Source organism: Arthrobacter sp. lap29, from assembly GCF_032458965.1.
In the GTDB taxonomy this organism is placed as follows: Bacteria; Actinomycetota; Actinomycetes; order Actinomycetales; family Micrococcaceae; genus Specibacter; species Specibacter psychrochitiniphilus.
The window spans coordinates 1-57,671 of the sequence record NZ_JAUCEK010000001.1; the positions used below are offsets into that span (position 1 = coordinate 1).

Below are 57,671 nucleotides of genomic sequence, written 5' to 3' on the forward strand. Positions count from 1 at the left end.
ACAAACGCGCCCGTCCAGAGCCTGCTCAGAGCCCGCCCGGCGCCTTGAACAATTACGTTGGAGTGCACAGCAAATCGCAGCGAGAATCGCAGAGCGGCTACGTTGGCATCGCGAGGGGGAGCGGTAAGCTCAAACACAATCTACGTCAGGGAATCCATGTTTCGTCGCATTAAAATCTTGCTGATTGCCTTTGTCCTCATCGTCGGCGGGAGTGCTTGTTCGGCACCTGATGACGGCACCTCCACTGCCGAAGCACTGGCCAAAGCACTGGCATCTCATACATTAGGTGACTTGAGTTTCGACAAGCCAGCAACGGACGTACAGAAAGAGCTAACGGAGCTTGCCAAGAGTATCGATCCAGTATGGCCAACGGTGGCTGTAAGCGGAGTTGAACTCTCTGAAGACACCGCCCGGGTATCGCTGAATTACACCTGGACGCTGCCGGACACTACGAAACCCTGGACTTACTCAACCGGCGCAGACATGAAGCGGGACGGGAAAAGTTGGATCATCACCTGGTCCCCGGAAATGGTGGAGCCCAAGCTTAAGGCTAGTGAGCGGTTCAAGCTCAGCACCACCAATGGGCAGCGTGCAGATATTCTCTCCGCCGATGGGGAAGCCATCGTGAAGGACCGGTCGGTGCACATTGTGGGCATCAACAAGGATGGCCTGAGCGGGGCAGAGGCTGAAGCTTCTGCCAAGGCGCTGGCCGGGGTACTCGAGATTGATGCGGCGGTCTATGTGGCGAAGGTTAAGGCCTACGGTCCGGTTGCCTTCGTGGACGCGATCACCCTCCGTGAGGAGGCCTTTAATGCACTGGATCAGAACAAACTTAAGGCAGTCCCAGGCATTCTCGTGGTTCGCGATACCTTGCCGCTGGCACCAACACGCACCTTCGCCTCGGCACTTCTTGGCTCAGTTCATGAGGCTACTGCCGAAGATATTGAGAAGTCTGATGGCAAGGTGATCGCCGGACAGATAGTGGGATCTGGCGGCCTGCAAGCTGCCTTCGACGCTCAGCTATCCGGAACCCCTGGCATTACGCTCAGTGCCGTTCCCGCCGTTCCCGCCGCTTCCGCAAATGCAGCCGAAGGTACGGCCACCGCTGTGGCAACTGACGGCCCCGGGGCCTTGCCAGCCGATCCCAACGCACCACCAAAAATCCTCTTCGCTGTTGACCCGGTGGACGGCAAGGATCTGAAAACAACGCTGGTTCCAGCGATGCAAAGCGCGGCAGAACAGGCACTGGAGAGTGTGAAAACCCCTAGCTCGATCGTTATCATGCGGCCATCCACGGGTGCCATCCTCGCCTCGGCTAATGGCCCCGATAGCAACGGCTACAACACGGCGTTCTTGGGCCAGTACGCGCCAGGTTCAACGTTCAAAATGGCAAGCTCATTGGGATTGATTCGCATGGGTATGGGGCCTGAATCCATTGTGAGCTGCACCCCGGAGTTTACGGCCGACGGCAAGAAGTTCTTCAATGCACCCGGCTACGCGCCAGATGCGCTCGGCCAGGTCTCGCTGACCACCGCCATTGCGCACTCCTGCAACACAGCCTTTGTTTCGCAGTTTGAAAAGCTCTCGCAAGGAAAGCTGGCTGATGCGGCTGGGGCCTTGGGCATCGGCATGGAGAATGATCTGGGTCTTGATGCCTTTATGGGTGTTGTGCCGCGCGATTCCAAGGGTACCGAACATGCAGCCTCACTCATTGGACAGGGCAAGGTGCAGGTATCGCCGCTAGCCATGGCCACCATGATGTCATCCATGGTCAAGGGCACTGTGGTGACCCCCGTATTGATAGACGGCCATGACGGCAAAAGTAAGTCTGCTGAGGGCGCGATCTTGACCGCTAAAGAGGCAGGGGAACTGCGCATCCTGATGAGGGCAGTAGTCACTGAAGGCTATTTGTCTACTCTGGCGGATCTTCCAGGAGCTGAAGCGATCGGAAAAACAGGAACTGCTGAATTTGGGACGGAAAATCCGCCACGCACCCACTCATGGGTCATCGCCGCCCAGGGAGATATTGCCGTGGCAGTCTTTGTGGAAGATGGTGATCTGGGTGCCATCACCGGCGGCCCGCTAGCCAAAGCCGCTTTGTCGGCAGCAAAATAGCGTTATTGCACGGCGCACAACCACTAAAAAGGAGAAACATGCGCAGCTCAGATATATCCGAAGTCAAATTTCAACCCACACGCTTCCGCGAGGGCTATAACGTGCTTGAGGTGGATGCATTCTTAGACGTTGCGGAGAATGCACTGCGTGAGTGGGAGGCAGGACGTGCGGGACAGTTGCTGTCCGACGACGTGATCAAGCAAAGGTTTTCGGCGACGAGATTTCGTGACGGATATGACCAGGATCAGGTGGATGACTTCCTGAACAAGGTCATGTTTGCTCTTAGGGGGTACGAAAAAAATACCACTAAGTACTGATCCATGCTGGACGCCACCGTGCGGGAAAGCCCTTTCCCTTAGACTGGTGGCAGCCTTCGGGTGCAGGCCCGGAGCGCCATCCTCCACGATACGCAGCAAGGTGACAGAGAATGATTGACATGCCACAGGCCAGCTGGGATTTGAGCCCCATAACCGGCTACACACGGGAGCATTGGCTGGATGCTGCTGATGCTCAACTTCAAGCGGTACGGCCCTTCGCCTCAGCACAGCACGCGTTTTTCAATCTCCCAGGGACCGCCAGCATGTCCGGCGAGGTCTCTGACGGCTTGGAGGGATTCTCGCGCACCTTTATTCTCGCGGCCTTCCGGGTTGCTGGCGAAGACGGAGCAGACCCGCACGGTCACCTCGGTTTCTACCGCATGGGCCTGATTGCCGGCACCGATCCGGACTCCCCTGAAGCGTGGCCGCGCATCAACGTGACACGGCAGGCGCTGGTGGAGGCCGCATCCGTGGTGCTAGGGCTGCACCTGACACGCGGCTGGCTCTGGGACAGGCTTTCAGAAGAGGAACAGGACCATGTTCTTGGCTGGCTGGGCGGCTCGGTAGGTGTTGAGATTCCGGACAACAACTGGGTCATGTTCAAGGTCATGGTGCAGGAGTTTATTGCCTCCACCGGGCGGGACTTTCAGGAACAAGACATCACCGCCGGATTGGCCCGCATAGAGGATTGGTATGTGGGTGAGGGCTGGTATAGCGACGGTAATGGTCAGCGTTTCGATTACTACGCGGGGTGGGCCATGCACCTGTACCCCTGCCTGTGGACGCTCATGGCGGCCTCTCGCGTGCCTGAACTTGCAGCGCAAAAAGCGGGCCTCTACAAGGAACGCCTAGGCCGCTACCTGCAGGACTTCTCCTATTTCTTCGGTTCCAACGGAGCGCCCCTCTTTCAAGGGCGCTCACTGATGTACCGTTTTGGCGCCACCGCCCCGCTCTGGCTGGGTGAACTCATGGGTGTCAGCGCACTGGCGCCCGGAGCCACACGGCGGATTGGCAGCGGCGCCTTGCACTACTTCAACGAGGGTGGGGCCTTCGGGGAGAACAACGTGCTCAGCTGTGGCTGGTTTGGTACGTTCGCTCCCATGACACAAATTTATTCCGGCCCGGCCTCTCCCTATTGGACCTCAAAGGGTTTCTTGGGCCTATTGCTTGATGCCGGGCACCCTGTGTGGACTGCCACCGAAATCTCCGCCCCCGTAGAGCGAGCAGATTCCGTGCGCACCCTCTCCGCTCCCGGGTTCCTGCTCTCCAGCACGGCCGCCGACGGCGTGGTCCGGCTGGCCAACCACGGTAGTGACAACTTTCCCGGCATCGTCGCCGGCGATGACCCGCATTACTCCCGGCTGGCCTACTCCACCCACTCCGCCCCGGAATATTGCCCGCCACTGGATAACCACATTGCCATCATGGACGTGCTGCTGGCTCCATCGCGCCGCACCGCCATCCACCGCCGTGAAAGTACGACGCCGGATACCCTGACCAGCGCGCATTCTCCAGTGTGGGGCAACGAGTCTCTGGAGACGGAATCGCCCTGGCAAATTACCTCCGCAACTGCCATGCGCGGGCCCTGGGAACTGCGTGTTCATGTAGTTGAATCAGCGGCACCACAATCGGCGCACCTTCGGGAAGGCGGCTACTCGGCACCAGCAGATAGTCATCTCCGCAGCTATTTGCTGCCAGTGACGGGTTACGCGGTTTCCGGTATTAAGAACATGGAAGGCAGCAACCCCATGGCGGAGCGGACAAGTGTTCCGTGGTTGTCGGGTGAGCACTCGGGAACACGCTCCGTGCATGCCTCACTGGCAGTACTCACGGGTGATCCCGCCGTCGTGAAACTACTCAAGGCCATGGCCCCGGACGGATCCACCCTGAAACCGGAAATCCGGGAGCAGCACGGTGTGCTCACACTGAGCGTTACGGCTCCGGATGGTGAACGCCTCAGTGCAGGCTTTCACCTGGAAGCGCGGGAGTAGGAGCACTGGGGCAGGGGACGGTGCCCTGTGAGGGATGATCAGCGCAGCTAAGGGGCGGGCGCCAGCTCAAGCTGAGCTGCAGACCCAGCCCTCCGGCATGGTTCCTTGTATAAGGAATTTACGCAGTTCAGCGCTTGCTACGGCACCGAGAATGTCATCCGCCAGCATGCCGGTGACGGCGTCCAGCTGCCTCCAAAGCATGCCGTGCTCACGCAGCATGACAAAGATGGGGCCCATCAGGCCGGCTGCTTTCAAGTCAGGAAAGAGGAATACTTCTTCCAAGTAGATGTGCCGCCGCAGGCTCTCCAACGCCGTGACTAGCCGTGAGGGATCCACGCGGACGCCGCTGTCCAGCTCATCCAGGAAGGACTCAATTCCGCCGTCAATCTCGCGGTGCTCGCGTTCCAGGGCCTGGCCCAATGTTAATGCCGCCACAATTCCTCCGTTACGAAGCCGAGAAGCTAGCTTGGTGTTCCTTCAGGCTACTCCGGCGTCAGGCAGCTGTGCCATCACGCAGTTACCAAGTCAGGCGGAAACCAGATCACTCAGAAGCCAGATCACGGCGGCGGAATTGCCAGACGCCCAGAATTGCCAGAGCCACCGCCAGAACTGAGAGGACCAGCAGTGGTAGCAGCATGAAGTTTTCGGCGGGTAGCCGTGGAACTGCGCCAAAGGGAGTGGCCGCAATGGCAGCCTCGGACAAGGAGAACAGAGCGCCAAACATGGATACCAGCACAGAGATCCCATACACAGCCCACGTCAGGCTCACACTGAAACGGGGCAGGAATCCATTGAGGAAAAGCAGCACGCCCATCATCAACAACACGGCCGGCCAGTAGGCGAGAGATGCGCCCGCCATCGCGCTGCCGGTGGCAGCACCATTGGAGGATGCGCCCGCCAAGTAACCGCCAATCAGCAACATCAGGCCAGAGCCGGCTGCGGCCACAAGAACGTGGGCACCCAGCCACGTGTAGCGCGAAAGCGCCCCAGCGAGCTGTGCCTCTAAGCGCCCTGCTTCTTCTTCACTGCGAGCAGTGGAGAGGCTTTGCACGGCAAAGGCGCCAGCAAGGAGGCCGTTGAACAGCGCAAAGATGCCAAGGACGCCGTCGAGCATGCTCGATGAGCTGCCCACAAAGGATTTGGCGAGGGCATTTGAGGGATCCAGTGCGTTCGTCATGGCTTGGGCAACACCTCCGAAGAATGCTCCGGCAACAACGGCGCCCACCAGCCAGCCCAGCAGGCTGCCGCGTTGCAGGCGCAGCGCCAGGCCTACGGGTTCACGCAGAAAGGCTGACGTGCGGGCTGGGCCACGGCGTTCCGGCAGCAGGCCCATACCAAGATCTCTGTTCGTTTCAATGCGCAAGGCCATGACGCAACCGCCAACAGCAAGAGCCAGCAGGGCCAGCAGTGGCCACCAGGTGTCTTGCCCGAAGGGGCGCATGTTTTGCGCCCATCCAATGGGGGAGAACCAACTCAAAGCAGCTGGGTCAACACCGTTGGATTGCAGATCAGCACCCGCGCGGATGAAGTAGAACAGTGCAATGAGCCCCACACCCAGTGAGTTAGTGCCCCGGCTGGTGGAGCTGAGCTGGCCACAGACGGCAGCCAACCCCACAAAGGCCAGCCCGGTGCCGGCAATGGAAGCCCCCATGAGGAGTGAACCAGCCGTGGGCAACCGCACGGACAGGCACAGCAAGGAGATGAGAAGGCCGCTGACAATACTCAGAGCACCCGCCACCACATAGTTGGCGGCGCTGTAGGCATGGCGGCCCATGACCGAGGACTTTAACAATTCGCTGCGCCCGGTCTCTTCATCGGCCCGGCCGTTGCGGGTGACCAGGAAAACGGAGGCGAAACTCAGTGCTACGGCCAAGGTCATCCAGATCTTGATGACCAGAATGCCGCCTAGTGATCCGGCCGCATAGGGCAGTCCTGTCATGGCCGCCACGGCAGGGGTGTTGGCCACTTGGGCATACGCATCGCGGGCAGCCTGGGTAGGGAAGGCCTGCTGCTGGGAATCGTAGACCACGGGGATCATGACAGCTAGGACGGCAGCCCACAGTGCCAGCTGCAGCCAGTTACGGCGCAGGATGAACCGGACAGAGAGCAGAAATCCTGTCATGGTGCCTGAGCCCGTCAACGAGCGGGCCCTGCCGCGAGGAGTCTGTACTGCCCCAACCATGGCGGAACTCATTGTGCACCCGCAATCTGGCTCGTGGACCCTGGTGCCGTAGCGTCCACGGCCCCGAGCCCCGTGCCTGCGTAATGGCGCAGGAACAGATTCTCCAACGAGGGAGGACTTGAAAGAAGAGAGCGGGGAGCGTAGGCCGAGAGTGCCAGCAGCACCGCGCCCAACTCGGCCTCGCCCACGGTGAACGTGGCGTTGGCGCCGTCAAGCACTAGATCGTTAATCCCGGCCACGGACGCAAGAATTGCGGCGTCCCGGTCCAGGACCACTGAAACGGTTGTCCGGTGGAGGTGGCGCAGCGCGTCCAATCGCCCGGACTCAACCGTCCTGCCGTCTCTGATGATCGTGACGGTATCGCACAGCTTCTCCACCTCGGCAAAGATGTGGCTAGAGAGGAGCACGCTGCGCCCCTCGGCCTTAACCTCACGAATACAAGAGGTGAACACCTGCTCCATGAGCGGATCAAGACCGGAGGTGGGCTCATCCAGAATCAACAGCTCGGCGTTGGATGCCAGCCCGGCAACCAGGGCAACTTTTTGCCGATTTCCTTTGGAATAACTGCGGGCCTTCTTGGTGGGGTCAAGTTCAAAGCGCTCCAGCAGGGAATCACGTAGGGCATTGTCCACGCCACCGCGCAAGCGGGAGAGAATATCGATGGCCTGCCCGCCTGTGAGGTTCGGCCACAGGCTCACATCCCCGGGCACGTAAGCGATGCGCCGGTGAAGGTCCACAGCATCACGCCACGGATCGCCGCCCAACAAAGTTGCGCTGCCGCCGTCGGACTTTAAAAGTCCCAGCAGGATGCGGATGGTGGTTGACTTCCCCGAGCCGTTTGGGCCCAGGAAACCGGCAACTGTGCCTTGCTCCACCTGCAGGTCCAGGCCTGCCAGCGCGGTAGTGCGACCAAATTTCTTGTGGAGGCCACTGACCTCAATGGCCACAGTATTTACAGCCATGATTCGTTCCTTACGGTGATGCGGTCTCTCCCGCGAAGCCCGCGGGTGGGTGGGGGAGCGGATGTGCCTCACGATAGATAAGGTACTGCTCCAGGTACTCCCGGTTGGTGAACAGGCCATCTGAATAGAGTTCGAGCGTGGGCAGCATGATGTCGGCGTAAAACTGTTCCATCACCCCTTGAAAGTCATCCAGCGCGGCGTCAGGGTGAATGGAGAACTGAACCATGAGCGAGCCAATGGATTGATAGGTCAGGAACCGGACGCGAGCCTCCTCATCGAGGCTGGGGATGACCAGCCCCCTCTTGACCGCGTTGCGAGTCAAGACAAGTGCCTCAGCAATCATTTGTTCAATGAAGTCGCGACCTGCTGCGCTGCCGTCTCTGACGCTGCGCAGGATGTACAGGAGGAGTATGCCAGCCTCCCTAGACGAGGGGAGCTGGGCGAAAAGCTGGGCGGGAGCGGTGTCCATGCTTTCGGTTTTGAGACTCCGGTACCTGTTGAGGACAGTGGCATCGCATTCTGCGCGCAATTGCTCCTTGGAGCCGAAATGATGGCGCACCAGTCCGGCGCTGACACCTGCCCGTGCGGCGATGGCACGCAGGGATTCAGCAAAACCCCGTGCGGCGAAGCATTCAATTGCGGCATCCCGCAACCGTGCCCGAGCTGTCAGATCTGCATGAGCTGTACTCATGAATAGCAGACTACTCGCATGTATAGTCCGCGGCAATGGGTATATCCGGCGCAGTCCAAACTGGGAGAGATAGGCTGTCTCCATGGAGACAGACGCGCGACTTGCACCGTTGGAAGATGCCTGCACCGTGGTCATTGTTCGTGACGGTGAACTGGGCCTTGAGACCCTGATGCTGGAACGGCCAGCGAGCAGCAGTTCCTTTGGTGGGGCCTGGGTTTTCCCTGGCGGGAAAGTGGATCCGGAAGACCGTGTGGACCGAACGGGTGCGGCCTTGGACGAGCTGACAGCAGCCCGCGTGGCCGGCCTACGTGAATTGGCCGAGGAGACTGGGCAGGCACTGCGCCCAGATGAGCTTATCTGGCTCTCGCAGTGGACGCCCATGCAGGCGCTTCCGCGCCGTTTCCGGACCTGGTTCATGCTGGCTCCTGCCACTGCTGCGCAAATTGTGCTCAACCCTGCCGAGCATCAGCGCCATGCGTGGCTGACCCCGGGGCAGGCCTTGGCCCGCCACGCCCGGGGCGAGATGAAGCTGGTACCCCCAACCTGGGTCACCTTGCACAACCTCGACGGCGCAACCTCCGTCCAGCAGGCCCTCGCCGATGCGCGGGAACATACGGCATTGTCCTATAACACCCATTGGCTCATGCCACCGGATGGAAGCCGCCCGTCAGGTGTTCTTTGGGCGGGCGACGAAGCCTACCCAGGGTTCCGGGATGGTGCAGGTGTTGGCGCAGGTGCCAGGCACAGGCTCACCATAACTGGCCTGCCCTGGGTCTTTGAACACAGTAACTAGCTGCATAAGCGGCTGGCACAACCAAGGGAAGAAAAGGAAGCGTGTGAAGGCATGAAGAAAAAATGGAGTGATGTGAGCAGGGGACGCCAGATCGTCATCGTCCTAGCAGGAATTGTGCAGCTGGCCTTACAAGCTGCTGCCTTACGTGACATCGCCAAAAGAACCCCGGCGCAGCTCAATGGCCCCAAGGCGGGGTGGGTGGCGGCGTCGTTCATTAACTTTGCCGGACCCATCGCCTACTTTGCCAAGGGCCGCAAATAGCGGCAGAACGCAAAGCTCACGTCCCAGTTTCAGGGCTGTGGGCCAAGCCGACCTCGAGGCGCTAAGAATAGTTGGGGAAAGGTTCGTATACTAAGCGTTCCGGCTGTAGAAAGTGGGACGAGCATGAACCACCAAAACTTTGGCAGGATGCTGGGTATCCCCCTGCGACCGTGGGGAAGGCATATCGCCCGCCCGCCTGGCCCTGCAGGGATTGATTCACACGGCAATTGGTATTTTTGCACTGTACTGGTCGCTACGGATTGCCGGGGGCAAACTCAGCGATGACACGGAGCTGGCCGCTATCGCAGGAATACTGCGCATGCTGGCCATTCCGGCAGCCATCTTCTTTGTGATCTTCACGCTGTACGGCCTGCTCCGGCTCGCCGTGGGTATCCTAGATTTTGTGCCGCGACACGATGTTCAGGGCCTTGTTGTGGCCACAGGGTCCCGGCAATTCGGCGACATGCTGCCCCGCATTGTGCAAAACATGATCTGGAACCGGAGCCGGAATGGCTATTCGGGGCACGACAACCGCCGGATCCGGCACGAACTGGTGCTGGAAACCGCCACTGGAACAAAAACCTTTACAGTCAATCCAGGCACTCTAACGGCCCGGATGGGGCGGGGGCCTGGATGAGACGGCGCGGATCAGAGCAGGCCGAGCTGGGCTACGGCGTCCCGTTCGGATTGCAACTCCGCAACGGAGGCGTCGATCCGAGTGCGGGAGAAGTCGCTGATTTCCAAACCCTGCACAATCGAGTATTCACCGTTATGTGTGGTGACGGGGAACGAACTAATGATGCCCTCTGGCACACCGTAGGAGCCGTCGGAAGGGACAGCCATACTGGTCCAATCACCGTCCGGAGTACCCTGCACCCACAACCTCATATGTTCGACGGCGGCATTGGCGGCTGACGCTGCCGAGGAACCACCGCGCACCGAGATGATCTCGGCACCCCGCTTGGCCACGCGCGGGATGAATTCATCCGCAATCCAAGATTCCGCCACGAGGGATGTCGCAGAGACGCCATTGACGGTGGCGTGGGTGATATCAGGGTACTGGCTGGCCGAGTGGTTGCCCCAGATGGCCAGCTTCCGGATGGCCGCCACGGGTTGGTCCATTTTTGCGGCCAACTGGGCCACGGCGCGGTCATGGTCCAGCCGGGTCATGGCCGTAAAACGCGAATCAGGGATGTCGGGTGCATGCGCAGAAGCAATGAGTGCGTTGGTATTTGCCGGGTTTCCCACCACAACCACCTTCACATCCTCGGCGGCGCCAGCGTTCAGGGCCTTGCCTTGGACTGAGAAAATCCCGCCATTGGCAGAGAGTAGGTCTGCCCGTTCCATGCCCGGCCCCCGCGGGCGGGCCCCGACAAGCATGGCGATGTTGACGCCGTCGAACGCCTTGGCGGGATCGTCAAAGACCTCCATGCCCGCCACAAGCGGGAAGGCACAGTCCATGAGTTCCAACGCTGTGCCTTCGGCAGCCTGAGTTGCCTGTGGGATCTCCAACAGATTCAGCTTGATGGGAACATTGGGCCCCAACATGGCTCCGGAGGCAAGGCGAAAGAGCAGTGCATAACCGATTTGGCCGGCAGCACCGGTGACAGTGACAGTAACAGGGGTGGAAGCATGTGCACTCATGGGGCCAGTCTAGCCATGCCAGTGCCCGCTGGGGCAGGAACGGAACAGAAACGTAACAGGGGAGTAGCTATCCTCGCCGCTAGACGTGGCCAATGGCTGCCCAGAGGCAGTACAAGCATTGCTATAGGGGGATAGATGACGCTGGAGACGCCGCAACAGGATACGGCCATGAAGCGCACCTTCGGGGACCATGCACGGGCATTGCCCGCCTTGTTGGCAAAAGCTCCAGCATGGGTGGTGCTCCTTGTCGGTGTCCTGTGTGTCTGGCTGGGGTATGAGTTGGCCACGAAGCCGCTCTCGTCGCTGGGCGCCCTGACCTTCTACGTGGGTGCCAGCTTCCTCCGACGCCTATCCTGAGGTCCGGTTCAATGACTACATCACGCCGGTGGCCAGGACATTTGTGCGTGAAATATCCAGCCGCTGTCTCTCTGAACCCGGTGTCTTGGTTTCGCTGATCAGTGCCATCGCGATCGACAAGGACAAGACCATCTTCGCCAAGGACCCCACAACCGGGCCCATGGGGGATCGGTTTCGGAAAAACACCCCTGTCATGAACATCCCGTTCCCGCTCCTTATTGCACAGGGCGAGGCTGACACGCTGGTAATTCCGTCCGTCCAGGACGCCTATGTGGCCGGCCGCTGCGCTGCCGGGCAGAAACGGATCGCCGCTTCAGCCCCAACCAACAATTGCGCCGCTCTGCCGTAGGGGATCATTAGCGTAGAAATGCAAGATGGCAGTTCCGGCCGCATTGACCGGAACTGCCCTCTTGTACTGTTGGCGCTGGTGTGCTGCGAAAAGTCAGAGTTGCAGCACCACGGCGTTGCGTGGCCCCACACTGACATCGGCACCGCTGAGCACGGTCCCGCGGCGGGGACCCTCAGGGGTGGGCTGACCGCCGTCGTACAAGACGGTGCCGCTGATTCCCGGCACCAGGGCGGGCGTGTCCGCATGGTTGAGCAGGAACAGCACCTGCCCGCGCAGCACCGCTTCAATGCCGGGAACCGGCGCAGCCAGCACCGGACGGATGGGATGTGCACTGCCGGCGCTCTCACGCACGACGGCGGAAATCACCTCCGAACGTCCCCTGGCATCCGGGTTACTCGCCACATACCAGGCTGTGCCCGTCCCATGCTGGCGCCTGGTAATGGCGGGCCAGCCGGAGGTGTCCAGACCTGCAAAGGTGGAGAGCACGCAGGCCCCTGCCCCCTCGATCACCTCGAGGTTCTCAACCCAGCCAATGGCGTTTCCGGTGATCCCGTCAGCCCCAGTGGGAAGCAGAGCTACGCTGCGTTCCGTTGCGGGCGTTCGGATGAGGGAGCTGATGGGCTCATAGATAGGGTCCAGGGCGGGGCCATCCAGTGGGCCGTTGACTTCAATCTCTGTGGTGTGGGGAACCACGCCAAGGGGGGAGAAGTCCAGCACGCGAACACCGAGCATGGGTGCCAGCGGGCCCAAGTAGCCGCCCAATTGGGCATGCCCCTCCGCATTCAGGGCCCCGGTCAAGCAGCTGACAATAACCTGGGCCCCGTTGGCTGCCGCTCGGGCCAAGGCGGCCGCGAATGCGTCACTGACGGCAAAGAGGGACGGGACAATGATGAGCTGGTACTTGCCCAGGTCATGGTCCGGGTGGACAAAGTCGGTAGCAATGCCCATTTCAAACAAGCTGGCATGCCAGCTCTTGGCTATGGTCAACGGCTCTGTATCAACAGGGCCAATGGAGTTGCGTTGCGCCCACGCACTTTCCCAATCCCACACAATGGCTGCCTGAGCTTGGACTCTGGACCCGGCAACTACACCAATGTCTTTTAGTGCGGAGCCCAGCTCAACCACCTCATGCCACGTGCGGCTGGCCTTGCCGGCGTGCGGGACCATCCCGGAATGGAATGTTTCTGCCCCCGAGGCGGACTGACGCCACTGGAACTGGCAGATCCCGTCAGCGCCCCGGGCCACTGCCTGCAGCGACCATAGCTTGTACTGGCCGGGACGCTTGACGGCGTTGCGGGGGCGCCACTGGACAGCGGAGGTGGTTTGTTCCAACTGAATGAACGGCTTGCCGCCGCCGAGCGAACGCATCAGATCGGATTCAAAGGCAAATTCACGTCCGGCTCGTGGATCCGAGGGGTCGGGGTAGGAATCGTTGGAGATGATGTCAATTTCGGTACCCCACTTCCAGCCGTCGACCCAGGCAAAGGCGCCCATGAAGTTCGTTGTCAGTGGCACACCCGGTGTGAGCTCATTCAAGACCTCCTTTTCTGCCGTGTAACAGGCCAAGAGGGCGTCGGAACAGAAACGGTTCCAGTCCGTCATCATGGTCGGGTTGGGCAGGGTAGGCATGGCGCGTGGGGCGCTCACTTGCGCCCAATCCGAATACCGCTGGGACCAAAAAGTTGTGCCCCATACCCGGTTCAGTTCCGCCAGCGCGCCGTACCGAGCCTGCAGCCATTCCCTGAAAGCCGTTGCTGATTCTTCATCGAAGCTCTCATGCACGTGGCAGCCGTACTCATTGTTCACATGCCACATCTTCAAGGCCGGATGCTTGGCATAGCGTTCGGCGATGGCACGCACCATGATCAGGGACTCCCTGCGGAACGTGGCGCTTGAGGGATTGAATTGCTGCCGGGAACCATAGCTGAGCCGCATGCCGTCGCGCGTTACCGGCAACGTGTCCGGGTGCAGATGTCCCAGCCATGGCGGCGGGGAAGCCGTGGCAGTGGCCAGGTCCACAGCGATGCCGGCGTCGTGGAGTTTGTCCATGACGGTATCCAGCCAGCCGAAGTCAAATACTCCCGGCGTAGGCTGCAGCACCGCCCACGAGAAAATTCCCACGGATACTAAATTGACCCCAGCTTCGTGCATGAGTTCAATATCGCGGTCCACCGTTTCAGCGGTCCACTGCTCGGGGTTGTAGTCGCCCCCGTAGGCGATTGCGGGAATCATCCCTGGGTACCTCCACTGGTCAGATATGAGTATGGGCTTATGTGCACGCTCACACACCGTTGAGATCACTATAGGAGAGTTGCTTGAATGCGCAAAAGAAACGGTGCGGTGTGTAGTGCTGACCGCCTCCGTGCTGAGCCCTTTTTGCCAAGGCGCAAGCTGGCGCCAACGGAGATCCGCAAGCGTGGCATAGCATAAGAAGGAATCCAGCCATAAGGAAATAATTCGATCATGAGCAATGAGCGGCCTGACGCCGGGCGCGCCCGGCGGGTTACCATCTTCGACGTCGCTGCCGCCTCGGGAGTGTCGCGGGGCACCATCTCCCGGTACCTCAACGGCAGCGGTTATGTCTCTGAGGGTGCGCGACTGGCCATCAAGGATGCTGTTGAAGAGGTTGGCTACGTTCCCAATACGGCGGCGCGGTCACTGGCAACTCGGCAAACCAAGAATATTGCCTTCGTGGTCCATGAATCTCACAATATGTTTTATAACGACCCCAACCTCGGCGGCATGCTTACCGCCGCCAACAGGGTTCTCTCCGAGGCGGATTTCCAGCTGGTTATCTTGATTTTGGACACGGAGCAGACCCTGAGTCGAATAGCCGGACATCTCCGCGGAGGCTATGTTGACGGCGCAATCTTGGTCTCTGTCCGGGCGGAAGATCCGCTCTTGCGTATTGTTCAGGAGTTGGGCCTGCCCGCCGCAATGGCCGGCAGGCCAGCCGGGGCGAGCAGCATTCCCTGGGTGGACGTGGACAATGTCGAAGCAGCCAGGGGCATTTGTGCGCGATTGGTGGGTACCGGGCGCAAACGCATTGCCATGATTGAAGGTCCGGAGGCCATGCGTGCTGCCAGGGAGCGACTTGCGGGGTTTACCTCAGCCTTAGGTGCGGATTTCGATGCGAACCTTGTGATTCCCACCCCGGATTGGGGTCATGAGGCGGGTTTTGCGGCCATGCGGGAACTTCTGCGTAGGGATCCTGACATTGACGGCGTCTTTGCCGCTTGTGATGCCCTCGCGATTGGGGCCATGGATGCTCTGAGGGAAGCTGGAAAGTCCGTTCCGTGTGACGTTGGCGTGGTTGGTTTCGATGACAGTCTCTGGGCCAAACGCGCCTTTCCTGGATTGTCCACTGTGCGGCAGCCCGTTGAGGAAATGGGTGCAATCATGGCCTCCCTCGTGTTGCGCCAGCTCAAGGGCGAGGACCTTAGACATGCCCATGAAATTGTCCCCACTAGCATTGTGTGGCGAGACTCCGCCTGAGCTGTTGCGGCATATCGGCTGAACGTGCCGCAGTGGCAGATCAAAGCATCAATGATCCGCGCCATGAACGGAGCGGATCCTTTCCCGCAGAACTGTTATCCGTAACAATCCCCCCAAGTGCCCCTATTGTGATAGCTTTCACACGATTATGTGTGCACGTTCACATCTCTGTGATGCGCTGGCGTGCGAGAGCCCAACCTCGATAGGGAAAATTGATGAAAAGACCTGCATTGCTGGCTATGTTCAGCGCTGTGCTGGTAGCGGGCGGGCTGGCAGTTGCTGGCCCCGTTGCCGCCGCCCCCACCCCCACGGACAGCCCCGCCATGAGCGGAGTCGGTGCTGTTGCAGCGCCGGCCGCCGCAATGGCCGCCACCGCCATTGGAAATCTGCACTTTCTTGACTGCGGCGCCGCCAATAACGGCGACGGAACCATTTCCAGCCCGTGGAACGCGTTGACAAGCGTCAATGCCACCGTCTTTTCTGCCGGGGACCAGATCCTGCTCAAGCGTGGAAGCTCGTGCCAAGGCACCCTGCGTCCGCAGGGATCCGGCGAACCTGGAGCCCCTATTGTCCTTGACGCCTATGGCACAGGGACGGCCAAACCCATCATTAACGGTGCCGGCATTGACGCCACGGTTCAGCTTTCCAACCAGCAGTACTGGGAAATTCGCAACCTAGAAATTACCAACATCGATGCTGATAGCTCGGCGCGCTATAAAAATGAGCGCCGTGGGCTGGTGGTCAAGGTTCAGGACATTGGCCAAGCCAACTACTACCGGATCGAAAACCTGAACATCCATGACGTCTACGGCGAAGGCAAGAAGGACCTCAAGGGCTCCGGTGGAATCCAGTTCGAGGTTTATGCCTCGGACACCGTTGCCGAGCGCGTCCCTACCTGGTTCAACGATGTAGTGATCGCCAACAACACCGTTGAAAACGTCAACCGCAGCGGCATTAACATGTCCACTCGGTGGAAGTGCCGTGCCGAGGTTGGCTGGGACGGCTGCCCCGTAGCGGATCGGCCGAACCTGCCGTGGACTCCCTCAACAGGGTTGGTCATTCGCGGCAACACCGTGAAGAACGTTGGTGGCGACGGCATTGTCGTCCAGATGAACAAGAACGCCCTCGTGGAGTACAACACCGTCTCAGACACGGCAAACATCCCCAACGGCTCCAACGCCGGCGTGTGGGCGTGGAATGCCGATGGCACCACGTTCCAGTACAACGAGGTTTTTGAGACCAAGAAGCTCCCCGGAAACAATGACGGCAATGCCTTCGATGTTGACTACGGCACCAATGACACGCTGTTCCAGTACAACTACAGCCATGACAATGAGGGCGGCATGATGCTCTTCTGTGGCTGCGGCGGACTGTCCACCCAGGCTACTTTCCGCTATAACGTCTCGGAAAACGATCATGACCGCGTCAACTTTGTTGCCGGCGGAACTGAGAACCAGTTTTACAACAACACCATCATTTTGCCTAACACGCCGAATCACCTGCTGAACAATATTGGTGGCACCCCCATCTCAATGCTGATGGCCAACAACCTGTTTGTGGCGTCGGCTACGGTACGTGACCAATCCAGCGCAGCGCCCAACGCGAAGACCATCCAGTGGCGCAACAATGCCTTCTCCGGCCCCGGCGGTGCCTGGCCCGCTGACCCAGCAGCCGTCACCATCGCAGACAAGCTGGCACTTGCTGCGGGTACTGGCCTGGAACGGTTCAAGATCCAGGACTCTAGGATTGCTGCCAAGGGCCTGCCCATTGCTCCTGTTGGAACAGTGGATTTCTTTGGTAACTCCGTGCCGTCCAGCTGCGCCCCTGACATTGGTGCGTTCCAGTTCACGGCAGTCGATGAGCGTAGCTGTGACGTTGATGGCGAGACCATTGCAACCGGTGCAGCACTGACCAAGGTGCCTGTTCGCACGAACACCACTTACAAGGTCTCCGGCACACTTGCTGCCGGTGCAACGCTTTCAGTTACCAACCCCAAGGGCTTCAAAACCCCGGCTGGCAGCAACGGTGATGTCATTTTCTCCACCGCTTTGGACGCGACAACCGTTGCCATCAACTGTGATGGCACGGCGGGCTGCTCTGATGTGAGCATGGTTGCAGTTGATAACAGGATTGTGGATGGTTCGTTTGAGGCGCTGTCCAACACCCCTTGGGGTGCATGGAACACTTCCCGTGATGAGGCCAAGGCAGTTTCCGGCAACTTTGCTTTGAAGATCACGGGCGCAGGCTCTTCCGAGCAGTTCCCAGTGGTTCTGCAGCCCAACACCGACTACCTGTTCAGCGGGTGGGTCGCCTCGGCTGACGGCTCGGAGGTGCGCTTGGGCCTGAAGAACTTTACTGGAAATCAGGATGCCAACAACCCCGATCAGTACCAGAAGTTCGCCTCTGTTACAACGCCGGAGATGAAATACACAACCATTGCTTTCAACTCCGGTAACACCAAGGCAGTGACCGTTTACTGCTACAAGCCAGGTGGCTCCGGCGCAGGTTTCTGTGATGATTTCACCATGACCACGGCCGTTCAGGCCCCCGTAGCCTCGTTGAACCCTGATGACACCACTGTCACGCAGGGGAACAGCGCATACTTCTTCAGCAGTTTTGTTGGCGCTCCCAGCACCTCGGTGTTGTGGCAGTCTAATGCTGGCGGAGCGTGGACTGATATTGCCGCCACCCAGGGCACTGCACTGACCGTTCCGGCTGTGTCCGCGGAGATGGATGGTACCCAGTACCGTGCGATGATCAACGGACCAGCCGGTCAGGTGTTCTCAACGCCGGCAACCTTGAACGTTGCTGCTGTGCTGGGGGCACCCGTTGTCACGGTACAACCAGAAGATGTGAGTGCCACGGCTGGCAAAACCGCAGAGTTCACGGCTGTGGCCACCGCAAACCCGGCCGCAACTATCCAGTGGGAAATCTCCTCTGACGGAGAAGTTTGGACAGCGATTGCCGGTGCCACGAAGGCAACGCTCACCATGGATTCGGTAGAGATGAGCCACGATGGTTCTGCATTCCGTGCCGTCTTTAGCAACGGCTTGGGAACTGCCATCAGTGAATCTGCCGAGCTGACGGTTCAAGCCGCTCCGACGACGGATCCGACCACGGATCCCACCACGGATCCGACCACGGGTCCCACCACGGATCCGACCACGGATCCGACCACGGATCCGACCACGGGTCCCACCACGGGTCCCACCACGGATCCGACCACGGATCCGACCACGGGGCCGACGATGGATCCGACCACGGATCCGACCACGGATCCCACCACGGGGCCGACGGTGCCAGCTACCGTGCCGGCACCCACAGCTCCCGCAGGAGCGGGCACAGGTGATGATTCACTGGCCAACACTGGTGCCTCCTCGGCAACCGTGATGTTGTCCGCCGGTGTATTGCTGCTCCTGGTGGGTGGCGTCACCGTCATGAGCCGCCGCCGCAAGCAAGCGCACTAAGGTAAAGCGCCACTGTCAAAGCGCCACTGCCTGATCGCGTTGCAGTGTTGAATGTAGTCAACGCCAGTCAAGGAACCGTTGCCCTCCTGCCACAAGCAGTATGGCAACGGTTCCTTCTCTGCTTCTGGGGATAGCCCTTGGCTGACCAGAGCAGAGTGGAGTGTTGAGTCTCCGTAACATTGGGCCGAGGCGTTGAATGTAATGCCGGTCACTCTATAGAGTGTTATCCATAACAAGTAGAGTGCAGGGATCACTGGGTGGCTCAGCGGTATTTTCGCTGACTACGGAGCGGGAACTGTCCCAAAAAGGGTGGATTAATGGCTCAGAACAATGAACGGCACAGGAGAAATTCTGCGCAAAAACACAGGTCGGGTTATTGGCGCGGTACACTCGCAACAATGACAGCGCTGGCCATCATGTCCTCGACTGCCGTGGGCCTTGCCACTACGGCATCGGCCGCTCCGGGGGATGCCAGCACGCTCTCACTGAGCAATGGCCAAGGTCTGAACGTTGCCGTGGGCGATGCCTTTCCTCAGGTGGTTTCCTACACTCTTGATGGAAAAGTCATTGGTGGGCAGAGCAAGCCGCTAGCAACCTTCTTGGTTAATGGCCAGTCTAAAACGGCCACCACCACTGTGAGCGTCACTGGAGCTACCGCCACCTACGTCTCCACCATTGCAGATCCGGCGCTTGTCATCACCTCGACCATTACTGTTACGGCAGCCAACACGGTTGAATTCAAGGTCATAAAGGTCACGGGCGCCGGCGAAGCTACCCTAAATACTCTGTCCATTCCAGGCCACTCCGTCCTCTCAGTCAGCTCCACCGAGTCCGGCGCCACCTTGGCCCGGACGGAGAACACGGACGACACCACCACCAACAAGGACAAAATCCTGTCCGTCACCGCAGGTAGTCCGGTAGATGCCGCCGCGGTTGGAACACCCTACGGTTTTGTCAACACCTCCGATCTGGCCGCAGGCATCATCACTAACGCCACGGAAGATTCAGGCAACAACGAGTGGAACAAGCGCCTGTTATCGGAGATTCAGAACGGCGCGGCAGGGGCAAAGGTAGCCTCACTCTCACCTGGCACCTTCACCTACCACCCCGTCGGCGCCACGGACCCCCGCGTGTCCACCTTTGATTTGCCGCAGGCCACTGTAGTTCTTGCCGGTGATGTGAATGCTTCCGGTTCTGTGGACTGGCAGGATGCAGCCATTGCCTTCCGCAAGAACTCTGAAAAGCCCTTGGGCTCAGATAAAATTCCTGACAGGGTAGTCTCCCGCATCCCCTTTAACTTCGGTAGTGCAGCCACCAACCCCTTCCTGAAGACCTTGGATAACGTCAAACGTTTCTCCATGGCTACTGACAACCTCGGGCAGTGGATTTTGGAAAAGGGATACCAAAGTGAGGGCCACGATGCAGCTCACCCCGACTACGGTAATGACATCAATACCCGAGCCGGTGGCGCAGGAGACTTCAACACCCTGGTCAATGAGGGCTCAAACTATAATGCCGAGTTTGGTGTTCACGTCAACGCCACAGAGGCCTACGCGCAGGCACAGTATTTCAACGAAGAGCTCATTGGCACCCGTCGCGGAGGCTGGGATTGGCTCAACAGCGCGTACCTCATCGACATGCCTCATGACCTCGGATCGGGCAACGTCCTTGACCGCTTTCAGGAGCTGAAGGACACCGTTCCCGGAGTCAAGAGTCTCTACATAGACGCCTACCTGGAAAGCGGGGCGATGGCCGATGGTTTAGCCAATAACCTGCAGAAGATGGGCTATGAAATCACTACCGAGTATGCCTCGCGTTTTGAAAACAACTCCATTTGGTCCCACTGGGCCAATGACAAAAACTATGGTGGAAATCAGGGCATCAGCTCACAGATGATCCGCTTCATCGCCAACTCAGACCGCGACTTGTGGAACATTGATCCGCTGCTCGGTGGCCAGGTAGTCAAGGACTATGAAGGCTGGTCAGGCCAGAAGGACTTTAACGCCACCTATTCCAAGGTATGGAGTGATAACCTTCCCACCAAGTTCCTCCAGCACTACGAACTCACACAGTGGAATGCTGGTACCTCGGCCAAGCTCGAAGACTCTGACGGGCACAAGGTAGCCATTGACATGGTGGGCGGTGTCCGCAAGGTCACCCTCGACGGAAAGCTTGTCATTGACGGCAACAAATACCTGATCCCGTGGCAAGATGTAGCGGATCCGGACACCGTCTCAAATCCCAATAAGGCCACCAAGCTCTACCACTACAACGCTGCGGGAGGAACTGCCACGTTCGATCTCCCCGCCACTTTTGCTGGCAACACCAACCTTGAACTGTTCAAGCTCACGGACAACGGCCGGGTCAAAGTCTCCGACGTTGCCGCAGCTGCCGGTAAGGTCACGCTGACCGCAGAAGCAGGCACCGCTTACGTACTGGTTCCGGTTGGCGGCAAGGCTCCCCAGCCTGCAGCTAACTACGGTGCAGATTCAGGACTCGTTGACCCCGGTTTCAATACCGGAAACCTGAGCGCCTGGGGTGCCACAGGTGGCGCACAGGCCCAGCGCACAGCGATCGGTGACAATGTAGCGGTGCTGGGGGACTCGGCGTCGTCCATTTCCCAGACCGTGACCGGACTGACTGCGGGCAAAAAGTACACAGTCAGCGCCAACATTGAGATTGAGCAGGGCAAACGCCGTGCAACAACGCTGAAGGCAACCGGCTCAGGGCTATCCGCGGAGAACTCCTTCGCGATCACCCCGGCACAGAACCGCATGGCCTCTGATTCCAAGAGCGAAACGTACTCACAGCGGGCCCCGCTGACCTTCACCGCCCCGGCCAACGGTACGGTGAAGATTGAGGTTTCTGCCGCAGCAGGTGCCGCCAAGGTAACCATCGACGACGTCCGCGTCATGACCGATGCGCCGTTGAACACGCTCATGACCAAGCCGCTGGCTATTGTCCCCACTACGTTGCCGGCCATCGGTGGCAATGTGGTCTTCACTGAGGATTTCGAAGGCAATCAGCCCGGTTGGGGCCCGTTCTTCAAGGGCAACAACGGCGGGCTCTCAGATCCGCAGACGAGCATCAGCCAGCTCCATGCACCGTTCACTCAGAAGGCATGGAAGGGTACAGGCCAGGTTGATGACGTCATCACCGAAAAGGGCGGCACTCACTCACTCAAGGCTCACAACGAGCGTGCAGGCCTGATTTACCGTTCGACTCCTGTAACTTTGCCGTTCGCGTTTGGGCATGAATACGAGATCACCTTTGACTACCAGTCCAACGGTGCCTCGCAATGGCAGTGGGTGACGGGCGCAGATGAGATGACCGGATCCGCTGTTATCTCAAAGGAAATCAATAAAGTTACGCTTACTCCTGCCCTTGCGACGACGAGTTTCTCCAGCAAGTTTGTAGCTGGCTGCGACTCCGCATGGGTTGGACTGCGCCGCATTGGCAGCGGATCAACAGACATGGTGATGGACAACATGGTGGTACGGGACCTTGGCCCCGCCGCCAACCAGCCCGGTTGCGCCACTATTAAGGTTGGCGCGTTGCCAGCACTTAGCCCCCAGGTACCTGCCGAGATTGTTACGACCTTCACTAATACTGAAGCAACTGCTGCCACCAACGTTGAATTGAGCCTGGGCACCCCGCCGGCAGGCTGGACGTTCTTGGTCAAGAACCAGAACGGAAACCTTTTCGATTCGGTAGCTGAGGGTGCAAGCGTATCCACCACCTGGGTTGTCGTTCCGGCCGCTAACGCTGGCGGTACCTCAACGCCTGTGACGGCAGCGGCCGTGTACTTCAACGAGAACATCACCAAGCATGTCTCCGAGCAGATCTCCCTTCCGGTGCAGTCAACCGGCATGGTTCCGCTGAACAAGCTCAAGGTGACCACGGACTCCCAGCAGGCGGCAACAGGCGCCGAAGGCCCCGTCAGTAATGTCCTTGACGGAAATGTTTCCACCATCTGGCACTCCAAATACGACACTGCCAGCAGTCCGTACCCGCACTCGGTGGTGTTTGACCTTTCCGAGGACTACACCCTGACAGGCGTTGGGTTCCAAGGCCGCCAGGATGGTGGAGACAATGGTCGCATCAAGGACTACAAGCTCTATGTATCTAACGACGGCGTCACCTGGGGCACCGCTGTTGCCTCGGGAAGCCTGACTACCGGTGTGCAAATGCAGCTTCTGCCCATCCCGGCAGGAAAGACTGCACGCTACGTCAAGTTTGAGGGCCTCAACGCCCACAACGGTTTGGGCTTTGCCGCAGCCGCAGAAATGCGTGTCTACGGGACCAATGGTGAGGAGCCTGTCATCACCCCGCCGGTTGGTTTTGAACCTGGCGAACGTGAAGCAGATGTCAGTGAAGCGGCTGCATTGAGCCCAGCCCTTGGAGAAGGCACCGGGGCTTTGCACCCGGGCAGCGCCTTCACCGTGACTGTACCGGACCTCAAACCGGGCAGTGATGTCACGTTCGCACTGGAATCGGGCAGCGCTGCTGCATTGAGTCTTGCTCCTGGCGACTCTGAGCAGGCCACGGCCGATGCGGACGGCAATGCTGTGCTGAAGACTCGTATTCCAGCTGAGAGTGCTCTGGGTGACTACACCTTACGAGTCAACGGAACCAACCCGGCCGGTCAAGCCGCTACCGGATCACTGGATATCACGGTTGTAGCAGCAGAAGTCACCGAGCCGCCCACAACGGAACCGACTAAGCCGCCCACAACGGAACCGACTAAGCCGGGAACGACTGAGCCGACTAAGCCGGGAACGACTGAGCCGACTAAGCCGGGAACGACTGCCACCGCGGCGTCGACCGCCACTGCAACGTCGACAGCTACCGATTCAGGTGACGATCTGGCGAGCACGGGTAGTAACGCTGCCGTACTGGCTTCCTTCGCGGCACTTCTGCTCCTGGCTGGCGGGTTGGTTGTGGGACTGCGCCAGCGTGGCCGTGGACGCAGGATCGGGTAGGCCCATAGGCTAAGCCGCAAAACTCAGAAGGGCCCTGCGCCACCGTATATACGGTGGCGCAGGGCCCTTCTGCGTTGGTCGCAACAAGGATTTTGGTGAGAGACCTACCAACCGCGATAGACAGTTCTTGGGTGTGGGGTAGGCGCTCGTGGCCCATCTCAATATCCTGTGACTAACCGGCATCGGTGACGATCAAGGCTTCCATGCCGGCACATCTTTGGTGCCGGCGGCGTGGACTGTCACGCTGCATTCAGGGGCGGTGCTTGGGGTCCCTGCAATGGCGGGCTGGAGCACTTCCACGGTGACAGTAAGTTGGCTTGACCACGTTTGGGGAGAATCAGGAACCAGTCGTTATGGCCTGGTCTATTTTTAGTTGAAGTACGTCAGGATAGATCTCAGGGTAGTTCCTGACTGTGCTCTGGTTGGACCGACGTCTCGCCGGTTGCCCACACCCGGGGCCCCGCAAGCAGTGTGAGGCAGACCCTGTGTCCACTACTTGCGGAGAACCCCAAATCTAGGTCAGTAGGGTCGCGGTGTGCACGAATGCGGACACCTGCGGCGCAGCCCAACCGGGGGAGTATTCACTGCACAAGTTCAGCGGCATGAGCCACTTGATGAGGGCGGTGCGGAGGTAGTTGTTAAGTTCGGAGGCCTGTCGACAGGCCTCCGAACTTAACAACTACCTCCGCACACCGGAAAGTCACCCAGCCAGCAGAAACTATCGAAAGAATAATGCAAGCTAACGGCTAACTACCTCGCCTTGATACCGCTTGACTTGAAACCTTCCAGCACCGACTTTTAGCCGTGCTTGAAGTGGCTGGCGCCAGCAAACATCAGTGGATGATTGCAAGAGCACATCAAGCTGCAAAACTGCTTGGCTATGTCTTTTGGAACCACGGGGTGGAAGCTCTAAGAGCATAAAAATAGTGCGAGTCCCGATGACACATGTCATCGGGACCCGCACTATTCTAATGCCGCCTAAACCCGAAGGTTAGGCGTGTGAGGACTTCCGCTTGCGGCGGCTGATCAGCGTAAACGCACCAGCCACAACCAACAACAGTCCGCCCAAGAGGAACGGCGTAGTACCTGCACCGGTGGAGGCGAGGTCGTCATTGTTGGAATTGCCTGCTTGCGTGCTGCTGGTGGAGCTAGCAGCAGCTACCACGGTCAACTTGACACTTGCTTCGGCGGCTTCACCGTTGCTGCCCAGTCCCGTGATGATAACGGTGTGAACGCCCGGGGTAACAGTGGAAGGCAGCGTGACCTTGAGGGAAACGATTCCTTCGCTGTTTGCAATTGCGGTGCCCAAAACAATGGGATCCGAATGCAGTGTGAAGGTGGCCGTGCTGCCTGGCTTGAAGTTACTGCCCGTAATGGTCAGTTCCTCGCCCGGGGCCACCGATGCATCACTCAAAACTGCTGTGGGTGCACCGTCTGCGGGTGTAGAAGGATCTACTGTCGGCTCCGTGGTGGTTGTGGGCACCGTGGTGGCTGTGGGCTCAACCGAGGGGCTGGCCGTTACCGTCGGGTCGGCAGTGGGATCCGTTGTCGGGTCCGTGGTGGCTGTGGGCTCAACCGAGGGTGAGGCCGTTACCGTCGGATCCGTGGTGGGATCCGTTGTCGGGTCCGTGGTGGCTGTGGGCTCAACCGAGGGTGAGGCCGTTACCGTGGGCTCAACCGAGGGTGACGCCGTTACTGTGGGCTCGGTGGTGGGTTCCGTTGTCGGGTCCGTGGTGGGCTCAGTGGTGCCCGGGAGGACACCGCCAATGTTTACTTCTGCACCGCCACCGAAGTTATTGCCTTCAACGGAGTTCAGACCAACCAGCTTCACGTAACGGCCAACCTTGTTCCCGGCAATGTCAATGACCTGCGGACGGCTCACGTCCAAGAATGAACCGCTGGCTACCTTGGTGCCAAAATCGGTGGTGTTCTCGGATACATAGAGTTCGTAGTCCTTGAACTTGCCGTTGGTGTTTGACTGGCGCTGAGTGTACTCAAAGCCCGTCACGTCGTAGTTTTTGCCCAGGTCAAAGACCACTGAGTGTGGGAAATTACCGGCAGGGCTTGACCACTTGGTGTGCCAGAAAGTTTCTTTCTTGCCATCAAGGAGCGCCGCAGCAGGTCCGTTGGGGGCTGTTTCACCCGTCAGTTCCTCGGAGGATACTGAGGCGATCTTGATCTCGCTCTGCGTGATTTTGTTCGTCAGTGGAACCATATTTGATTCGACGTTCAATGTGGTGCTGGCAGTGCGCTCACCTTGAGTGGCCGTGAGGGTGTTCTTGCCGCCATAAGTGCTCGGGTACACCGGCATCTGCAGTGTTACCTTGCCTTCGGCATCAGGAAGGACGGTACCAACCTTGTTGCCGCCCAGGTTGAGAGTCACATATTCACCAGGAACGAACCCTGTCAAAGTGGTCAGGGCCCGGTAACCGGCACGAACAGTGGCTGCTGTTGTGGACAACGTTGGGGTCTGAGTCGAATCCCAAACATAGGGGAGCTTGGGATCTGCCGTACCAGCAGCAACAACCACGGTGAACTGTGCGGTTGTGCCGTTGGAAGCGGTCAGCGTTCCGGTGAAGGTCCCTGCGCTCGCATAACTGTGGGTGCCCTGCAGCTGGTAAAGGCTGCCAGCGGACATGTGGTTACGGGCTGTGTTAGCCGTAAAGGTTGCCGGGGTGGCGGCTGAGCCATCGCCCCAGTTGACACTTACGCCCAAGTTCCCCAAGATGCTCGAGGCGCTCACGCCGTCGGCGTCATCAACAGCATCGACAGCAATAGTGGCGCCATCGGCAGAAGCCTTGGTGCCGGGGGCTGCCAGCTGGCCAACGTCAAGCTTCAGGCTCTTGCCGGGGGAGACTGCCACCGGCAAGCCTGCCATGGCGGGGGTCCACTTGGCTTGGTTGCCGTCATAGAAGTTGGTGTCGGCAGCCAGCAAGCGCGAACCCATGGAGGCCATGCGGACCTTGAAGTCATTGACGTTTCGCTTTGCCTGAGGCGTCCAGCCAACTTCAGCGAAGGAAATTACGCGCGGGAAGACCATGAATTCAGTCTGCTTGCCGCCACGAATGGTCTCGGACCACTGCGGGGCTTCAACGCCCAGGATGGCTGAATCGGGGAGATTGGTGGTGCCATCTTTGACGACAGCAGCCGGATTCCAGTCGTAGTACTTGGGGAAGTCGCCCATGCCGGCCCACGTCAGGCCAATCGGGGTTTTGGCGTTGTACTTCATGTCCAGGTACGCCGTGGAGCCATTGGAAACCATGAGCTTGGCGCCCTTGTCCTTGATGGCCCTCAGCGTGTCGGCGGTGCCGCCGGTCCAGTACTGAATGCCGTCCCCGGCCTCCAGACCACCAATGGCGACCTCGTTCCAACCAATGGGCTTCTTATCCAAATCGTGGATGAGCTTCACTGCCTTGGTGATGAACTCCACGTAGTTGTCGTGGCCCGTCACATGGGACTCGTCGCCACCAATGTGGATGTATTCGCTGGTGGTCATCTCGGCGATCTGGCCGAAGACGTGTTCCAGGAACGTCCAGGTCTGCGGGGCAGCAACATCCAAGGTGGACGTACCAACGTTGCCGGTTCCATCTTCGGGAACAACGCCCCACTCGTCAACGTTCGGCTTCGTTCCAGCGGTGTTGAGCTGCGGAATGGCGTGCAGAATGGCCGAGGTGTGGCCGGGGACGTCAATCTCAGGAATGATCTCAATGTGGCGATCGGCGGCGTAGGCTACCAAGTCCTTGTATTCAGCTTGGGTGTAGAAGCCAGTGTTACCCAAGAGGTCCATGTAGGTGCGGTTGAACTGAGTCATGCCGCCCTTGCCGGAAATCTCAGTCAGCTGGTTGTAGTCGATGTCATCGCCAGCTACTTTGCCCTCATTGGTGATCTCGATGCGCCAGCCCTGATCATCTGCGAGGTGCATATGCAGTGTGGAGATCTTGTAGGAAGCCAGCGAATCAATGATGGCCTTGACTTCGTCAGGGTTCTTGAATTCGCGGGCGACATCTAGCATCATGCCGCGCTTGTCGAAGCGGGGGGCATCGGAGATTTCCACGGCAGGAGCCGTCCAAGTGGCGTTGACCTTGGTTTTGGACTCAATGAATGCCGGGAAAAGTTGACGCAGTGTCTGGACACCGTTGAAGATGCCATCGTCGGTGGCTGCGGTGATCTTGGCACCTGTGAGCGCGTCGACGCTGAGCGTGTATGCCTCCGCCTGGAGCTGAGCACCCAGATTAGGGATGTCACCAGGGGTCTGGAGCAATACGATGTCATCGGCATCGCCGGTGCTGCCATTCACTACCGGCAGGGCCAGACCTGTGGAGGTGCGGAAGAGCTCGGCCAGGAAGGAGGCACTCTTCGCGGTCACGGCGTTGTTGGCCACGATGCGTGAACCTGCGCCCAGCTTGAACGGCGCCTCGTCAGGTGTTTCCATATTGACCGGCAACGGGATCAGGTTGACGGGCTCTGACACAGGTGCTGGAGTGGCGACTTCTTCGCCATCCCAGACCTCAAACTCCCACAAGGAGATGCCGTATTTCTGGCCCCCAATGAGGGTGCGCTCAATGCCTTGCATACGAACATACTGGTACGCGTTGGCGGCAACACCGGCTTTGAGCTTCTGCACGTCGCGCGTGTTGCATGTTGGGGCGATTACGTCGGTGGCATCCACAAAAGTGATGCCGTCGGTTGAGACCTGCAGCTTGTACTTCGCAGCACAAGCCTTTTCCCACACGATGGCCACGTGATCAATGACAGTAGGGGCGGCTAGCTTCACAGTGATGTTGGCGCTGTCAGCGGTGTTGGAAGACCAGCGTGACTGCTGTGCATTGGGCTTGGTGCTGTCGGTATCTCCGTCAATGACCAGAGCGGGGCCCCACTGGCCGGCTACTTCCTGGCCGGAGGCGCTGACGGTTGCCCCGGCTGAAGCCAGTGCAATGTTTTGGGCGGGAGCTGCCGGGACGCCCCACACTTCCATTTCAAAGAGGGAGATGCCCCACTTGTTTCCCGCGATGGGAGTACGGGCGATGCCCTGCATGCGCACAAACTGGTACTTTGTGCCAGCCAGGGAAGACTTGATGGTCTGGGTGTCGGGCGTCTCCGGGGCGCAGTTGGCGCGGGAGATCACGTCCGTGGCATCTACAAAGCTCACGCCGTCAGTGGAGACCTGCAGCTTGTACTGGGCTGCGCATGCCTTCTCCCACTTGATGACAATCTTGTCAATTGCGGCAGGTTTGGCCAGTTTCACCGTCAACTGTGCAGTGTCGGAGTGCTCTGAGGACCACCGGGTGGTGTCGCCGCCGTCGATGGCAAGGTCGGGGCCGTTGCTCCCGACGGATTCGTCACCGGAGGAGGTGACGGTTGCACCGGCGGAAGCCAGAGCGAGATTAGTTGATACGGGGTCGCCCGGGGCAGCCAGCGCGGGCGGTGCCGCCATTGACAGCAGCATGGCAGGTGCCACCACCGCCATGGCCAGAGTCTTTTTCCACATGGAACGCACGAGTTCATCCTTCGCTGAATTTTGGAGATACAGGTCACACGTGACCCATGTTATCCATAGCAATGGTAAAGCGAAAGAGTGTGACCGGCCTCGTGGAGAGCAACGCCGCACGCGTGCGTTGATTAACTAGCAGACTTAGGGAAGTGAGGGTTTCTATCCTATGAAAATATGTCATTGCTACCGCCTTGGGAAAACTGAAAATTGCCGAAATTTAGCGCAGTAATGCAAAAAAACACGTTGTCCTCGATGAAAAAGGAGGACAACGTGTCGTGTGAAAGACAATTTCATAACGAGGTTAGAAACTTGAAATAGATTATTACAACGTTACGGTTGCGGAGTCAAAATCCAGCCGGGGAAGGCGCTGGCGATCGATAACACCGCTGGGCTTGCCCAAGTTCACCACCATGAATGCGCTACAAGAGGTATTTGCATTAAAGTGGGCGTCAACTCCTGAGGCATCGAATCCTGTCATGGGTCCTGCCGCAAGGCCTGCTGCACGCGCAGCAAGAATGAAGTACCCGGCCTGCATATGCGCATTGGTAACTGCCATGGTATTGCGGCTATCAAGGTTTTTTTCAAAGGTGGGAGCCATTGAGGCCATGTGCGGCGTGGTGCGCTCAAGCAGGTTGTGCCATTCGTTGGTGTAGCTCAGAACGGCAACCATGGGGGCGGCGAGGGTCTTGACTTTATTGCCCTCATTCATGTGCTCAACCAATTGCGCGCGGGCTTCACTGGATCGGATCCAGGCGATGCGTAACGGCTGAATGTTCATGGCAGTAGGGCCCATTTTGGTCAGCGTATAGACGGCCTGCAGCGTCTCGTCGCTGATCTGTTCATCAGCCCAGCTGTTGGCCGTGCGAGCCTCCAAAAAGAGGGCCGCTGCAGCATCACTGTCTAGGATGAGTTCGCTGTCCAGGTCGAATTCGCGGGTTATCTCGATGGTCATGATGCAACTTTCTGTGGGGAAAATGTTCTCATTTGGATTTAGCGTTGCTGGAGCGGGTTTTGTTTCCAGAAACGGCGTGAAGTTAACCACAGGGCGTTGCCTCAGAGCTCGGGGCAGCTCCAAAGTGAGCGTCGCAACAATTTCTCTGATGAGGCGGGGCGTGCCATGATGCATTCACTGGCTAACGCAAAGGAGCGGCAGGGACATGAGCGCATGGACAATCCGGGATTTTCATTCACAAGATGTTGAAGGCATCCTTGCCCTGTGGCAGTCGCTGCGTGAGAGTGATGTGGCGCCTGTCTATGATCTTTCCGAAGTTCTTGCTTCCTGCGAGAAGGACCATGCCGTGGTGGCGGTACAAGGCGAACAGGTCATTGGCGCCGCGGTTGCCAGGGCCGCTCACGATCAAGGCTGGATCGTTTTCCTAGCCACCGTGCCGAGCTTCCGTGGGCGCGGCATTGGCACCATGCTTCTGGCCGCTGTGGAGAACCGGATGGAAGCCCATGGCCTGAATAAACTCTCCGCACTCATGCCTGAGACCCAAACGCGGGTAGAGGCTTTCACCAACCGAGGGTTCGTGGTGAAGAAGAATCTGCGCTACTTTGAACGGCGGATCCCGGTCCAGCGGGCAGAGCGCGGCGCACTGGACGAGCTTGGCGGAAGGGTTCTGCCACGGGACCTCTGGGACCGTGTTGCGGGCATGACGGCAGAGAAGGAATTACTTGAGCGAAGGCTTGTTCTGCCTTTGGCAGAGCCGGAGCTTGCGGAGGAATTCGGAGTGGTGCCGCCGCGCGCCGTCGTTCTTTTTGGTCCTCCAGGAACGGGAAAAACCACCTTTGCCAAGGCCATTGCGTCCCGTCTTGAATGGCCTTTTGTGGAAGTCTTTCCGTCCCGGCTGGCAGGGGAGCCCGGCGGCTTGGCCGGTGCCCTGCGCCAGACGTTCCTGGAAATTGCGGAGTTGGAGCACGTAGTTGTGTTCATCGATGAGGTGGAAGAGATCGCCTCGCGGCGGTCCGGCGAGCCGCCGTCGCCCATGCAGGGTGTCACCAATGAGCTGCTGAAAATTATTCCGGCGTTCCGCGACCAGCCTGGTCGGCTGCTGGTGTGTGCAACCAACTTCATCCGCTCGCTGGATTCCGCGTTCCTGCGCCACGGCCGTTTCGATTACGTGATCCCCATCGGACTCCCTGATGAGGCGGCTCGCTCTGCTATGTGGAACCGCTTCATTCCGGCCCATGTGGTGGCGGAGATTGACGTACAGGCGCTGGTGGGGGCCAGCGCCGGATTCTCCCCGGCTGACATTGAGTTCGCTGCCCGCAGCGCCTCCCAGCGAGCGCTGGAGAAGGCCATGGCCGACGGCGCGCCACTCACCGGCCGCCGTGGCCCGGTGACAGAGAACTACCTAGAAACCATTGGTGAGACCACGGCCACCGTCAGTGATGCCGTGGCTGAAAGCTTCCTTGATGACATCGCAGCACTGGCTAGGACCTAAGCGGCACAGGTCACCACAGCACAGCCTTAGCAGGCACAGCCCGGACTAAAGCCAGGTCTTCTTTTTGAAGATGAGATACATGACAAGGCCCACCAGGAACATCAAGGCCAGGGCAAAGGGGTAGCCCAGGCTCCAGTGAAGCTCCGGCATGTTCTCAAAGTTCATGCCGTACACCGATCCCACAAAGGAGGGGGCAAATAAGATGGCGGCCCAGGATGAGATCTTCTTCATCTGCTGATTTTCGGCTGCGCTGGCTTCATTTTGACGGTTGGTGGTCAGGGTCCCGTCCACGATCAGGGCATTTTGCAGGAGATCACGGAAGGAGTCGGCCTGGGCGGTGACAATTTCAATGTGGTCTTCTATATCGCGCAGAAAGCGCTGCAGCTCAACGTTGACGTGGTATTTCTCGAATCCGTTTTTGAGTTTTTCCAGCATGCCCCGCAGTGGGTGGATGGCGCGCTGGAATTGGGTGACTTCCCGGGACAGTTGATAAATGCGCCGTGAGACGTGGGGGTCGCCGGAAAAAAGCTGGTCCTCAATCTCGTCGATATCGTTTTCCAGACCCTGGACTACGGGCTTGTAGTCATCCACAACCTGGTCCAAGATGGCGTACAGCACGGCTTCGGGACCTTGCGCCAGTAAATCCGGATCTGACTCGAGCCGGGATCTGGTTGAAGCCAGTCCTGGTGTTTCGGCATGGCGGATGGTGATGACAAAGTCTTTGCCGGTAAAAATGTGAAGCTCACCGAACTCCACAGCCTCGGTCTCATCAAAGTATCTGGCGGGCCGTAGCACGGTGAAGAGGACGTCGTCGTACCGTTCCAGTTTGGGCCGCTGATGGGCTTTGATCGCATCTTCTACAGCCAGCTCGTGTAGCGAAAATTCTGCAGCGAGCGATTGCATCTCAGCTGCGTCGGGACGGAAAATGCCTATCCAGGCCATGCCGTCGCAAGAATCCATAACCTCGTAGGTCTGATCTAGGCTGTTGGGATTGGCAAAGCGCAAGCCGTCAACGTATACGGCGTTATCAATAATGCTCACCTGCCTATTATGGGTGAGGTGAGCGGTAAAAGTGTTCCGAAGCTAGTTCAACGGACCCGCGTGGCCGGGCATGTGTTTGAACACCAAGGTGGTCTCAGTATGACCAACAACGGGGTCGGTGGTGAGGTTATCCAGAACCCAGTCACGCAGAGAGTCGGTGTCTCGGACGGCAATATGCAGCAGATAATCTACGGAACCAGAGGTGTGGAACGTCGAGAGCACCTCGGGAAGCTGCGGGACCCGCGCTGTAAAGGTGTCAATCTGGTCCCGGTCATGAGCGCGCAGCCTAACGGCTATGAGGGCCTGCACGGATCTACCAATCGAGGCGAGGTTCAGCTTCGCTTCAAAGCCTTCGATGGCGCCACGTTCCATGAGGGCCCGGGTGCGCATCAGGGCTGTGGACGGGGCAATTCCCACGGCGTCGGCAAGGTCCCGGTTAGTGATCCTGGCATCCGCCACTAGCGTGTCAATGATCTGCCGGTCGACGGCGTCCAAGGGTTCCGCATGGAGACCCGCCTGAGCCGTGTCGCGCCGAACGTTCTTCGCGTTTGATGCCATGGGATCCTCCAAGGTATGCGTGGCTGTCGGAAATGTCGGCAAAAATGCCGTCCGTAAGTTCGCCATTCTAGCAAATTCCCGAACAATTGGGCTATCAGCCCAGCTGTAGCGCAGCCCGGCGCCGGCCCAGCGTAAGCATCAGCCCGGCGCCGGAGTGGGGTGGGCAGCGGTGCGGCCGCTGGTGGCGCCTATTCACTCGAGGTTCGTGGAGATAATTAGAGTTCGTGCAGAAAACTTCCCACTACCGCGGCTGCGGGCCCGCTCTGCGCCGATTTCCAACCGATCCCGGCCCAGAGGTTCACAGCGCGGGGATCTTGCGCGGCGGCAGCAGCGCTGCGCAGGGGCGCGGTCAGGAAGTGAACCTCGGGATAAGCCTCAGGTGCGCAGGCGGTGTGCTCACGGACAAACTCGTTGACCAGCGCCCTGGCCGGCTTGCCGGTAAAGGACCGTGTCATGGCGGTTTCGGTGTAGAACGGGTCTGCCAAGGCATCCTTGTGGAGCTGCCGGGCGCCACTCTCATCGGTGCGGATGAGAGCAGTTCCAATTGCCACCGCAACAGCTCCGGCGGCCAAAGCGGCTTTGGCATCAGAGGGGCCGCTGACGCCGCCCGCGCCTACCAACGGCAAGCTCACAGCCGCCCCGATTGCGGCAACCAGCTGGGCCAGCGTACCGCTGGCATCGGGTGGCGTCGCTTTTGACGGCAGGAAAGCGGCGGTGTGCCCACCCGCACCTGCGTGCTGAACAATCAGAGCATCCACACCCGTAGCGCCAGCCGCGAGAGCCTCAGCCACGTTCGTCACGGAGGCAGCCACCCGGGTGCCAACCTTGTGCAAGCTGGCCACCACTTCGTTGGACGCCAGGCCAAAAGTGAAACTGACCAGCGGAACTGGATCTGCCAAGAGCAGGGCCATCTTCTCGGTCCAATAGTCTTGCACTTTGTCCTCATCCGGTGCCACGGCGGGCAACTGCGCCCCGTAGCGCTGTGCGGTGGAGCGCAGGGAGGTCCGGTACGCGGAAAGAGCAGCCACGCCACGTGCACTCAAGGGATCATCCCGGGGAACAAATAAGTTCACACCAAAGTCAAGTCCTGTGGCCCGCAAGGGGGCAATATGTGCGGCGAGCTGGTCAGCAGTCTTATAGCCTCCGGCGGCGAAGGCAAAGGCGCCAGCACCTTGGGCAGCCAAGGCGAGTTCCGTCGTCGTGGTTCCGCCAGCCATGGGTGCGGCAATCAAGGGTGTGATGAACATGGCATTAGTCTAGGTGTGTGGACAAAAACCCCTTGAACTTTTCCTCTGCCCCATCGCGCTTTGTTGGGCTGGACATTGGCGGCTCGAAAACGCGAGGCATCGTCTGGACGGACGGCATTATCAGTAGTGACGCCAGCGTAGGCAGCACCAACGTTCAGAATGTTAGCCGGGAAACCGCCGTAGAGAACATGGCAGCATTGTTCGCCGCACTGGATGTGGACGGGGCGAGCCGGCTCCTTGCCGGTGCTGGGGGTGTTGATACGGACAGCGATGCCCGCGCACTCAGGGAACTCATTGCTCCTTTTGTGCCGGGTGCCCAGATTGACGTGGTGCATGACACCCGGCTGTTGCTGGCGGCGGCAGGCCTGAGCTTCGGAGTTGCCGTGATTGCCGGGACAGGCTCCGCCGCTTGGGGGATCAACGAGGCAGGAGAGCAAGCCCGCGCTGGTGGGTGGGGCTACCTGCTGGGGGATGAGGGAAGCGGATACTGGTTGGCACGCGAGGCTGTCAGGTACAGCCTGCGGCGCATGGACGCAGGCAAGGACGTCGATGCGCTGACGGCCGGGCTGCTCAAGTATTGCGGACTGAGCGAGCCCCAATCACTCATTGCCCATTTCCATCAGGGTACAACCAGGCGCTATTGGGCGGCTGCCTCACCGGTGATCTTCGCGGCAGCGCAAAGCGGCCATGAACACGCACTGGAACTGGTGGACCGTGCAGGATCAGATTTGGCCGGGTTGGCAGCCGAAGTTGCCACGGCGCTGAACCTGACGGGCCCGCTTGTGCTGGGCAGCGGCTTAGGCAGCAATGTGCCAGCCTTGCAAGCCGCAGTCGCCTCCCACGCAGCTTCGCGGGGGATGGGTGAGGTGCAAATTTTGCGCCAAGATCCCATTTTTGGCATCCCACTCCTGATCGCGCAGGGCAGGAACTAGCGCGGGCCTGGCCTTGGGTGCGGGCCCGGCCTGCGGCTCGCACAGGACAGGAACTAGCGCAGACCCGGAGCGCTCAAACTTGGGGCCTTCTAGCCGGCCGGCGGTGGTGCGGTGCTTGCCCGCACAATGAGTGTGGGTTTGAGGATGTCCTGACTGCTGACCGCTTCTGGATTAGTGATCTGGGCAACGAGCCGTTGCACAGCGCGCCGGCCCGTATCTTCAAAGGACTGACGGATGGTAGTTAGTGGCGGGTTTGAAAATTCGGCCAGGTCAATATCATCAATGCCTACCACTGAGACGTCTTCGGGAATGCGCCGGCCAAGTTCGCTCAGCGCCCGGATAACACCAAAGGCCATTTCATCGCTCGCCACAAGAATTGCTGTGACCTCGGGCATCCGCCCCAAAATTAGTCCATTGCGGTAGCCGGACTCCGGGCTCCAGTCTCCGTGCAACTCCGGGGGAACTTCCCGGCCGGCCTCTTGGAGCGTTCGTCGCCAGCTCTGCAGGCGGCTTGAAGCGTCAGACCAGTCAGCAGGTCCGGCCACATGCCAAACCGTCTTGTGTCCCAACTCCAACAGGTGCCGGGTTGCCAGGACTGCTGCCATGTCCTGATCAACGCCAACCATGCGATCGCCCATCCCGGAGGATCCGTCAGTGTTGACGGTGGGGATTCTTGCCGTGATTTTTTCCACCGTCTCCACGGCTTCTTGGAGCGGTGCGGCAATGATGATGCCGTCCACTCCTTGGGAAACCAGGCGGCTCACCGCGTCGATGACGCTTTGTGCACTCAGGCTGGACGTCACCGAGTTCACGGTGTAGCCAGCTTCGCGGGCTCCCAGTTCAACACCCAGCGAGAGCGATGAGCGTGAGTAATTATTGGTAGCCAAGGTCAGAACGCCAATGGTCTTTGACCGCCCTGTAACCAAGGCCCGGGCGGTGTAGTTCCTTCGGTAGCCCAGCTCGTCAACAACGGCCATTACCCGCCGGCGTGTGCTTTCTTGAACGTTGGGATGCTCATTGAGCACCCGGGATACCGTCTGCGCGGACACGCCCGCTGCTGCCGCGACGTCTCGCATTGCCGGACCGCGCTCAAATTGATGGGTGCTCATGGATTTCCTTGGGGTGGGGAAGCTGGCAGCCAGCGTGGAGCATTAGCTTCGGTTTGTCTGCAAGCCTAGTTGTTATCATGTAACATAGCTTGGATTCAGCTGGCGATGGCGTTTCGTGATTCATGAATCGGGTTTGATCGGCTTAAATTGTTATCCATAACAGAGTTGTTTTTTCTGTGACGGATCCTTAGTGCCAGGAGTTTAGTTGTCCACGTTCATGACCTCGTCAGAGATGGCCGGTAGTTCGGAAGCCACTTTGGTAGAAGAGAACTTCCCGCCTGCGAGGCCAGCGCCCGCATTGAGCTACTCGGCTCGCTTGCTCTTCAAATATGGACAGCCTCACCGCATTATTGCCGGCGCCATCCACTACTTCAGGATTCATCCGGAACAATGGCAAGACAGAATTGACCGGCTGGTTGCCATGGGTATCAACACCTTGGACACCTACGTTGCATGGAACTTCCACCAGCCCTATGAGGATGTGGCCCCGGACTTCACCGGCTGGAAAGACCTCGCCAAATTCATCACGTTAGCTGGCGAATCCGGACTTGATGTCATAGTGCGTCCCGGCCCCTACATCTGTGCCGAATGGGACAATGGCGGATTCCCCTCATGGGCGGTTTCTGATCCCGAGATGGTGTTGCGTTCTTCTGATCCCTTGTTCACCGGCGTTGTGGAGAAGTGGTTTGATCAGTTGCTGCCCATCATTGAGCCGTTGCAAGCGTGCCATGGCGGGCCGGTAGTGGCGGTCCAGATTGAAAACGAATACGGCAGCTACGGTGATGACAAAGAGTACCTGCGCTGGAACCGTAAGGCGTTGCTGGACCGCGGCATCACGGAAATTCTTTTCACGGCCGACGGCGGCACCGACTACTACCTTGACGGCGGCTCCCTGCCTGACACTTGGGCAACGGCAACGTTAGGCTCCCGTGGCGAGGAAGCGGATGCTGTATGGCAGCGCAGGCGTCCCGGCGAGCCCTTCTTCAACGTCGAATTTTGGAACGGTTGGTTTGACCACTGGGGAGAGGATCACCACACACGCGGAGGCGTGGATGCGGCTGCCGAGGCTAAAAAGATCCTTGATCTTGACGGTTCCATCTGCCTGTACATGGCACATGGTGGCACAAACTTTGGGCTGACCTCCGGGGCAAACCATGATGGAGCCATCCAGCCCACTGTCACCAGCTACGACTCTGATGCGCCAATCGCTGAAGATGGCCGGCTGACAGAGAAGTTTTATGCAATGCGGGAAGCATTTTTCGCCGCATCGGGGCGTGAACTGACACCCATCCCCGTGCACTTGGAACGGCCGGGCGCTGTGATCCCCGCCTGCACCTTCGAGCTGACCCGCGGCACAGCATTGCTAGATTTTGTGCGTGCCATCAAACCCGTCCACAGCATCAAACCCATGTCCTTTGAAAAACTCGGACTGGACCGCGGGTTGGTCCACTACAGTGCCAAGGCCGTTCTGCCCGTGGGTGAGGCCACCATTAAGATCCGTGACTTGCACGACCGCGCCTATGTGTGGGTGGACGGGAAATACCAAGGAGTTCTGACCGACGCTACTTGCGAAGAAGGCGTCAAAGTTACCACTGCAGGAGGCCTGGCAGCAGTGGAAATTTTGGTGGAGAACCAGGGGCGTATCAATTACGGACCCTTCTTCGGGCAGGGTAAGGGCATCCTGGATGGTGTTTTGATCAATCAGCGTTACATCTTCCAATGGGACCAGCGCCCAGTGAACTTGGAAAAGCCACTCTCAGAATTGCTCCAGGTAGGTACGGCGGAGGACAGTTCAGATAACCCGGAAAGCCCCAATTCTTCCGGCACCAAGGAAAACCCTGCCACGGACGGGTCCGCGGCCACTGATGGCGCCGGGGCTGGATATTTCCACGGTGAACTGCGGATCGAGAAAGCTGCTGATACGTATCTTTCCCTGCCCGGCTTCGGCAAGGGTGTGGTCTGGGTCAATGGCTTCTTGCTGGGCCGCTTCTGGGAAGTGGGACCGCAAGTGACACTGTATGTTCCGGCGCCACTGCTGAAAGCTGGTGCCAACAAGATCACAGTGCTTGAGTTCGAACATGGTGGAACCCATGCGGAACTTCACGAGGAACCCAATTTGGGCCTTATCGGGGTAACGTATGTTGAGGATTTGGGGTGAGACCCAGTTAGCAGCAGTCAATCTAGCAGGGAGTAACAGGTGCGCAAGAGGCTGATTGCCACGTTGAGTGCGTGCCTTCTGCTCGGGACGCTGACAGCGTGCACTCCTGAACCGATTGTGAGCGTCCCAAGCGCCTCGATGAGCACTGATGTGCCAGCACTGCGGATTGAGCCACTGATCTCACCCTCTGGTGTAAATGCCCAAGAGGGTGAACTGGTGGGTCATGCGTATGCGGCGGCGCTCAAGGCTGCAGGAATTAAAGCTGAGGTGGGGACAACCCCGGGGTCGGCCCAGGATGCATGGTCCAACTTGATAGCTGGCAGCATAGACATTGTCCCGGCTTACTCGCGCGAGCTCTTGTCTGCAGCCGTTCCAAGTGTTGCTCCAGAGACTCCTGCGGACGTTCTGAGCGCCTTGCAAGAAGTCCTGCCGGAGAGCATCAGCGTGTTGGATCCGGCCAAGGCCATTGTCGGTGACAGCTTGGTGGTCACGGCGGAAACGGCAGAAAAATACCAGCTCAAAACCATTGCGGACCTTACCAAAGTTTGCAACAAATTGCTGCTGGGAGGCACCGCCGACTTTCAAAACAGCGGCCGGGGACTGGTAGGTTTGGGCACCGATTACAACTGCGTGCCGAAAAAGTTTGTGGTGTTAAAACCGCTTTTTGACGGCAGTCGTGATGACGTCTTGTGGGCGTTGCTAAGAGATGACATTCAAGTGGCGGATATCCATATTTCTGCACCGGCCATTGACGATAACTCGCTAGTGGTGCTCACTGACACCAAAAAACTGTTCTTGGAACAAAATATTGTGCCGCTGGTCAGCAATTCCAAGGTTTCCGCTGCCGCCCAGGGGATTCTGAATAAGGTCAGTGCCGCGCTGACCACGGACGAGCTGGCGAATCTCAACAGGCTCGCGCAGGACCGCCACTTCGCCAATTCATCTGAAGCAGCTGCCGCGTGGCTGATTCAAGTGGGCTTGGTAAAAGCAGGCTCCTGACGCCGGACCAACAGGCCACTTGATTGGCATTGGCCCGCCCGCCGCGTTGGTTCCAGCGGAAAAGCGGGGCCTGGATGTGCCATATTGGTTAAATGGCAGAATTTACCCAATCCACCAAGCTTCACAACGTTCTCTACGACATCCGTGGACCTCTGCTGGCGAAAGCCCAGCAGATGGAATCTGAAGGTCACCGGATACTGAAATTGAACATCGGTAACCCGGCTCCCTTTGGATTCGAAGCTCCCGATGCCATCTTGGTGGACATGATCCGCCATCTACCCCACGCCCAGGGGTACACGGATTCCCGCGGAATATTCTCCGCCCGTACCGCGGTAGTGCAGTACTACCAGACGCGTGGTATTCAGAACATTCATGTAGATGACGTTTACCTTGGAAACGGGGTGAGTGAACTCATCACGCTCTCCCTAATGGCATTGTTGAATAACGGTGATGAGGTGTTGATTCCTACCCCGGACTATCCGCTGTGGACGGCCTCCGTAAGCCTTGCAGGTGGCCGGCCGGTTCACTACCTGTGTGATGAGTCCAATGAGTGGTGGCCGGACCTTGAGGATTTGGCGTCAAAAATTACGCCAAGGACCAAAGGCCTTGTCATTATCAACCCCAACAACCCCACCGGAGCGGTGTATCCGGCACACATTGTTCAGGGCATGGTTGATCTGGCGCGCAAACATGATCTGGTGGTGTTCTCTGACGAAATCTACGAGAAGATCCTCTATGACGACGCCGTCCACATCAATACGGCCAGCCTCACCGGAGACGATGTTTTGTGCATGACCTTCAGTGGTTTGTCCAAGGCGTACCGGATCTGTGGGTACCGTTCAGGCTGGTTGGCGATCTCCGGACCGAAGGCGGCTGCCGCGGACTATCTGGAAGGCATTAACTTGCTGGCCAACATGCGCTTGTGCGCCAACGCGCCAGGTCAGCATGCCATCCAAACAGCGCTAGGTGGTCATCAGAGCATCACGGATTTGATCTTGCCCGGCGGGAGGCTGCGCGACCAGCGAGATCTGGCCTACCGTATGCTCAATGATATTCCGGGAGTTTCCGTCAACCAGGCCAAGGGCGCACTGTATTTGTTCCCCAAGCTTGACCCGGAGGTTTACCCCATCAAGAATGATGAGAAGTTCGCTTTGGACCTATTGGAGTCACAAAAGATCCTCATCTCTCACGGGCGGGCGTTCAACTGGACCCAGCCAGATCATTTCCGCCTCGTCACACTACCCAATGTCTTGGATTTAGAAGAAGCCATTGGGCGGATTGCTGAGTTCCTGAGCACGTACAAACCCTAGGAAAGGCCCACCGTGTCCCTACCGCTTGGTTTTACCGATCACCCCTCCGAGCTCTTGCGCGTGGGAGCAGGTTTCACCCTGGCGCAGCAGCCCACCAATGTGGCCCCGGGCTTCACCGGAAACAAGTCCGAGGGCGCCGCAACCCTATCCGAGCGGGCGCCAGTTTTAGCGCAGCTTCAAGAGCAGCTCTTTGCTGAGAGCCGTTTTGGCGGGAAAAAATCGGCACTGCTGATTTTGCAGGCAATGGACACAGCTGGCAAGGGCGGTATTGTTGGCAGGTTGGTGGGTGCAGTGGACCCGCAGGGCGTTAAGCTCACCACCTTCAAGTCGCCCACGGAGGAAGAAGCTGCCCACGATTTCCTGTGGCGTGTGCTCCCTGCGGCGCCCGGGCCAGGGATGTTGGGAGTCTTCGATCGGTCCCACTATGAGGATGTGCTCATTCACCGGGTTCATGGTTGGGCTGACGCAGCTGAGCTGGAACGCCGTTATAGCGCCATCAATGACTTTGAGGCGAAATTGGCGGCAGCGGGTACCACCGTGGTGAAGATAATGCTCAACGTCAGTCCAGAGGAGCAACTACAACGTCTCTCTGCCCGGCTGCACGATCCAACCAAGTACTGGAAATACAGCCCCACGGATCTCGATGAGCGCGCTCACTGGCCCGCCTATATGGCTGCCTACCAAAAGGTTTTTGAGAAGACGAGCACGGAAATAGCACCCTGGTACGTGGTCCCGGCTGATAAGAAATGGTATGCCCGCATTGCTGTTCAAGAAATCCTGATCAAGGCACTGGGCGGGTTGAATCTGCAATGGCCGGCTGGCGATTTCGACTTGGAAGTAGAACGGGCCCGGTTGAAGCACGCCTAATCCGGGTGGCCCGGGAATATCTGCGCTCGCAGCAGACCACCCGGGCTATCCCCATTACTGGTTATCGGATCGAGCTGCGTCCAGGCGGGCTTTGGCGCCTTCTAACCACTCTTCACAACGTTGAGCCAAGGCTTCGCCACGCTCCCACAGGGCCAAAGAGTCTTCCAAACTGGAACTTCCGGCTTCGAGTTGGTTGACAACTCCCATAAGTTGCTCACGGGCCTGCTCATAGCTGAGGGCTGCAATGTCTGCGTTCTGCGCGGGTGCTGCTGCGGGGCTCATGTCTGATCCTCTGTAAGTGTGGTGGCTAAATCTGTTGTGGCTACTGCCGTTGGGGCTACCTCGTGGGTGGCGATGGGGCCGCTTCCTTGGGCAGTGAAATCTCCGCCGGCAACACGAACCTTCAATGGTGTGCCGTTGAAAACCTGTGCGGGAGATCTGACGATGCTCCGGTCCTCTAATTGGACTACCGCGTATCCCCGGTCAAGGGTTTTTTGGGGTGAGAGTGCCCGGACCTGAGCCCTCAAGTGCACCAGTTGGTCTGTGTGTCTGCCGACCTGGGTGCGCACGGCGGTCAAGGCCCGGCTGGACAGTGCGGCGACGTCGTCGGCCCGGGAATGCAACATTACGTGGGGGTTGGCCAGGACAGGGCGGGTGCGCAGATACGCCAACCGCTCAGTTTCACGCTCCAACAGCTCCCTAATGCGGCGGTTGAGCTGGGTGCGAGCCTGACCGAGGCGCTGCAATTCCTCACCCACGTCAGGCACGATTCGTTTGGCAGCATCAGTGGGGGTAGACGCCCGTAGATCAGCAACCTCGTCCAGGAGTGGGCGGTCGGCCTCGTGGCCGATGGCGCTAACCACCGGGGTCTTCGCGGCCGCAACAGCGCGAACCAGAGATTCGTGGCTAAACGGTAAAAGATCCTCTAAGGATCCGCCACCGCGGGCAATAACAATGACGTCAACCCGTGGGTCGTGATCGAGCTCTTCTAGGGCGGCGATGACGCCACTGACAGCGTTGACACCTTGGACCGCGACTTCACGCACCTCAAATTCAACAGCCGGCCAGCGCAGCGAGGCATTGCGCAGGACATCTTTCATGGCATCGGAGTTACGTCCCGTAATGAGACCGATCCGGTGGGGGAGAAGTGGCAGTGGCTTCTTCCTGCGTGGATCAAAGAGCCCCTCGGCGGCCAAGGCTTGACGCAGTTTTTCAATGCGGGCCAACAAATCGCCCAACCCAACGGGCCGGATGTCCATGCCTTGCATGGAGAGGCGGCCGGTCTTGATCCAAAAATCGGGTTTGAGCTGTGCCACCACGCGGGAGCCTCGCTCCAGCGGCGCTTCCAACCTACTCAGTACCGAACCCCACACAGTGACGCTCAGGGACACCTCTGCATCAATGTCACGCAACGTAAGGTAGCTGACATTGGCGCGCTTATTCAGTTCGATAACCTGCGCCTCAACCCATGTTGCGGGAGCCTTTTCAATGTGTGCCTTTAACTTCTGGCTCAGCATTTGCAAAGGCCATGGGTTCTCGGCAGTGGTCTGCGCAGCCGTAGGCGCAAGGACCTTTCGCTCCGGTGCTTCCGCCATGAGGTATCGCCTTACTTTTGTTCCGGGTGGCTGGTTCGGTCAGGCCCTGATGCTTGATACAACTGTATCTTCACGCACTGACACGGAAGCGCAGCTATCCACAGTCTTGCACTAGAATTGGCAGCTACCATCGGGATGAAAACGTAGCTTGGGGACCTCTAATGCGCAGTGCAGCTTCCGCTCTTCTTGTGATCGTAGCTCTGCTACTGGCCGCCGTTGCCGGCCCCGCCTTGTGGCTACAGCGCAACGTTGTTGACGGTCCAGGATTCACCCAATTGGCGGGTCCGCTGGGCAATAACAAGGACTTTCAAGAGGGCCTAACTGCCTTGGTGAGCGAACAAGCCACGGCTTCTTTAAACCTGCCACCGATGCTCAACGACCTTGCGGGGGCGCTGATCAAAACTGCCGCCCGGGCAATTTACACCGATCCCGGTTATGAGCAGGCTTGGACCGAGACTCTGCAACGCAGCCACAACCTCACCTTCGCTGCAGCTGGAAACAACGACATCGAGGGGGACCTAAAACTGGACATTGCCCCGCTGGTTCAGCTGGTGGCCGATAACGTCACCAAGAATATAGGCGTTCCGCTGCCAACACCCCAAGACGTGGTGGTAACTGCGGATCAGCCCAAGGTAGCCCAGGTACTGCCCATAATGACCATCCTCGGAGCATGGTCGGGATGGCTGGCACTCATCGCAGCAGTCCTTTTTGTCTTGGGCGTGGTGGTCGCCAAGCGGCGTGCATTGACGCTCATTCTTGGGGGTGTAGGGCTGGCGATCGTTGCCCTGCTGTGGCTGATGGGTTCGGGGTTTGTGGAGAGCACCTTGGCCGGACTGGCAGTGGGCCCGGAAGTTGCACAACAGTTTGGGCGTGAACTGGGAGCACTGGCACGGGATAGCTGGCAGGGCGGTATAACAGCCACACTTATTGCAGCTGGGGTGTTGGCTGTGTGCGGTGGTGCAGCTCTCATAATTAAGCGCTCGCGCACCACGTAGGATGATGGGTATGAGCACCACTGCCGTTTCCTTGTCAATGCCCGTCGTTCCGCGTCGTCGCAGGTCGCCCGAAGAGGTGGCTGCTGCTGCCCCGGTGACCGGGGAAAAACGCGTTCTCCTGGCAGCGCCGCGCGGCTACTGCGCCGGTGTTGACCGTGCAGTGATCGCGGTGGAGAAGGCGCTGGAACACCACGGAGCACCTGTCTATGTGCGTAAGCAGATTGTCCATAATGTCCATGTGGTGACGTCGCTGGAAGCTCAGGGTGTGATCTTTGTGGAAGAGAACGAGGAAGTGCCCGAAGGGGCCCTGGTAGTCTTTTCCGCTCATGGTGTTTCACCGGCCGTGGTGCAGTCAGCTGCTGACCGTGGCTTGCGCACCATTGATGCCACCTGCCCTCTCGTGACTAAAGTCCACAAAGAGGCGGTGCGTTTTTCCAAGGAAAACAAACACATCCTGCTCATCGGCCATGAAGGCCATGAGGAAGTTGAAGGCACCTACGGGGAAGCCCCGGAAAGCACCACCATTGTCAACAACCCGGAAGAAGCCCGCACCGTGCAGGTGCAGGATCCGGAGAATTTGATCTGGCTCTCGCAGACCACGCTCTCTGTTGATGAAGCCATGGAGATTGTTGAGATTTTGCGGGCCCGGTTCCCGAAGTTGCAGGACCCGCCCAGCGATGACATTTGCTATGCCACCACCAACCGTCAAGGTGCCATCAAGGAGATCGCCCCGCAGGCGGACCTCGTCATCGTGGTGGGTTCGGCCAACTCCTCCAACTCAGTGCGTCTGGTTGAGGTGGCCCTTGAATACGGCGCCAAAGCCTCCTACCGTGTTGACTTTGCTCACGAAATTGATGAGACCTGGTTTGAAGGTGTGGCCTCCGTTGGTGTGAGCAGTGGTGCCTCTGTTCCGGAGGTTCTGGTGCAAGAGGTGTTGCTCTTGCTCGCCGACTACGGCTACGCCACCGTGGAGGAAGTCGTCACGGCTAAGGAAGATATCTTGTTCTCCCTGCCCAAGGAACTACGGGCCACCATGAAGGCGGCTGGTGATCCTGACTACAAAGGTGTGCGCAGCTCCAATCTGCTGTAAAAATCCGCGAAGAAAAGCATGAAAAACAGAATGGCCCGGCCACTGAGGACCGGGCCATTCTGCTCTTAAACTGCTAACTGCTAACAGCATCGATTCCATCGGTGCTGAACTCTTCATCGGTGCTGAACCCGGCTGCGGTGTTGCGCTGAGAAGAGCTAAAATCGCGTGTGTTGAATTCTGGAGCGGTGAGCAGGCGTGGAGTGTTTTCCACTTGAGCCGGGGACTCCAAGGTCTTGGGATCCAGTGCGTTGAGCTTCCGGGCCGTGGGCAGAACTCTGCCCTCAAGGGTGCCCACGAGCTTGTTGTAACGGTCCACACTGGTTTTCAGTGAAACACCCACGGCAGAGACTGCTTCTCCCATAGTGCCTAGACGTGTGTAGAGCTGGGCTGAGAGTTCAAAGAGTTCCTTGGCGCTTTCGGTCAGCACGTCCTGGCGCCAGCTAAAAGCCACCGCCTTCAGAATGGCCATGAGGGAGATGGGAGATGCCAGAACCACGTTCTTGGACAGGGCGTAGTCAAGAAGCTCTGGATCTGCGCTCAAAGCTACGGAAAGGATGGATTCCACCGGAACAAAGCAAATAACCAGTTCGGGGGAGTTCAGCGCTGAGCTCCAATACTTCTTGCCGGCCAAGGCATCGATGTGAGCCTTAACCGCCTTCGCATGGCGAGCCAAGTGTTGTGCGGATGCGGCGCTGTCTGTTGGGCCGGCGTCGTGCGCGTTGAGGAAGGCAGCCAAGGGGACCTTTGCATCAAGGACCAGTTCCTTGCCGCCGGGCAGCCGCACCACCATGTCTGGGCGGTGCACGCCGTCATCAGTTGAAGAGTGGACCTGTTCGAAGAAGTCCACGTGGGCCAACATGCCGGCAGCTTCCACCACGCGGCGCAGCTGGACTTCGCCCCACTTGCCCCGGACACTGTTGGAACGCAAGGCGGCCTCCAGTGAGGAGGTTGTGGCCAGTAATTTGGCGTCAGCGTCCCGCGCATCACGAAGCTGCTCCGCGAGTTGGCCATACTGTTCAACACGGTCGCGTTCCAGCAAAGAAACCTGACGCTGGACAGCATTGAGCTTCTCCGAGACCGGACCCAGTGCCTGCAATACGTGGGAATCGGAACCCTGTTGCGCCGTCAGGGCGTAATTTTGCGAGGCTAGGAGCCGGCGCTCGGCATCAGCAGCTGCAAAATTCGCTGTGAGCGCGGAGGCCCGCTCATGGGCGGCATCGGCTTCCTCGTTCGCGGCGCGCAGCCGCGCCATCAGCACCCACGCCACTGCCGCAGCACCGAGTACGGCGCCAACCACCAACATTAATATAGCTACAAGCCAGCCAATTCCATTCATGGAACCACCTTCGCACGGGGCACTGACATTCTTGGATTTTGCCGCGCATCGGGCCGCGCACCGGGTGAATAAGCTTAAAGTGCGGGCAAACGGTAGAATCACATACCGTGGCTCTTACTATTGGCATCGTCGGACTGCCCAACGTCGGCAAATCAACCCTTTTCAACGCACTGACACGCAACAATGTGCTCGCAGCGAACTACCCGTTCGCCACGATCGAGCCCAATATTGGTGTTGTCAGCCTGCCCGATCCCCGTTTGGCAAAGCTTGCAGAGATCTTCGGATCACAGCGCCTGCTGCCCGCAGTGGTGTCCTTCGTGGACATTGCCGGCATCGTCAAGGGCGCCTCGGAAGGTGAAGGCCTCGGCAACAAGTTCCTGGCCACCATCCGCGAAGCCGAGGCCATCGCCCAGGTCATCCGGGTCTTCGATGATCCGGATGTTATCCATGTGGACGGCAAGGTTGATCCCCGCTCCGACATGGAGACCATCAACACCGAGCTGATCTTGGCTGACATGCAGACCGTTGAAAAGGCCATTCCGCGCTTGGAAAAGGCCGTTAAGCTCAAGCAGCGCGACCCAGCCGAGCTGAAAGCTATCCTTGCGGCGCAGACTGTTCTTGAACGCGGTGACACCATCTTTTCCTCCATCAAGAGTGACAAGTTGGAGATGGAGCACTTGTCTGAACTGAGCTTGCTCACCGCGAAGCCATTCATCTACGTGTTCAACGTGGACGATGCAGTGCTGGGCAATCCGGAGCGCCAAGCAGAATTGAGCGCCTTGGTGGCCCCGGCGGAGGCCATCTTCCTTGACGCCAAGCTCGAATCCGATCTTGTTGAACTTGACGAAGAAGAAGCCCGGGAAATGTTGGAGATGAGCGGCCAGGAAGAGTCCGGTCTGGACCAGCTGGCCCGCGTCGGTTTCCACACTCTCGGTCTGCAGACCTACCTGACTGCCGGCCCCAAGGAAACACGGGCCTGGACCATTCACCAGGGCGACACCGCGCCCATGGCTGCCGGCGTCATTCACACTGACTTCCAGCGCGGCTTCATCAAGGCCGAGGTGGTCCATTTCGATGACCTGATCGAGGCTGGTTCCATGCACGAGGCCAAGGCCAAGGGCAAGGTCCGCATTGAAGGCAAGGAATACGTCATGCACGACGGCGACGTGGTGGAGTTCCGCTTCAACGTCTAGTCGTGTTTGGACTGCTTCGTGAAACGCCCGGGTTGCCTTTGCAACCCGGGCGTCTTCGTCCGCGGGTGTGGGCCGGGACTGGTGGCATATCATTGTCTACTCTGGGCCGTGTGAGCTCGAAATGGTGCATCCTGCTGACGCTGCGCCCGCCTTCAAGCCTGTATTCGTTACAGTAGCAATTCTGCTTTCCGCAGCCCTTCCATTCGTTAGTTCTGTGCAGCCTCGGCGCCGTCGGCCCCCGCCGCTGTTATGAGCTGGCACTCGATCTACTACGGGTATATCGCTTACGGGCTGTAGCGCGTGTTGGACGCTCCCTATACTCGCTACGATCAGTTGGCCCAGGGGCGTACGGTCAGTATGGCCTTGGCCTTGGCCTTGGCCTTGGTCGTGGTTGGTCAGTTACTCCATGGGGGAACAATCAAGGGTGGTAGCGCTATGGCGCTGCGTTACGGGCAGAGGACTTGAAGCTGGCGTCCGGCGGATCACGCGCTGGTTAGTCAGACGCCTATCCCGAGCGCATGGTCGTCGCAAAACAGGCCTGCAACCTCGTAGTCAGATTAGGTTCGACGGAGCACTTCGGTGACTGGGCGTGAACGGAAGTTGGTCAGTTCGCCGGTCATCATCCCAGGACACGCCGCCACCGAGTCTGTGATGGCTGTTTCCAATCCGCGACCCCACAGGACGCTCATCCCGCCGTCGGGAGACACGTTAGGCGGTAAGCGCCTCGGGTGTCCAGTTTGGCCAAGTTGGCTCGCCTACAAGCCGTCCGCGTTCGTATTCGGCGACGCGTCGGAAGGGGTTCTTTGCTGTGCTGTTCTCTAAGAACTCAGTGCGGTCTGCGACCAAGCGCGCAGTCGCGATCAGCTCCCACAGCCGCGCGTGACGATCGCGGATCTTCTGCTCGGGCACGTTGTGGCCACCGCACTGAACGCGTTCGGCAACGCGATTTACGCTCGCATCGACGGGGAGGAGCATTACGTAAAGTTGGACGAGGTACCCGCTGCTGTGGGCCTCCTGAATCAGATCGAGTTTGCTCGGGTGGCTGAACACCGTCTCAGTTATGAATGACCGCCTGACCGCCAACAACTGTGTTCGCTCGTCGGCTGCGGCGCGTGAGGCTTCATAGGCATGCTGCATCTCGGCACCCGGCCAGCGTTTAGCGGCGATCAGGTCCGCGTTCACTAACGGCAGATGGGTCACCGGTTGCAGGATTCGCTCGACATAGGTGGATTTGCCGGAACCGTTCGGCCCGGCGATGAGGTGGAGGATCGGCACCTGTTAGGCGTCCGGGTCGTTGGGAGCAGAGCCAGTGGAACGAGAGCGGTTGTTGGCGTGCTCGTTGCCACCGTGCACGACGACGGCGCCATGCTCGTCCACCTCTGTCCAAGAACGCCCCGCCTGGGAGAATTCAGCAGCAAAATCCAAGCTGGCCAGACGTTCGGTCACTTGCTCATCCCAGTTCGCCCGGACTATTGCTTGGTCCCGCTCACCGAGGTCATCGTATGGTTTTTCTCCGGCGAGAACGTGCTCAATGTCGCGCAGGCTCGTGCTTGGACTAGCTTCAAGCTCGCGCCCGATCCGTGCCCAGTGGTTGAACTGCTGTGCAGCGCTGCGGCTCGCAACAGCACCTAGGGCCTTTGCCGCGTCGAACAGGGCGCCATCCACCCTCATTGGCATCGTATTACTCATGCATCTAGTGTAGTAATTTGCTACATGTGTGGCTAGCGTTGAGACAGCTAGTCGAGTTCAGGCTCGTCAGGTTGAGCAGTCTATTTTACTTTCAGGGCGCTGGGGTGTGCGGGGGCCACTGTCCGTGGCGATGGAGTCATAACCTCTGAATAATGGAGAAATGCACAGGGTTTATGATCCTGCACTGGAAACCCGCGAGTTGACGCGGGAATCACGGGCTCGATGAGGTGCTGCCCAGGCCGCCTGTTCGCCTGTGCCCCGCTCAGCCCAGACCATGGCATCAAGGATTCAAGCACGCCGGTGGCACGCACGGGTCATACGGAGAGCTTTGTCTTGGCTGAAGTCAATGATCTGGTTTTCGTTGATGACACGGCGGCTGAGTTCTGCTTCAGCGTCTGACCAGTAACGTTGCTAACCCGTACTGTAGCGCCAGAGCACCCGGCGGGTTCCACCCTGGCGCGGCCGTTGGATCTTTCCGCTGATCTAGTAGATGGTTAACAAGAAGACCACTCTCAGATCCGTCCAGTATTTATGAAGGAGTATCCAAGCATGAGTTTTACTGTTTATCTTTCCGGTGAGATTCACACCGACTGGCGTGACCAGATCCAGAGCGGTGCACAGGCCGCCGGGCTGGACGTGGAATTTACCGCGCCGGTGACCGACCATCCCGCAAGCGACGCCGCAGGCGACCATCTCGGTGAGACACCCAGCCAGTTCTGGCGTGATCACCAGTCCTCCAAGGTCAACGCCATCCGCACGCGCACCCTGATTGAACAGAGTGATTTGGTGGTGGTCCGCTTCGGGGACAAGTACAAACAGTGGAACGCTGCCTTCGATGCCGGCTACTGCGCCGCACTGGGCAAGCCATACGTTACTTTGCACGATGAAGATATCATCCACCCCCTCAAGGAGGTCGACGCCGGTGCTCAGGCCTGGTGCAAGACCACCGAGCAGGTCGTGCAGACCCTGCAGTACGTGCTCAAGGCGTAAGCCCCGCGGTTGCTCGCTGCCAGAATTCGGTGGAGTTCGGCTTCAACGTCTAGTTCGTTGAGTTCTCGCGCTTTGGAGCCCAATTTTGACACGGATGGGAGCCCAAGATTCCGTATTTTAGACCCGTGTTTGTTTCACCCCTGGCTCTCTTTCCATGTTCCTATACAGCTTTCAAAATGCAAGAAGCCCCATCACCGCAAAGGTATGGGGCTTCTGTCTTGCCGCAGCATCATCGGCAATCTTTCTACGAAATTTAGCGGCAGAAAACCAAGCCCACGCACTCAGGCGCAAGAAAATAGTTTAGGAACTGCACCCATTTATGGGTCACGGCTAATGCAAGGTTGCTGGTATCGGTCTGATCCTGGCGAACTTGAAGGCTCGGTGGGCTTTTCATGCTGAGGTAGTTGAGTGCGCAGTGGATCCGCTGCCTATAGAGGACTCTGTAATCCAGCATCCTGTGCCGTGGGGCTAGTGCACTGCACTGCTCTGCTCTGCACTGCGGGGGTGGGTAACCCAACCATCTGAAAGTAGATCACGGAAGTTCGCGCTTCGCCGTAACATGGGGCGGTGTACATGTGTCTCGCTCAAGGAGAGTGTAAGGATATGGAAAACGTGGCGCCCCCTGTGGTCGGAGAAACGATGTCGCGCGCTGCCCAGTCTGCCTGGATGCAGTCGTTGCGCCGGGAGACCGCGCATATTGAATTTGTCTTCAACAATGGGGACGAAGATCATCCGCTGATTGGGGCGCTAGCGAACCTTGAATCGAGCAGAACGGTTGGTGTTGGCCCAGGCAACGGTTATGCTCGGCCGCGCCGGGCCGCGGTAAAACGCCGGTATGCCTACAGCCGGGACATCATTTTTGCCCTCGATGATCTGGGGTGCTTCTTTCCTGACGCTACAAGCAAAGAGCAATGGACAGGGTTGGGCGATGTTGATGTTGTGTTTCTGGATCACAGTGGCAAGGTCCTGGGGGCCACAGTGACACACGAGGCAATGATCATCACGCCCGGCTACAGCGATGACCCTAAGAAGGCAATTCCCTCAGAAAAGGGGCCAAGGCACCGCTGACATCTCACCGCTGGGAGCCGGAAACCGCCCTGTCAAACGTAACCGTGCGCACCGCGCAGCGAGGGATGTGATCTCCTCAGCAGTGAGCAAGTCCGTCAAGTTTCGGCCCAGCTCACCGTGGAGTCCTTCGCTGACACGATCTACGCCGTCGAGCTCCTGCGCACTTAGATCCTCTCCCAGCCAGCCCCACAGAACCGTACGCAGCTTGTGGTCACGGTGAAAAGTGAGGCCGTGGTCCACACCGTGCCGGCGGCCGTCCGGCATTGCCAGGATGTGGTTGCCTTTGCGGTCTGCGTTGTTGATGATGATGTCCAGAACCGCCATTCGTCGCAGCTCGGGGGAGTCTTCATGAACTAACGCCACCATGGATCCGCTTTCATCCCGTCCCTCGAGGACTTGCTTCCAACCAGTTGCCGGCACACGGTCCACTGGGAGCAGGTTCACGGCGTCTTGCTTGGGATCTTGCTCCTGCCAGAGTTGGACCATGCCTTCGCCCAGCGGTCCATCGCGCAGCCACGTGTGCGGCACAATGTCCCCGCCGAAGACCTGCGAGACCAGGTACGCGGCCACCTCCCGGTGTGCCAGGGCACCTTCGGGAAAATCCCATAGCGGATTTTCGCCTGCTATCGGCTTATAAACAACCACCACATCACCAATGCTGCCCAGGAATGTGGCGTTTGACGCCGTCGTGATGCGGCCAGTGAGGATCAGTTCAGAGGTGGCCAGGTTCGGTGCTGCCATCAGACCTCGGGAAGGGTGCAGACGTGCCCGTCAGCGTCTATAGGGTAACCGCAGAGTGGGCATGCTGGGCGCCCAGCGCCCACAATTTCGCGTGTCCGCAGGGCGAAGGCGCGGGCGGTGCCAACCGGCATTCGTACCAATAGCATTTCTGAGTCGTTATCGCCGGCTTCTTCAAGCCATTCCTCGCTCTCATCACCATCGTCAGCGGTGATGGGGTGGGCCTCAATAACAACCTGGGCCGTGGTGGGGTCCCACCCCAAGCTCATGGCCCCGGTACGGAATTGCTCCGGGACGTCCTCGAGCTGGTCATTGTCAACAAGTTCAATCGGAGTACTCGTGGGAACGCTGAAGGGGTTGCCCTCCATGGTGATGAGCTGGTCGAGAATTTCGTCGATCTTCTGCCCTAGCTGAGCGGCCTGCTGCTTCTCGAGGGAAATACTCACAATCTGTTTCCCGGCGCGCACCTGCAGATAGAAGGTTCGCGCTCCCGGAACGCCAATGGTGCCAACTACGGCCCGGTCTGGCCAGTCAAATTCGTGGATATGTGTAGGCATATCTGTATTCTAGGCACTTTTGGTTCATGGCGCTTTGTGCCCCGCGCCGCCGCCCACCGGCGCATCACCCGCGAGGGTGTCTTTGGAAAGCCACGAGAGATCGCCTGCGGTGGTGTTGGTTGCGTAGACGCTCGGTCTGCTAGTCCCGTAGTGCACGATCGATAGCGAGGCCGGACCAATGTTAATGCGCTGGAATAGGTCAAGATGCATGCCGAAGGCATCGGCAAGGATGGACTTGATAATGTCACCATGGCTGACCGCAACCCACACGGCTTCTTGCCCGTGTTCGGCTTCGAAGGCTGCATCGTGTCGTCGAATTGCTGCAACAGACCTAGCCTGCATCGCGGCCATTGACTCACCACCAGGAAATACGACGGCGGATGGTTGCGACTGCACCATGGGCCACAGAGACTCGGTTGCTAGATCACTGAGTGTGCGGCCCTGCCATTGGCCGTAATCGCACTCGATGAGAGCCGGATCTACCAGCAAAACGGGTGTGCCAGGTTGGCGATCGAGGATGAACTGGGTGGTCTGCTGACAACGCTCAAGAGGGCTCGAAACCACCCCGATAAGGGGCACCGCCGCGAGCCGCTCTCCGGTCTGGGCCGCTTGGTCGCGCCCAATCTGGTCCAGATCAACGCCCGCTGCCCGGCCTGCGAGCAGTCCAGTGGCATTTGCTGTGGTGCGGCCGTGCCGCACAAGAATAACTGTCGCCATGGAACCAGCCTAGCCACCCTGCGTGGAGCAACCCAGACCAAAAGCCTCATGTCAGCAACTTATTGGCCTGGTTCAGCGTGCCGCTATGACCCAAGCACTGGTACATGGATTGTTTGTTTCTTCGGACGGATTTGCTTCCGGATATGAGGTGACGCTGGCCCACGATGCTTCTGGCGTACATGATGTAAGGCTCGGCTTCGGTGCCTGCCTCAGGGATTACGTAGCCTACCTAGAAAATAAGTTCACGGTTGAATCCATCGGTACCCGCAGCGGGCTTATCCACCAGCGCTGGAACAGGAAGCCACGCCTCTGACGCTGGCAGCGCCCACACTCCAAAGACAGTAGCCTTGAGTAGATGAACATAGATTCACAGCCAGAAGCCAAGGCCCAAGATGTGGTTTTTGGCCCACCACGTCAAGAACCACGGCCCCGCGTTTCTGTGGTGATACCTGTCAAGGATGACAGCCTTCTGTTGGCGCGGTGTCTTGCTGCTCTGCACTCGCAGTCCATAAAAGCCAACGAGATCATTGTGGTGGACAACGGTTCAATTGATGACTCAGCGCTGACTGCCCGTCTTGCTGGCGCAACACTCATTAGCTGCTCTGAGCCGGGTATCCCGGCAGCGAGCTCCCGTGGTTACGATTTTGCCAGCGGTGATCTCATTCTCCGCTTAGACGCTGATTGTGTGCCACCGACGTCTTGGATTGAAGATGTTGTGACGGCGTTCGCTGACAGCCCTCAGACTTCCGCGTTGACCGGAACGGCACGCTTTATCGATGGCCCAGCATTTTTACGCACCCCGCTGGCCGTCCTTTACCTCACGGTCTACTGGTTAGCTGCTATGCCAGCTTTGGGACACCGGCCGCTCTTTGGCTCAAATCTGGCCATGCGACGGGAAGCTTGGGAATCTGTGAGTAGTTCGGCACATCGGCGCGATTGTGAGCTCCACGATGATTTCGACCTTTCCTTCCATTTGGGTGAGCACCATAGAGTGAGATATTTGCGCTCCGCTGCCATGGGTATGTCAATGCGCCCCTTCAAAAGCGCGCGTGAGTTCTTAAGGCGGACGCACCGGGGGTTCCGCACGGTCCTGATTCATTGGCCGCATGATTTTCCCCCACGACGATGGCGCAGGCTGGCTTCAGCGAGGAGTCGCAGAGCCGGGAGTAACGCTGGTGCGTTCCAATGAGTGGGAGAAGCGTTGGCGGAGATTATCGTGGGACGGCGCCCTCGGAAGCAATGGCCTTGATTGGTGAGGTGCCTGTGCAGGCACTTCACATCATGGGCTGGAATGTTCGCCGCCACGTCCCCGGCATACTCACACGCTCAGCCGACCGTTGGCAGCAGAGGGCACCGCGAATCCGCGCGCTTCTTAACCAAGAAGCCCCCCTACTTATTGGCATACAGGAAGCGCTGCCTCACCAGGTCGCGTTTGTTCAAGAGTCTCTGGGAGCTACATACAAGGCGGTGGGACACGGCCGGGGACCCCATGGCGCAGGGGAAAGGTGCCCGCTGATTTTTGACTCCAAACGGCTTAAACTTCTGGAATGGGAACAACGGGCACTCTCTGATCAGCCCACACACGCCGGTTCCAGGTCATGGGGAAACCTTATTCCCCGCATTGTGGTCACTGGGATCTTTCTGGACCGCGCCACTGGAAACCATTTTCAGGCCATCAACACACACCTAGATCATCTTTCGGGACGCTCACGTCTGAGCTCCGCCCGTGCCATCAAGCAGTTGGCTGCAGCCAGCAGCTTTCCCACGGTAGTGACCGGGGACTTCAATGCCGCTACGGGATCGCCGCCGCTACTTGAGCTACTCTCGGACGGCATACTGGTTGACACATGGGACGCCGCGCAGACGAGGGTTAGTGAGAAGTGGGGAACTTTCAGCTCCTACCGGGAACCGCGTCGCAACGGTCCACGTCTTGACTGGATTTTGGTTTCCACCGGAGTTCGCGTGGAACGAGCGGGCATCAACGCCAACCGGCACCACGGCGGATGGGGATCGGATCACCTGCCCGTTCATGCCGTGGTGGAATTTGATCAGAGTGGCGACCAACCATGATTGAGAATTTTCTGCGCCGTCCCCATGGTGCTATGGATTTCGTGGCCGAGGCTCTGCGGTTCGTTGCTGTGTTGAGTGTGGTGGTGACCGCGATATTTTTCGAGCCGAGCGACGCTGGAATTATTGCCTTCGCCTTGCCCGGTTTCGTGGCCCCGCGCTTCTTAGGCATGCGCGCCGGGATGGACATGGTTTTTGTGGCCACGCTACTGATCGCCGCATGGAGCAATATTTTTGATCTATACACCAGCATCGGCTGGTGGGATCTGGTGGTTCATCTAGCTGGCAATGGGGTGATCGCCGCTGGCCTGTACCTTTTGCTGGCTCGTGGGAAAGTTGTTCCTGATCCGCGCGGGACCACCTTCACTAAGGGTTCTGGAATAGTGTTGACCGCCATGATGGGGCTAGCGCTGAGTGCTCTCTGGGAAATGGTGGAGTGGTTTGGCCGAGCATTCATTAGCGATCAAATCTTTATTGCTTACGATGACACCATCGGTGACATAGCTATGGGTGGTTTGGGATCCCTCGCCGCCGGATTTGTGGTGGCCTTTATTCCCCTTCTCAGAAAAGACGCAACGTAGCAAAAGGACCCGCTACTGCGCCGAGGCCGTATCAAAGTATTTTGTAAAGAAACCTACCCTGATGGCTCCTCCTGGTACGTCCTGAGCAACTGCAGTCTCTTCGCACGGGCGATCGGGGCGATGCACTGGCCATCAAAAATGGAGGTCCTGCAGCAATGGCGTTGCTGATCAGGCGCTGATGCTCAGAGTTTTACCAATGGTGGAGTCATCCCCGAGGATCCCTAGCAGGCATCCGGCTAGATCTGCTCGGGTAACGGTTCCGGCCAAACGCTCAGCGCTGGAGACCTCCAGCGCCCTCCCTGCCCCTGGTGCAGCTTCTTACTCAGACCCGTGGGCCGGGCCAAGGCCCAGTTCAGCGCCGATGAGAGTGCACAACTAAGCGGTACAGTCCCGCAGCGTGCTTGGCCGCAATGACTGCTTGGGTGACCGCTGTGTGAGGTTGCGCCTCACCTTTCGTGCCGCCCACGGTGACCACAACGGCGTCGGAGCCGGAACTGGCCTCCGTTACGAACACGGTATTACTGGTGTCGCCCTGGATGGCTAGGGTTCCCTCCGGGGTCAGGCCGCTGCGAGAAACCGTGATTACCTTTGTTAGCTGAGCTGCGGTGTCTCGGGCCAGGGTACGACTGACGTTCATAACGCTGCGGTACTCTAGCAATCAGGATTATTCCCGGGACCGGCTAGAAGCTGATGTGCTCCCGGAGACCATATTGAAGCGAAAACCTGGAGGTGGAATGCGGCTCGGACGCATTTTTAAAGTATTGACTGCTGCCGCAGCCCTAGCTCTTACCCTGAGTGCCTGCACTGGTACAGAGCCTGTGCCCAACGAATCCAGCGCCTCGCCCACGGTCACAGTGGGTGGCAATGTCACCGTTCTGGAGAGCACTCCTTTCTCCTCTTTTAACTCATCGAGTGTCACTGGCGGGTCTGCAACGAACACGCGGATTGAGGCAGCTACGCATTCGGGCTTCAACACCGTGGATAGTGATCTGTTGATCGTCAAAAATGAGAAATTCGGCAAGTATGAAAAGGTCAAGGACAAGCCCCTGACCATCAAATACACCATCAATGACGGTGTGCAGTGGTCAGACGGGGAACCTGTCACCGCCGATGATTTGATGCTCCAGTGGGCTGCGCTCTCAGGCTGGTACAACGACGCCGTCCTGGACGGGAACTTCTCCGTCACCTCAGGGACCGCATACTTCCATTCAGCCGGCGATCATTCAGGACTGGCGCAAACCGAGCGCCCTGTCATTAGTGATGACAGGAAATCGCTGACTCTGACCTACACCA

The 57,671-nt window shown here is 58.8% G+C and carries 48 protein-coding genes (1 of these 48 running past the window's edge); 27 read left to right on the top strand and 21 right to left on the bottom strand.

What is annotated here, in order from left to right; all coding sequences use genetic code 11:
* The first annotated feature begins 156 nt into the window (after positions 1-156).
* The 3 genes from RY113_RS00005 (at position 157) to RY113_RS00015 (ending at position 4,423) form a co-directional block, all read left to right on the top strand.
* On the top strand, positions 157-2,115 hold the full coding sequence (locus RY113_RS00005) for a penicillin-binding transpeptidase domain-containing protein (RefSeq protein WP_315912857.1): 1,959 nt from the start codon (positions 157-159) through the stop codon (positions 2,113-2,115).
* A 38-nt stretch (positions 2,116-2,153) separates the two neighbouring features.
* The gene (locus tag RY113_RS00010) at positions 2,154-2,432 is read left to right on the top strand and encodes a DivIVA domain-containing protein (RefSeq protein ID WP_315912858.1); all 279 of its coding nucleotides are present in this window, start codon (positions 2,154-2,156) and stop codon (positions 2,430-2,432) included.
* Between the two features lie 110 nt (positions 2,433-2,542).
* Positions 2,543-4,423 carry a DUF2264 domain-containing protein gene (locus tag RY113_RS00015; protein ID WP_315912859.1) on the top strand — a complete coding sequence of 627 codons (1,881 nt, stop codon included), beginning with the start codon at positions 2,543-2,545 and terminating at the stop codon, positions 4,421-4,423.
* A 66-nt stretch (positions 4,424-4,489) separates the two neighbouring features.
* Here the strand turns inward: RY113_RS00015 and RY113_RS00020 are convergent, their stop codons facing one another.
* The 4 genes from RY113_RS00020 to RY113_RS00035 all read right to left on the bottom strand — a co-directional run bounded on the left by RY113_RS00020 (position 4,490) and on the right by RY113_RS00035 (position 8,258).
* On the bottom strand, positions 4,490-4,858 hold the full coding sequence (locus tag RY113_RS00020) for a hemerythrin domain-containing protein (protein ID WP_315912860.1): 369 nt from the start codon (positions 4,856-4,858) through the stop codon (positions 4,490-4,492).
* A 106-nt stretch (positions 4,859-4,964) separates the two neighbouring features.
* Entirely contained in the window at positions 4,965-6,605 is a 1,641-nt protein-coding gene (locus RY113_RS00025) for an ABC transporter permease (protein WP_315912861.1), read from the bottom strand.
* Between the two features lie 8 nt (positions 6,606-6,613).
* Positions 6,614-7,567 carry an ABC transporter ATP-binding protein gene (locus RY113_RS00030; protein ID WP_110107271.1) on the bottom strand — a complete coding sequence of 318 codons (954 nt, stop codon included), beginning with the start codon at positions 7,565-7,567 and terminating at the stop codon, positions 6,614-6,616.
* Positions 7,568-7,577: 10 nt separating this feature from the next.
* The gene (locus RY113_RS00035; RefSeq protein WP_170121005.1) at positions 7,578-8,258 is read right to left on the bottom strand and encodes a TetR/AcrR family transcriptional regulator; all 681 of its coding nucleotides are present in this window, start codon (positions 8,256-8,258) and stop codon (positions 7,578-7,580) included.
* An 82-nt stretch (positions 8,259-8,340) separates the two neighbouring features.
* Here RY113_RS00035 and RY113_RS00040 point away from each other — a divergent pair, with 82 nt between their 5' ends.
* The 3 genes from RY113_RS00040 (at position 8,341) to RY113_RS00050 (ending at position 9,949) form a co-directional block, all read left to right on the top strand.
* Positions 8,341-9,051, top strand: coding sequence for an NUDIX hydrolase (locus RY113_RS00040; RefSeq protein ID WP_110107269.1), 711 nt, complete (start codon positions 8,341-8,343; stop codon positions 9,049-9,051).
* 51 nt (positions 9,052-9,102) lie between these two features.
* Positions 9,103-9,312 carry a PLDc N-terminal domain-containing protein gene (locus RY113_RS00045; protein ID WP_110107268.1) on the top strand — a complete coding sequence of 70 codons (210 nt, stop codon included), beginning with the start codon at positions 9,103-9,105 and terminating at the stop codon, positions 9,310-9,312.
* Between the two features lie 211 nt (positions 9,313-9,523).
* Positions 9,524-9,949 carry a hypothetical protein gene (locus tag RY113_RS00050; protein WP_315912862.1) on the top strand — a complete coding sequence of 142 codons (426 nt, stop codon included), beginning with the start codon at positions 9,524-9,526 and terminating at the stop codon, positions 9,947-9,949.
* 11 nt (positions 9,950-9,960) lie between these two features.
* On the opposite strand, the gene RY113_RS00055 is transcribed toward RY113_RS00050, so the two are convergent.
* Positions 9,961-10,956, bottom strand: a complete 996-nt coding sequence (locus tag RY113_RS00055) for a malate dehydrogenase (protein WP_315912863.1) — start codon at positions 10,954-10,956, stop codon at positions 9,961-9,963.
* A gap of 135 nt (positions 10,957-11,091) precedes the next feature.
* Here RY113_RS00055 and RY113_RS00060 point away from each other — a divergent pair, with 135 nt between their 5' ends.
* Positions 11,092-11,313, top strand: coding sequence for a hypothetical protein (locus RY113_RS00060; RefSeq protein ID WP_110107266.1), 222 nt, complete (start codon positions 11,092-11,094; stop codon positions 11,311-11,313).
* On the top strand, positions 11,285-11,662 hold the full coding sequence (locus RY113_RS00065; RefSeq protein ID WP_315912864.1) for a hypothetical protein: 378 nt from the start codon (positions 11,285-11,287) through the stop codon (positions 11,660-11,662). Before RY113_RS00060 ends, RY113_RS00065 begins: the two co-directional genes overlap by 29 nt.
* 93 nt (positions 11,663-11,755) lie before the next feature.
* Here the strand turns inward: RY113_RS00065 and RY113_RS00070 are convergent, their stop codons facing one another.
* Complete coding sequence (locus RY113_RS00070; protein ID WP_315912865.1) at positions 11,756-13,894, bottom strand: beta-galactosidase; 2,139 nt, start codon at positions 13,892-13,894, stop codon at positions 11,756-11,758.
* Positions 13,895-14,125: 231 nt separating this feature from the next.
* Here RY113_RS00070 and RY113_RS00075 point away from each other — a divergent pair, with 231 nt between their 5' ends.
* The 3 genes from RY113_RS00075 to RY113_RS00085 all read left to right on the top strand — a co-directional run bounded on the left by RY113_RS00075 (position 14,126) and on the right by RY113_RS00085 (position 23,606).
* Entirely contained in the window at positions 14,126-15,157 is a 1,032-nt protein-coding gene (locus RY113_RS00075; RefSeq protein WP_110107263.1) for a LacI family DNA-binding transcriptional regulator, read from the top strand.
* A gap of 215 nt (positions 15,158-15,372) precedes the next feature.
* Positions 15,373-18,624 (top strand): right-handed parallel beta-helix repeat-containing protein, encoded by a 3,252-nt coding sequence (locus RY113_RS00080; RefSeq protein ID WP_315912866.1) that lies wholly within the window; start codon positions 15,373-15,375, stop codon positions 18,622-18,624.
* A gap of 398 nt (positions 18,625-19,022) precedes the next feature.
* Positions 19,023-23,606 (top strand): endo-alpha-N-acetylgalactosaminidase family protein, encoded by a 4,584-nt coding sequence (locus RY113_RS00085; RefSeq protein WP_315912867.1) that lies wholly within the window; start codon positions 19,023-19,025, stop codon positions 23,604-23,606.
* 991 nt (positions 23,607-24,597) lie between these two features.
* Here RY113_RS00085 and RY113_RS00090 read toward each other — a convergent pair.
* A complete protein-coding gene (locus RY113_RS00090; protein WP_315913321.1) occupies positions 24,598-29,094 on the bottom strand; it encodes a family 20 glycosylhydrolase in 4,497 nt (1,498 codons plus the stop codon).
* 325 nt (positions 29,095-29,419) lie between these two features.
* On the bottom strand, positions 29,420-30,049 hold the full coding sequence (locus RY113_RS00095) for a malonic semialdehyde reductase (protein WP_315912868.1): 630 nt from the start codon (positions 30,047-30,049) through the stop codon (positions 29,420-29,422).
* 205 nt (positions 30,050-30,254) lie between these two features.
* Between RY113_RS00095 and RY113_RS00100 the strand changes: the two genes are divergently transcribed.
* Positions 30,255-31,541 (top strand): GNAT family N-acetyltransferase, encoded by a 1,287-nt coding sequence (locus tag RY113_RS00100; RefSeq protein WP_315912869.1) that lies wholly within the window; start codon positions 30,255-30,257, stop codon positions 31,539-31,541.
* Between the two features lie 45 nt (positions 31,542-31,586).
* On the opposite strand, the gene corA is transcribed toward RY113_RS00100, so the two are convergent.
* The 3 genes from corA to RY113_RS00115 all read right to left on the bottom strand — a co-directional run bounded on the left by corA (position 31,587) and on the right by RY113_RS00115 (position 34,387).
* Complete coding sequence (corA, locus tag RY113_RS00105) at positions 31,587-32,582, bottom strand: magnesium/cobalt transporter CorA (RefSeq protein WP_110107260.1); 996 nt, start codon at positions 32,580-32,582, stop codon at positions 31,587-31,589.
* 42 nt (positions 32,583-32,624) lie between these two features.
* On the bottom strand, positions 32,625-33,140 hold the full coding sequence (locus RY113_RS00110) for an Lrp/AsnC family transcriptional regulator (protein WP_315912870.1): 516 nt from the start codon (positions 33,138-33,140) through the stop codon (positions 32,625-32,627).
* 215 nt (positions 33,141-33,355) lie between these two features.
* Complete coding sequence (locus tag RY113_RS00115) at positions 33,356-34,387, bottom strand: nitronate monooxygenase (protein WP_315912871.1); 1,032 nt, start codon at positions 34,385-34,387, stop codon at positions 33,356-33,358.
* 17 nt (positions 34,388-34,404) lie between these two features.
* Here RY113_RS00115 and RY113_RS00120 point away from each other — a divergent pair, with 17 nt between their 5' ends.
* Entirely contained in the window at positions 34,405-35,319 is a 915-nt protein-coding gene (locus tag RY113_RS00120) for a BadF/BadG/BcrA/BcrD ATPase family protein (protein WP_315912872.1), read from the top strand.
* An 89-nt stretch (positions 35,320-35,408) separates the two neighbouring features.
* On the opposite strand, the gene RY113_RS00125 is transcribed toward RY113_RS00120, so the two are convergent.
* On the bottom strand, positions 35,409-36,428 hold the full coding sequence (locus RY113_RS00125; RefSeq protein WP_245932280.1) for a LacI family DNA-binding transcriptional regulator: 1,020 nt from the start codon (positions 36,426-36,428) through the stop codon (positions 35,409-35,411).
* A gap of 205 nt (positions 36,429-36,633) precedes the next feature.
* Here RY113_RS00125 and RY113_RS00130 point away from each other — a divergent pair, with 205 nt between their 5' ends.
* The 4 genes from RY113_RS00130 to RY113_RS00145 all read left to right on the top strand — a co-directional run bounded on the left by RY113_RS00130 (position 36,634) and on the right by RY113_RS00145 (position 41,762).
* Positions 36,634-38,586 (top strand): beta-galactosidase, encoded by a 1,953-nt coding sequence (locus tag RY113_RS00130; RefSeq protein WP_315912873.1) that lies wholly within the window; start codon positions 36,634-36,636, stop codon positions 38,584-38,586.
* A gap of 39 nt (positions 38,587-38,625) precedes the next feature.
* Positions 38,626-39,585 (top strand): ABC transporter substrate-binding protein, encoded by a 960-nt coding sequence (locus RY113_RS00135; protein WP_146213078.1) that lies wholly within the window; start codon positions 38,626-38,628, stop codon positions 39,583-39,585.
* 92 nt (positions 39,586-39,677) lie between these two features.
* A complete protein-coding gene (locus tag RY113_RS00140) occupies positions 39,678-40,895 on the top strand; it encodes a pyridoxal phosphate-dependent aminotransferase (RefSeq protein WP_315912874.1) in 1,218 nt (405 codons plus the stop codon).
* Between the two features lie 12 nt (positions 40,896-40,907).
* Positions 40,908-41,762 carry a PPK2 family polyphosphate kinase gene (locus RY113_RS00145; protein WP_315912875.1) on the top strand — a complete coding sequence of 285 codons (855 nt, stop codon included), beginning with the start codon at positions 40,908-40,910 and terminating at the stop codon, positions 41,760-41,762.
* A 54-nt stretch (positions 41,763-41,816) separates the two neighbouring features.
* On the opposite strand, the gene RY113_RS00150 is transcribed toward RY113_RS00145, so the two are convergent.
* Together RY113_RS00150 and xseA are read right to left on the bottom strand one after the other, a co-directional pair.
* Entirely contained in the window at positions 41,817-42,044 is a 228-nt protein-coding gene (locus RY113_RS00150; RefSeq protein ID WP_110107254.1) for an exodeoxyribonuclease VII small subunit, read from the bottom strand.
* Positions 42,041-43,357 (bottom strand): exodeoxyribonuclease VII large subunit, encoded by a 1,317-nt coding sequence (gene xseA, locus RY113_RS00155; protein ID WP_110107253.1) that lies wholly within the window; start codon positions 43,355-43,357, stop codon positions 42,041-42,043. The genes RY113_RS00150 and xseA overlap by 4 nt, the downstream gene beginning before the upstream one ends.
* A gap of 161 nt (positions 43,358-43,518) precedes the next feature.
* Between xseA and RY113_RS00160 the strand changes: the two genes are divergently transcribed.
* Entirely contained in the window at positions 43,519-44,352 is an 834-nt protein-coding gene (locus RY113_RS00160) for a hypothetical protein (RefSeq protein ID WP_315912876.1), read from the top strand.
* Positions 44,353-44,362: 10 nt separating this feature from the next.
* Entirely contained in the window at positions 44,363-45,442 is a 1,080-nt protein-coding gene (locus tag RY113_RS00165; RefSeq protein ID WP_315912877.1) for a 4-hydroxy-3-methylbut-2-enyl diphosphate reductase, read from the top strand.
* 73 nt (positions 45,443-45,515) lie between these two features.
* Here the strand turns inward: RY113_RS00165 and RY113_RS00170 are convergent, their stop codons facing one another.
* Positions 45,516-46,778: a DNA recombination protein RmuC gene (locus RY113_RS00170; RefSeq protein ID WP_315912878.1), complete on the bottom strand. Its 1,263-nt coding sequence runs from the start codon at positions 46,776-46,778 to the stop codon at positions 45,516-45,518.
* A gap of 107 nt (positions 46,779-46,885) precedes the next feature.
* Here RY113_RS00170 and ychF point away from each other — a divergent pair, with 107 nt between their 5' ends.
* On the top strand, positions 46,886-47,971 hold the full coding sequence (ychF, locus tag RY113_RS00175) for a redox-regulated ATPase YchF (protein WP_110107249.1): 1,086 nt from the start codon (positions 46,886-46,888) through the stop codon (positions 47,969-47,971).
* A 708-nt stretch (positions 47,972-48,679) separates the two neighbouring features.
* Here the strand turns inward: ychF and RY113_RS00180 are convergent.
* Together RY113_RS00180 and RY113_RS00185 are read right to left on the bottom strand one after the other, a co-directional pair.
* Complete coding sequence (locus RY113_RS00180; protein WP_315912879.1) at positions 48,680-49,246, bottom strand: zeta toxin family protein; 567 nt, start codon at positions 49,244-49,246, stop codon at positions 48,680-48,682.
* Between the two features lie 3 nt (positions 49,247-49,249).
* Positions 49,250-49,660 carry a TA system antitoxin ParD family protein gene (locus tag RY113_RS00185; protein ID WP_110107247.1) on the bottom strand — a complete coding sequence of 137 codons (411 nt, stop codon included), beginning with the start codon at positions 49,658-49,660 and terminating at the stop codon, positions 49,250-49,252.
* Between the two features lie 549 nt (positions 49,661-50,209).
* Between RY113_RS00185 and RY113_RS00190 the strand changes: the two genes are divergently transcribed.
* Positions 50,210-50,650 (top strand): YtoQ family protein, encoded by a 441-nt coding sequence (locus RY113_RS00190; RefSeq protein ID WP_110107246.1) that lies wholly within the window; start codon positions 50,210-50,212, stop codon positions 50,648-50,650.
* A 603-nt stretch (positions 50,651-51,253) separates the two neighbouring features.
* Positions 51,254-51,718, top strand: coding sequence for a hypothetical protein (locus tag RY113_RS00195; protein ID WP_315912880.1), 465 nt, complete (start codon positions 51,254-51,256; stop codon positions 51,716-51,718).
* Here RY113_RS00195 and RY113_RS00200 read toward each other — a convergent pair.
* The 3 genes from RY113_RS00200 to RY113_RS00210 are packed head-to-tail and all read right to left on the bottom strand — an operon-like array spanning position 51,692 to position 53,730.
* Entirely contained in the window at positions 51,692-52,459 is a 768-nt protein-coding gene (locus RY113_RS00200; RefSeq protein ID WP_315912881.1) for an SCO1664 family protein, read from the bottom strand. The two genes, RY113_RS00195 and RY113_RS00200, sit on opposite strands and share 27 nt — an antisense overlap.
* Positions 52,459-53,013 carry a DUF3090 domain-containing protein gene (locus RY113_RS00205; RefSeq protein WP_110107243.1) on the bottom strand — a complete coding sequence of 185 codons (555 nt, stop codon included), beginning with the start codon at positions 53,011-53,013 and terminating at the stop codon, positions 52,459-52,461. Before RY113_RS00205 ends, RY113_RS00200 begins: the two co-directional genes overlap by 1 nt.
* A gap of 24 nt (positions 53,014-53,037) precedes the next feature.
* Positions 53,038-53,730 carry a histidine phosphatase family protein gene (locus RY113_RS00210; protein ID WP_315912882.1) on the bottom strand — a complete coding sequence of 231 codons (693 nt, stop codon included), beginning with the start codon at positions 53,728-53,730 and terminating at the stop codon, positions 53,038-53,040.
* A gap of 85 nt (positions 53,731-53,815) precedes the next feature.
* Between RY113_RS00210 and RY113_RS00215 the strand changes: the two genes are divergently transcribed.
* From RY113_RS00215 to RY113_RS00230, 4 genes are read left to right on the top strand one after another with little or no spacing between them, the layout of a single operon-like run.
* On the top strand, positions 53,816-54,043 hold the full coding sequence (locus tag RY113_RS00215; protein ID WP_315912883.1) for a hypothetical protein: 228 nt from the start codon (positions 53,816-53,818) through the stop codon (positions 54,041-54,043).
* Between the two features lie 42 nt (positions 54,044-54,085).
* A complete protein-coding gene (locus RY113_RS00220; protein ID WP_315912884.1) occupies positions 54,086-54,919 on the top strand; it encodes a glycosyltransferase family 2 protein in 834 nt (277 codons plus the stop codon).
* Positions 54,916-55,800 (top strand): endonuclease/exonuclease/phosphatase family protein, encoded by an 885-nt coding sequence (locus RY113_RS00225; RefSeq protein ID WP_245932278.1) that lies wholly within the window; start codon positions 54,916-54,918, stop codon positions 55,798-55,800. Before RY113_RS00220 ends, RY113_RS00225 begins: the two co-directional genes overlap by 4 nt.
* The gene (locus tag RY113_RS00230; protein WP_110107239.1) at positions 55,797-56,378 is read left to right on the top strand and encodes a hypothetical protein; all 582 of its coding nucleotides are present in this window, start codon (positions 55,797-55,799) and stop codon (positions 56,376-56,378) included. Before RY113_RS00225 ends, RY113_RS00230 begins: the two co-directional genes overlap by 4 nt.
* Positions 56,379-56,730: 352 nt before the next feature.
* Here RY113_RS00230 and RY113_RS00235 read toward each other — a convergent pair whose 3' ends face one another.
* Positions 56,731-57,015, bottom strand: a complete 285-nt coding sequence (locus tag RY113_RS00235; protein ID WP_110107238.1) for an NAD(P)H-binding protein — start codon at positions 57,013-57,015, stop codon at positions 56,731-56,733.
* 97 nt (positions 57,016-57,112) lie between these two features.
* On the opposite strand from RY113_RS00235, the gene RY113_RS00240 reads away from it, so the two are divergent.
* Positions 57,113-57,671, top strand: partial view of an ABC transporter family substrate-binding protein gene (locus RY113_RS00240; protein ID WP_315912885.1) — the 5' portion only. It continues 1,247 nt past the right edge of the window; the window shows 559 of its 1,806 coding nt (coding positions 1-559); the start codon lies at positions 57,113-57,115; the stop codon falls past the right edge of the window.

Coding starts and splice junctions, on each gene's coding strand:
- RY113_RS00225 (WP_245932278.1), top strand. CDS start 54,916: ATGAGTGGGAGAAGCGTTGGCGGAGATTATCGTGGGACGGCGCCCTCG.
- RY113_RS00115 (WP_315912871.1), bottom strand. CDS start 34,387: ATGTTCATCACACCCTTGATTGCCGCACCCATGGCTGGCGGAACCACG.
- xseA (WP_110107253.1), bottom strand. CDS start 43,357: ATGGCGGAAGCACCGGAGCGAAAGGTCCTTGCGCCTACGGCTGCGCAG.
- RY113_RS00005 (WP_315912857.1), top strand. CDS start 157: ATGTTTCGTCGCATTAAAATCTTGCTGATTGCCTTTGTCCTCATCGTC.
- RY113_RS00110 (WP_315912870.1), bottom strand. CDS start 33,140: ATGGCATCAAACGCGAAGAACGTTCGGCGCGACACGGCTCAGGCGGGT.
- RY113_RS00190 (WP_110107246.1), top strand. CDS start 50,210: ATGAGTTTTACTGTTTATCTTTCCGGTGAGATTCACACCGACTGGCGT.
- RY113_RS00090 (WP_315913321.1), bottom strand. CDS start 29,094: ATGTGGAAAAAGACTCTGGCCATGGCGGTGGTGGCACCTGCCATGCTG.
- RY113_RS00200 (WP_315912881.1), bottom strand. CDS start 52,459: ATGGCAGCACCGAACCTGGCCACCTCTGAACTGATCCTCACTGGCCGC.
- RY113_RS00040 (WP_110107269.1), top strand. CDS start 8,341: ATGGAGACAGACGCGCGACTTGCACCGTTGGAAGATGCCTGCACCGTG.
- RY113_RS00080 (WP_315912866.1), top strand. CDS start 15,373: ATGAAAAGACCTGCATTGCTGGCTATGTTCAGCGCTGTGCTGGTAGCG.
- RY113_RS00070 (WP_315912865.1), bottom strand. CDS start 13,894: ATGATTCCCGCAATCGCCTACGGGGGCGACTACAACCCCGAGCAGTGG.
- RY113_RS00140 (WP_315912874.1), top strand. CDS start 39,678: ATGGCAGAATTTACCCAATCCACCAAGCTTCACAACGTTCTCTACGAC.
- RY113_RS00185 (WP_110107247.1), bottom strand. CDS start 49,660: ATGAGTAATACGATGCCAATGAGGGTGGATGGCGCCCTGTTCGACGCG.
- RY113_RS00045 (WP_110107268.1), top strand. CDS start 9,103: ATGAAGAAAAAATGGAGTGATGTGAGCAGGGGACGCCAGATCGTCATC.
- RY113_RS00075 (WP_110107263.1), top strand. CDS start 14,126: ATGAGCAATGAGCGGCCTGACGCCGGGCGCGCCCGGCGGGTTACCATC.
- RY113_RS00100 (WP_315912869.1), top strand. CDS start 30,255: ATGAGCGCATGGACAATCCGGGATTTTCATTCACAAGATGTTGAAGGC.
- RY113_RS00095 (WP_315912868.1), bottom strand. CDS start 30,049: ATGACCATCGAGATAACCCGCGAATTCGACCTGGACAGCGAACTCATC.
- RY113_RS00160 (WP_315912876.1), top strand. CDS start 43,519: ATGCGCAGTGCAGCTTCCGCTCTTCTTGTGATCGTAGCTCTGCTACTG.
- RY113_RS00035 (WP_170121005.1), bottom strand. CDS start 8,258: ATGAGTACAGCTCATGCAGATCTGACAGCTCGGGCACGGTTGCGGGAT.
- RY113_RS00010 (WP_315912858.1), top strand. CDS start 2,154: ATGCGCAGCTCAGATATATCCGAAGTCAAATTTCAACCCACACGCTTC.
- RY113_RS00165 (WP_315912877.1), top strand. CDS start 44,363: ATGAGCACCACTGCCGTTTCCTTGTCAATGCCCGTCGTTCCGCGTCGT.
- RY113_RS00055 (WP_315912863.1), bottom strand. CDS start 10,956: ATGAGTGCACATGCTTCCACCCCTGTTACTGTCACTGTCACCGGTGCT.
- RY113_RS00230 (WP_110107239.1), top strand. CDS start 55,797: ATGATTGAGAATTTTCTGCGCCGTCCCCATGGTGCTATGGATTTCGTG.
- RY113_RS00205 (WP_110107243.1), bottom strand. CDS start 53,013: ATGCCTACACATATCCACGAATTTGACTGGCCAGACCGGGCCGTAGTT.
- RY113_RS00015 (WP_315912859.1), top strand. CDS start 2,543: ATGATTGACATGCCACAGGCCAGCTGGGATTTGAGCCCCATAACCGGC.
- RY113_RS00220 (WP_315912884.1), top strand. CDS start 54,086: ATGAACATAGATTCACAGCCAGAAGCCAAGGCCCAAGATGTGGTTTTT.
- RY113_RS00210 (WP_315912882.1), bottom strand. CDS start 53,730: ATGGCGACAGTTATTCTTGTGCGGCACGGCCGCACCACAGCAAATGCC.
- RY113_RS00030 (WP_110107271.1), bottom strand. CDS start 7,567: ATGGCTGTAAATACTGTGGCCATTGAGGTCAGTGGCCTCCACAAGAAA.
- RY113_RS00025 (WP_315912861.1), bottom strand. CDS start 6,605: ATGGTTGGGGCAGTACAGACTCCTCGCGGCAGGGCCCGCTCGTTGACG.
- RY113_RS00125 (WP_245932280.1), bottom strand. CDS start 36,428: ATGAGCACCCATCAATTTGAGCGCGGTCCGGCAATGCGAGACGTCGCG.
- RY113_RS00060 (WP_110107266.1), top strand. CDS start 11,092: ATGACGCTGGAGACGCCGCAACAGGATACGGCCATGAAGCGCACCTTC.
- RY113_RS00195 (WP_315912880.1), top strand. CDS start 51,254: ATGGAAAACGTGGCGCCCCCTGTGGTCGGAGAAACGATGTCGCGCGCT.
- RY113_RS00235 (WP_110107238.1), bottom strand. CDS start 57,015: ATGAACGTCAGTCGTACCCTGGCCCGAGACACCGCAGCTCAGCTAACA.
- RY113_RS00170 (WP_315912878.1), bottom strand. CDS start 46,778: ATGAATGGAATTGGCTGGCTTGTAGCTATATTAATGTTGGTGGTTGGC.
- RY113_RS00150 (WP_110107254.1), bottom strand. CDS start 42,044: ATGAGCCCCGCAGCAGCACCCGCGCAGAACGCAGACATTGCAGCCCTC.
- RY113_RS00215 (WP_315912883.1), top strand. CDS start 53,816: ATGACCCAAGCACTGGTACATGGATTGTTTGTTTCTTCGGACGGATTT.
- RY113_RS00085 (WP_315912867.1), top strand. CDS start 19,023: ATGACAGCGCTGGCCATCATGTCCTCGACTGCCGTGGGCCTTGCCACT.